Source organism: Uliginosibacterium paludis (assembly GCF_039631355.1).
GTDB lineage: Bacteria > Pseudomonadota > Gammaproteobacteria > Burkholderiales > Rhodocyclaceae > Uliginosibacterium > Uliginosibacterium paludis.
In genome coordinates this window covers 1-54,918 of record NZ_JBDIVF010000016.1, presented here as the reverse complement: position 1 = coordinate 54,918, position 54,918 = coordinate 1, and the positions used below count along the sequence as shown (strand labels likewise).

General features: G+C 66.1%; 51 protein-coding genes. 25 read left to right on the top strand and 26 right to left on the bottom strand.

The window, feature by feature from the left end:
* Nucleotides 1-357 precede the first annotated feature (357 nt).
* Nucleotides 358-852, top strand: a complete 495-nt coding sequence (locus ABDB87_RS19910; RefSeq protein WP_345930374.1) for an REP-associated tyrosine transposase — start codon at nt 358-360, stop codon at nt 850-852.
* Between the two features lie 150 nt (nt 853-1,002).
* Here ABDB87_RS19910 and ABDB87_RS19905 read toward each other — a convergent pair whose 3' ends face one another.
* The 3 genes from ABDB87_RS19905 to ABDB87_RS19895 form a co-directional block, all read right to left on the bottom strand.
* On the bottom strand, nt 1,003-1,716 hold the full coding sequence (locus tag ABDB87_RS19905; RefSeq protein ID WP_345930372.1) for a YebC/PmpR family DNA-binding transcriptional regulator: 714 nt from the start codon (nt 1,714-1,716) through the stop codon (nt 1,003-1,005).
* Nucleotides 1,717-2,257: 541 nt separating this feature from the next.
* Nucleotides 2,258-4,315, bottom strand: a complete 2,058-nt coding sequence (locus ABDB87_RS19900; protein WP_345930370.1) for an SPFH domain-containing protein — start codon at nt 4,313-4,315, stop codon at nt 2,258-2,260.
* A 266-nt stretch (nt 4,316-4,581) separates the two neighbouring features.
* Entirely contained in the window at nt 4,582-6,162 is a 1,581-nt protein-coding gene (locus ABDB87_RS19895) for a choice-of-anchor Q domain-containing protein (RefSeq protein ID WP_345930368.1), read from the bottom strand.
* Nucleotides 6,163-6,380: 218 nt separating this feature from the next.
* Between ABDB87_RS19895 and ABDB87_RS19890 the strand changes: the two genes are divergently transcribed.
* Nucleotides 6,381-7,151: a PhzF family phenazine biosynthesis protein gene (locus tag ABDB87_RS19890; RefSeq protein ID WP_345930366.1), complete on the top strand. Its 771-nt coding sequence runs from the start codon at nt 6,381-6,383 to the stop codon at nt 7,149-7,151.
* A gap of 43 nt (nt 7,152-7,194) precedes the next feature.
* Here the strand turns inward: ABDB87_RS19890 and ABDB87_RS19885 are convergent, their stop codons facing one another.
* Nucleotides 7,195-7,608: a LysR substrate-binding domain-containing protein gene (locus ABDB87_RS19885; protein ID WP_345930364.1), complete on the bottom strand. Its 414-nt coding sequence runs from the start codon at nt 7,606-7,608 to the stop codon at nt 7,195-7,197.
* Nucleotides 7,581-8,417 carry an AraC family transcriptional regulator gene (locus tag ABDB87_RS19880; protein WP_345930363.1) on the bottom strand — a complete coding sequence of 279 codons (837 nt, stop codon included), beginning with the start codon at nt 8,415-8,417 and terminating at the stop codon, nt 7,581-7,583. The genes ABDB87_RS19885 and ABDB87_RS19880 overlap by 28 nt, the downstream gene beginning before the upstream one ends.
* A gap of 129 nt (nt 8,418-8,546) precedes the next feature.
* Here ABDB87_RS19880 and ABDB87_RS19875 point away from each other — a divergent pair, with 129 nt between their 5' ends.
* A complete protein-coding gene (locus ABDB87_RS19875) occupies nt 8,547-8,972 on the top strand; it encodes an organic hydroperoxide resistance protein (RefSeq protein WP_345930361.1) in 426 nt (141 codons plus the stop codon).
* Between the two features lie 233 nt (nt 8,973-9,205).
* Nucleotides 9,206-9,964 carry an NINE protein gene (locus ABDB87_RS19870; RefSeq protein WP_345930359.1) on the top strand — a complete coding sequence of 253 codons (759 nt, stop codon included), beginning with the start codon at nt 9,206-9,208 and terminating at the stop codon, nt 9,962-9,964.
* A 184-nt stretch (nt 9,965-10,148) separates the two neighbouring features.
* On the opposite strand, the gene ABDB87_RS19865 is transcribed toward ABDB87_RS19870, so the two are convergent.
* The 8 genes from ABDB87_RS19865 to ABDB87_RS19830 form a co-directional block, all read right to left on the bottom strand.
* Nucleotides 10,149-11,291, bottom strand: coding sequence for a metallophosphoesterase (locus ABDB87_RS19865; protein WP_345930357.1), 1,143 nt, complete (start codon nt 11,289-11,291; stop codon nt 10,149-10,151).
* A 148-nt stretch (nt 11,292-11,439) separates the two neighbouring features.
* A complete protein-coding gene (locus ABDB87_RS19860) occupies nt 11,440-12,213 on the bottom strand; it encodes an amidohydrolase family protein (protein WP_385918754.1) in 774 nt (257 codons plus the stop codon).
* Entirely contained in the window at nt 12,134-12,436 is a 303-nt protein-coding gene (locus ABDB87_RS19855; RefSeq protein WP_345930355.1) for a hypothetical protein, read from the bottom strand. Before ABDB87_RS19855 ends, ABDB87_RS19860 begins: the two co-directional genes overlap by 80 nt.
* Before the next feature lie 83 nt (nt 12,437-12,519).
* On the bottom strand, nt 12,520-13,311 hold the full coding sequence (locus ABDB87_RS19850; RefSeq protein ID WP_345930353.1) for an SPFH domain-containing protein: 792 nt from the start codon (nt 13,309-13,311) through the stop codon (nt 12,520-12,522).
* A gap of 142 nt (nt 13,312-13,453) precedes the next feature.
* Nucleotides 13,454-13,771 (bottom strand): hypothetical protein, encoded by a 318-nt coding sequence (locus tag ABDB87_RS19845; RefSeq protein ID WP_345930351.1) that lies wholly within the window; start codon nt 13,769-13,771, stop codon nt 13,454-13,456.
* A 202-nt stretch (nt 13,772-13,973) separates the two neighbouring features.
* A complete protein-coding gene (locus ABDB87_RS19840; protein ID WP_345930349.1) occupies nt 13,974-15,209 on the bottom strand; it encodes a glycoside hydrolase family 5 protein in 1,236 nt (411 codons plus the stop codon).
* A 71-nt stretch (nt 15,210-15,280) separates the two neighbouring features.
* Nucleotides 15,281-15,889, bottom strand: coding sequence for a hypothetical protein (locus ABDB87_RS19835; RefSeq protein ID WP_345930347.1), 609 nt, complete (start codon nt 15,887-15,889; stop codon nt 15,281-15,283).
* 196 nt (nt 15,890-16,085) lie between these two features.
* Complete coding sequence (locus ABDB87_RS19830; RefSeq protein ID WP_345930345.1) at nt 16,086-16,487, bottom strand: DoxX family protein; 402 nt, start codon at nt 16,485-16,487, stop codon at nt 16,086-16,088.
* 200 nt (nt 16,488-16,687) lie between these two features.
* Between ABDB87_RS19830 and ABDB87_RS19825 the strand changes: the two genes are divergently transcribed.
* From ABDB87_RS19825 to ABDB87_RS19810, 4 genes are all read left to right on the top strand, one after another.
* Nucleotides 16,688-17,551, top strand: a complete 864-nt coding sequence (locus ABDB87_RS19825; RefSeq protein ID WP_345930343.1) for an EamA family transporter — start codon at nt 16,688-16,690, stop codon at nt 17,549-17,551.
* A gap of 72 nt (nt 17,552-17,623) precedes the next feature.
* Entirely contained in the window at nt 17,624-18,931 is a 1,308-nt protein-coding gene (locus tag ABDB87_RS19820; protein WP_345930342.1) for a tryptophan--tRNA ligase, read from the top strand.
* Nucleotides 18,932-19,062: 131 nt separating this feature from the next.
* Nucleotides 19,063-19,425 carry a hypothetical protein gene (locus ABDB87_RS19815; protein ID WP_345930341.1) on the top strand — a complete coding sequence of 121 codons (363 nt, stop codon included), beginning with the start codon at nt 19,063-19,065 and terminating at the stop codon, nt 19,423-19,425.
* A 26-nt stretch (nt 19,426-19,451) separates the two neighbouring features.
* Nucleotides 19,452-21,116 (top strand): hypothetical protein, encoded by a 1,665-nt coding sequence (locus tag ABDB87_RS19810; protein WP_345930339.1) that lies wholly within the window; start codon nt 19,452-19,454, stop codon nt 21,114-21,116.
* Nucleotides 21,117-21,181: 65 nt separating this feature from the next.
* Here ABDB87_RS19810 and ABDB87_RS19805 read toward each other — a convergent pair whose 3' ends face one another.
* The 4 genes from ABDB87_RS19805 to pdxR form a co-directional block, all read right to left on the bottom strand.
* The gene (locus ABDB87_RS19805; protein ID WP_345930338.1) at nt 21,182-22,159 is read right to left on the bottom strand and encodes an MBL fold metallo-hydrolase; all 978 of its coding nucleotides are present in this window, start codon (nt 22,157-22,159) and stop codon (nt 21,182-21,184) included.
* Nucleotides 22,160-22,258: 99 nt separating this feature from the next.
* Nucleotides 22,259-23,092 (bottom strand): helix-turn-helix transcriptional regulator, encoded by an 834-nt coding sequence (locus tag ABDB87_RS19800; RefSeq protein WP_345930336.1) that lies wholly within the window; start codon nt 23,090-23,092, stop codon nt 22,259-22,261.
* 145 nt (nt 23,093-23,237) lie between these two features.
* Nucleotides 23,238-24,554, bottom strand: coding sequence for an enoyl ACP reductase FabMG family protein (locus tag ABDB87_RS19795; RefSeq protein WP_345930334.1), 1,317 nt, complete (start codon nt 24,552-24,554; stop codon nt 23,238-23,240).
* A gap of 185 nt (nt 24,555-24,739) precedes the next feature.
* The gene (gene pdxR / locus ABDB87_RS19790) at nt 24,740-26,242 is read right to left on the bottom strand and encodes a MocR-like pyridoxine biosynthesis transcription factor PdxR (protein WP_345930332.1); all 1,503 of its coding nucleotides are present in this window, start codon (nt 26,240-26,242) and stop codon (nt 24,740-24,742) included.
* 151 nt (nt 26,243-26,393) lie between these two features.
* Here pdxR and ABDB87_RS19785 point away from each other — a divergent pair, with 151 nt between their 5' ends.
* The 6 genes from ABDB87_RS19785 (at nt 26,394) to gabT (ending at nt 33,723) form a co-directional block, all read left to right on the top strand.
* Nucleotides 26,394-27,509, top strand: a complete 1,116-nt coding sequence (locus ABDB87_RS19785) for an ABC transporter ATP-binding protein (protein ID WP_345930329.1) — start codon at nt 26,394-26,396, stop codon at nt 27,507-27,509.
* Between the two features lie 40 nt (nt 27,510-27,549).
* Nucleotides 27,550-28,599 (top strand): ABC transporter substrate-binding protein, encoded by a 1,050-nt coding sequence (locus tag ABDB87_RS19780; RefSeq protein ID WP_345930328.1) that lies wholly within the window; start codon nt 27,550-27,552, stop codon nt 28,597-28,599.
* Between the two features lie 157 nt (nt 28,600-28,756).
* Nucleotides 28,757-30,025, top strand: coding sequence for an ABC transporter permease (locus tag ABDB87_RS19775; protein ID WP_345930327.1), 1,269 nt, complete (start codon nt 28,757-28,759; stop codon nt 30,023-30,025).
* A gap of 13 nt (nt 30,026-30,038) precedes the next feature.
* A complete protein-coding gene (locus ABDB87_RS19770; protein WP_345930325.1) occupies nt 30,039-30,869 on the top strand; it encodes an ABC transporter permease in 831 nt (276 codons plus the stop codon).
* Between the two features lie 51 nt (nt 30,870-30,920).
* Nucleotides 30,921-32,378: an NADP-dependent succinate-semialdehyde dehydrogenase gene (gene gabD, locus ABDB87_RS19765; protein ID WP_345930323.1), complete on the top strand. Its 1,458-nt coding sequence runs from the start codon at nt 30,921-30,923 to the stop codon at nt 32,376-32,378.
* Between the two features lie 37 nt (nt 32,379-32,415).
* Complete coding sequence (gene gabT, locus ABDB87_RS19760; RefSeq protein WP_345930321.1) at nt 32,416-33,723, top strand: 4-aminobutyrate--2-oxoglutarate transaminase; 1,308 nt, start codon at nt 32,416-32,418, stop codon at nt 33,721-33,723.
* An 18-nt stretch (nt 33,724-33,741) separates the two neighbouring features.
* Here gabT and ABDB87_RS19755 read toward each other — a convergent pair whose 3' ends face one another.
* Nucleotides 33,742-34,617 carry an EamA family transporter gene (locus ABDB87_RS19755; protein WP_345930319.1) on the bottom strand — a complete coding sequence of 292 codons (876 nt, stop codon included), beginning with the start codon at nt 34,615-34,617 and terminating at the stop codon, nt 33,742-33,744.
* A gap of 178 nt (nt 34,618-34,795) precedes the next feature.
* Here ABDB87_RS19755 and ABDB87_RS19750 point away from each other — a divergent pair, with 178 nt between their 5' ends.
* From ABDB87_RS19750 to ABDB87_RS19735, 4 genes are all read left to right on the top strand, one after another.
* A complete protein-coding gene (locus tag ABDB87_RS19750) occupies nt 34,796-35,230 on the top strand; it encodes a DUF805 domain-containing protein (protein WP_345930317.1) in 435 nt (144 codons plus the stop codon).
* A 122-nt stretch (nt 35,231-35,352) separates the two neighbouring features.
* A complete protein-coding gene (locus ABDB87_RS19745) occupies nt 35,353-36,501 on the top strand; it encodes a metallophosphoesterase (RefSeq protein ID WP_345930315.1) in 1,149 nt (382 codons plus the stop codon).
* A 120-nt stretch (nt 36,502-36,621) separates the two neighbouring features.
* Nucleotides 36,622-36,984 (top strand): DUF805 domain-containing protein, encoded by a 363-nt coding sequence (locus tag ABDB87_RS19740; RefSeq protein ID WP_345930313.1) that lies wholly within the window; start codon nt 36,622-36,624, stop codon nt 36,982-36,984.
* A gap of 93 nt (nt 36,985-37,077) precedes the next feature.
* Nucleotides 37,078-37,428, top strand: coding sequence for a DUF805 domain-containing protein (locus ABDB87_RS19735; protein ID WP_345930311.1), 351 nt, complete (start codon nt 37,078-37,080; stop codon nt 37,426-37,428).
* Between the two features lie 39 nt (nt 37,429-37,467).
* Here the strand turns inward: ABDB87_RS19735 and ABDB87_RS19730 are convergent, their stop codons facing one another.
* The gene (locus ABDB87_RS19730) at nt 37,468-38,223 is read right to left on the bottom strand and encodes an SDR family NAD(P)-dependent oxidoreductase (RefSeq protein ID WP_345930309.1); all 756 of its coding nucleotides are present in this window, start codon (nt 38,221-38,223) and stop codon (nt 37,468-37,470) included.
* A gap of 134 nt (nt 38,224-38,357) precedes the next feature.
* Between ABDB87_RS19730 and ABDB87_RS19725 the strand changes: the two genes are divergently transcribed.
* From ABDB87_RS19725 to ABDB87_RS19715, 3 genes are all read left to right on the top strand, one after another.
* The gene (locus ABDB87_RS19725; RefSeq protein WP_345930308.1) at nt 38,358-39,293 is read left to right on the top strand and encodes a LysR family transcriptional regulator; all 936 of its coding nucleotides are present in this window, start codon (nt 38,358-38,360) and stop codon (nt 39,291-39,293) included.
* Between the two features lie 267 nt (nt 39,294-39,560).
* Nucleotides 39,561-41,942: a di-heme oxidoreductase family protein gene (locus ABDB87_RS19720; RefSeq protein ID WP_345930306.1), complete on the top strand. Its 2,382-nt coding sequence runs from the start codon at nt 39,561-39,563 to the stop codon at nt 41,940-41,942.
* Between the two features lie 53 nt (nt 41,943-41,995).
* Entirely contained in the window at nt 41,996-42,985 is a 990-nt protein-coding gene (locus ABDB87_RS19715; RefSeq protein WP_345930304.1) for a glycosyl hydrolase, read from the top strand.
* A 49-nt stretch (nt 42,986-43,034) separates the two neighbouring features.
* Here ABDB87_RS19715 and ABDB87_RS19710 read toward each other — a convergent pair whose 3' ends face one another.
* Complete coding sequence (locus tag ABDB87_RS19710) at nt 43,035-43,295, bottom strand: SemiSWEET transporter (protein WP_345930302.1); 261 nt, start codon at nt 43,293-43,295, stop codon at nt 43,035-43,037.
* 208 nt (nt 43,296-43,503) lie between these two features.
* Between ABDB87_RS19710 and bglB the strand changes: the two genes are divergently transcribed.
* The 4 genes from bglB (at nt 43,504) to ABDB87_RS19690 (ending at nt 47,940) form a co-directional block, all read left to right on the top strand.
* Complete coding sequence (gene bglB, locus ABDB87_RS19705; protein ID WP_345930301.1) at nt 43,504-44,619, top strand: beta-galactosidase BglB; 1,116 nt, start codon at nt 43,504-43,506, stop codon at nt 44,617-44,619.
* Between the two features lie 32 nt (nt 44,620-44,651).
* The gene (locus tag ABDB87_RS19700) at nt 44,652-46,271 is read left to right on the top strand and encodes an MFS transporter (RefSeq protein WP_345930299.1); all 1,620 of its coding nucleotides are present in this window, start codon (nt 44,652-44,654) and stop codon (nt 46,269-46,271) included.
* Between the two features lie 97 nt (nt 46,272-46,368).
* A complete protein-coding gene (locus tag ABDB87_RS19695) occupies nt 46,369-47,196 on the top strand; it encodes a helix-turn-helix domain-containing protein (RefSeq protein ID WP_345930297.1) in 828 nt (275 codons plus the stop codon).
* An 81-nt stretch (nt 47,197-47,277) separates the two neighbouring features.
* A complete protein-coding gene (locus ABDB87_RS19690; protein WP_345930295.1) occupies nt 47,278-47,940 on the top strand; it encodes a Crp/Fnr family transcriptional regulator in 663 nt (220 codons plus the stop codon).
* Between the two features lie 11 nt (nt 47,941-47,951).
* Here ABDB87_RS19690 and ABDB87_RS19685 read toward each other — a convergent pair whose 3' ends face one another.
* The 6 genes from ABDB87_RS19685 to ABDB87_RS19660 form a co-directional block, all read right to left on the bottom strand.
* Nucleotides 47,952-49,091 (bottom strand): efflux RND transporter periplasmic adaptor subunit, encoded by a 1,140-nt coding sequence (locus tag ABDB87_RS19685; protein WP_345930293.1) that lies wholly within the window; start codon nt 49,089-49,091, stop codon nt 47,952-47,954.
* Nucleotides 49,088-50,563, bottom strand: a complete 1,476-nt coding sequence (locus tag ABDB87_RS19680; protein ID WP_345930291.1) for an efflux transporter outer membrane subunit — start codon at nt 50,561-50,563, stop codon at nt 49,088-49,090. The genes ABDB87_RS19685 and ABDB87_RS19680 overlap by 4 nt, the downstream gene beginning before the upstream one ends.
* A gap of 249 nt (nt 50,564-50,812) precedes the next feature.
* Nucleotides 50,813-51,130 carry a N(2)-fixation sustaining protein CowN gene (gene cowN / locus ABDB87_RS19675; protein WP_345930289.1) on the bottom strand — a complete coding sequence of 106 codons (318 nt, stop codon included), beginning with the start codon at nt 51,128-51,130 and terminating at the stop codon, nt 50,813-50,815.
* Nucleotides 51,131-51,671: 541 nt separating this feature from the next.
* Nucleotides 51,672-52,685 carry a zinc-binding alcohol dehydrogenase family protein gene (locus ABDB87_RS19670; RefSeq protein ID WP_345930287.1) on the bottom strand — a complete coding sequence of 338 codons (1,014 nt, stop codon included), beginning with the start codon at nt 52,683-52,685 and terminating at the stop codon, nt 51,672-51,674.
* Nucleotides 52,686-52,703: 18 nt separating this feature from the next.
* The gene (locus ABDB87_RS19665; RefSeq protein WP_345930285.1) at nt 52,704-53,801 is read right to left on the bottom strand and encodes an alkene reductase; all 1,098 of its coding nucleotides are present in this window, start codon (nt 53,799-53,801) and stop codon (nt 52,704-52,706) included.
* Complete coding sequence (locus tag ABDB87_RS19660; RefSeq protein WP_345930283.1) at nt 53,798-54,508, bottom strand: SDR family oxidoreductase; 711 nt, start codon at nt 54,506-54,508, stop codon at nt 53,798-53,800. The genes ABDB87_RS19665 and ABDB87_RS19660 overlap by 4 nt, the downstream gene beginning before the upstream one ends.
* Between the last annotated feature and the right edge of the window lie 410 nt (nt 54,509-54,918).

Genomic DNA, 54,918 nt, shown 5'->3' with positions numbered 1-54,918 from the left:
CACTTTCTTGTAGGGGCACGTTTGAGATTCGCTCATATACGAATCAACAACTTACGCGACGAACTGTCGAACTCGGGTGCGCAGGATGCTCAAGGCCGTAACCCGGAATGCGTGCCCGAGTCGTAGGTCGGAAAAACGAAGCGCCTTCCGACGTCTTATGCGTCTTGAAGCGATCCTTACTGCTTGTGTCGCCAGGTGTCGGAAGGCGCCTGCGGCTTTTCCGACCTACGCCGGGCGATGGCCGGCGCGAAATGTGGTCGGATATCTGAAACGACAAAGGGACCATCGGCCCCTTTGTGCTGTCTGCGCGGGCGCTTTGCGCCCACCCGCCCTCAGCCTGAGACGCTGACCCGCAGCGTGAAGGTGTCGCCCGAGCTCACATCCCCGGTGACGCTGGCGAGCTGGAGCGCGGCGCTGCGTGAGGCCATTACCCGCACGCGCGAAAAGCATCCGTTCACGATTGAAGCCTGGGTGCTGATGCCGGATCACCTGCATTGCATCTGGACGCTGCAGCCCGGCGATAGCGATTTTTCTACGCGCTGGTCCTTGATCAAGCGGCGCGTTTCGATGGCATTGGGCGAGCGCCTGCACCTTGAGGCGTGGAGGAGTGCCTCCAAGGCCAAGCGCCGGGAAAGCACGCTGCGGCAGCGGCGTTGTTTGGAACACACGCTACGCGATGAGACGGATTTCGCACGCTGCCTGGATGACATCCATTTCAACCCGGTCAAGCATGGGCATGTGGAGCGCGTAGTCGATTGGCCGTGGTCCTCGTTTCACCGCCATTTGGCGGTTGGGTTCTGCGCGCCGGATTGGGCGGGCGATTCGTCACCCGGAGTATTCGGGGAAGAATGAGAACTGCAGGGGGCTCGGTGAGCCCATGTGGTGTTGTTCACCTGTGCTCCGAGCCTGGGCATGAACGCGTGGGCTCACCGAGCCCGCCCTGCGAAAATCGATGTCATATGCAAACGGCGCCTCGGCGCCGTTTGCATGGGTGAGCGCAGCTCAGTCCGTCAGTGCTGCATACACGTTCTGCACGTCGTCATGTTCGTCGATGGCGGCGAGGAAGGCTTCGACTTCTTCCAGCGCTTCGGCGCTGAGGCTGGCGGCGCTGACCGGGTTCTTGGGCTTGTAGCCGAGCTTGGCGGAGAGCACGTTGAAACCGTGCGCGCCGAGGGCCTTGCTGACCAGATCGAGTTCGGTGGGGGCGGTGTAGAAGAGCGTCGTGCCTTCCTCTTCACCGGGCTCCAGATCCTGCGCGCCGGCTTCGATGGCGGCCTCTTCGGGGTCAGCTCCGGGGGTGAGCGGGGCGGCTTCGATCATGCCGAGGTGATCGAAATCCCAGGCGACGGAGCCGGAGGTGCCGAGCTGACCCTTGCGGAACAGCACGCGCATTTCCGGCGCGGTGCGGCGCACGTTGTCGGTGAGGCATTCCACCATCACGGCGACCTGATGCGGGGCGAAGCCTTCGTAGATGACGTGCTCGAAGCTGACCGGCTCGTCGGTGAGGCCGGCGCCGCGCTTGATGGCGCGCTCCAGCGTGTCCTTGGGCATGGAGGCCTTCCTGGCCTGCTCGACGGCCAGGCGCAGGCGCGAGTTCATCGTCGGGTCGGCGCCACCGCGGGCGGCGACGAGGATTTCCTTGACCAGCTTGCCGAAGATCTTGCCTTTGGCATTGGCGGCGATGTCTTTATGTTTGGCTTTCCACTGTGCGCCCATGAGGCTGTTTCCTTGAATGGATGATGAATGCGGGGTGGCTGGAGAACCGCGCCTCGCCTGCCTGTGCCGGCAGGCTGCTCCGAGAGCGAGGCACAGCGCGTTTGGGCCTGATCTTACTGCGAGGCTGCGGTCAGGGCTCATGCGCAGCACTTTATTGCGTGCGGCGAGGTCGCAGGGTGGATTGAAATCTCACGGCATGCGTTGATCAATGTCGCGGAGCAAGTAGCGCGGATGAAGGCGTTGCCGGAATCCGGGGCTTGGGCTTATTTCTGCGACCAAGTCCCGGATTCCGCTTTGCTGCATCCGGGCTACGTTTGTGATCGCATGCGGCAAGGTCGGAGTGGGAGTGAAACGCTCCCGCCTGTCTTGATCAACATGGCGGAGTCTGCGCGCCGCCCTGCGGTCTTCGGCTGCGTATCTCGCAAGTGCCCTTGTCACGGCAAGGCGAATTGAAACGGGCCGCGATGGCGACCCCTTGTGTTGTGCGCGGCCGGAGCGCAAGCGCGGTGCGCTTGCTGCCCCGCCTGGCAGGAAGACCGGCTCAGTTCGTGATGGCCGGGCCCGGATTGCCGGAGTTCTTCTGCGCGTCTTTCATGCCGTCGCGGATCAGGTTGCCCAGCAGCACATCGACCAGCGTGCCGCCGGCGCCCGAGCCACCGCCGGCGACGATGTCCGGCACCAGCTTGACGCCGGCTTTGGCCAGCGCCTCGGCGACCTGCACCATCGCGTAGTTGCCGGACTCCATCGAAGCGATCTTGAGCTTGATGACCTCGGCTTCGGCGCCACCCACGGCCTGGGTCTTGGCGGCTTCGGCCTCGCCCACCGTGCGCAGGACATTGGCATCGGCTTCGGCATTGATCTTCTTGGCCGAGGCCGAACCTTCGGCCGATTTCACGGTGGCGCGTGCATTGAACTCGGCAATCGTGACCTGGCGCTCGGCATCCACCACGCGGGCCTGCGTGGCGGCCAGCGCGGTGGCCTGTTCGAGCTGCTGTTTCACGTCCTGCGCCTGGCGCTGGGTGTCGTAGGTCACGCGTTCCTGCTCGGCGATCTTGCGGTCGGTCAGCGTCTTCATCAGGTCTTCCGGCGGCACGATGTCACCGATCAGGGTGTCGACCGCGCCGACGTTGTATTCCTTGAGCGCCGTGGCGATGGACTGGCGCGCCTCGTCCTGCCGGTTCGAGCGGTGCTTGAGGAAGTCGATCACGTCGGAGCTCTGCGCGGCATTGCGGAAGTAGTTGCCGATGGTGGGCTCCAGCACCTGGGTGACGAGTGCCGACATGCTGCCGAAGCGGGCGATGACCTTGGGTGCATCGTTGCGCGGAATGTGGATGATCTGCGAAACATCGAGGTTGAACTTGAAGCCGTCGGCCGAGCGCACCGAGATCGTCGACAGGTTGGCGTCGAGGTTGTGCGCTTCGGTCTTGCCGGTCGCCCAGTTCAGCACCACGTTGGCGGTCGGTACATTGGTGACCTTGTGGGTGTAGGGATTGATCGGGTACTTGCCCGGATCCAGCGGCTCGACCCACACGCCCTTCTCGCCGCGCGAGACGAGGTTGCCATGACGGAAGGATTCCCCGGTGACGTCGCGCCCTTCCTTGCCGACGAAGGCGATCACCACGCCCACATGCGCGATCGGCACCTCGACCATGTCGACGACTTCGACCGTGGCGAAGCGCGGGTTGATGAAGTAGCGCCCGGCCAGCAGCACCTGCTCCTGCAGACCCTTGCGGCCGCCGTTGGTAACGAAGGCCTGCGGGTTCTGGAACATGTTGTGGCCTTCCACCGCCGGGCCGGCAATCTCTCCGGCAGCGAGCGGCTCGCCTTCCTTGGTGGTGACGATGCCGACCTTGTTCTGCGGAATATCCAGCACTTCGGCCAGCTGCACCTCGAACAGGCGCGGGTTGATGCGGTAGGTGCCGGGGGTGATCACGCCCATCTGCGGGCCGCGCTCGCCGCCGCCTTCGAGGAAGGCGTGGCCGTCCTGGAAGGAATTGCATTCGACCTGGCGCGCGATGATGCGCCCCGAGGGCAGTTGCTTGCCGTCCAGTGCCTCGACCACGCCGACCTTGCCGGGCGGAATCGTCAGCGCGCCGTCCAGCGTGACGGTGAACAGCAGCGGATTGATCCGGTAGGTGCCGGGGGGCACCACCGCCATCTGCGGGCCGCGCATGCCGCCGCTCTGCAGGAAGGCGCGCGCATCCTGGTAGCTGTCGCAGGCGATCTGCTGAGCGATGATGCGCCCCGAGGGCAGGGGCTCGCCGTCACAGGCTTCGACCACGCCGATCTTGTCTGGCGGCACGGTGAAGAATTTCACCAGGTCCACCGTGTACTGCCAGGGCCACAGCGCGATATGCAGACCGGGTGGCAGCGTGTCGGCCTGGTATCCGGCCTCGCCATCGAGGGCGATGATGCGTCCGTCCGGCAGGCTCTTTCTGGCGCCGAAGAGCACGAACTTCTTGGTGACCACGCCCAGCGAGTCGTCCGGCACGATGATGACGCCGAACAACCACAGCACCCACTTGTAGCCGATCAGCAGGATCAGGATGACCGCCACGGCAATGACCGCATTGATGTGTTCCAGCAAGACGAATTCCACATGACCTCCGGCAGTGATCGGGCCGCTCGGGCCCGGGGCAGCGTCCGCTTTGCAGACGCCCGGCCCATTCTACGGGTGCAGGACAACGGAATACCCGCTGCAGGCCCGCGCAGTGTCCTGGATCACGTGCTTTCCTGAGGGCGGACGGCTTTTTCGCAACACTGCCCGGAGACGGAGGAACGGGCGCGCGACAAACCGCCGCCGATGAGCGCGGGCGGCTGATGCTGCCGGAGGCGCACGATGGCGCCTGCCGGCTTCGCGCGGCTTCAGTTGATTTCGACCGACCCCAGATCGCAGCGTGCGGTGTCGCGAGAGTTGCCCCGCTGATCTTCCGTGGTGCAGCCGGAGCCGGCATTGAGCAGGGGGCTGTCCCTGGCGGGCAGCATGGTCCAGGTGGGGCCTCCGTTGTCGGCGGGGGCCGACAGCGCGGGGGCGGCGGCGGTGGGGGCGGGCACGCAGGTGTCGCTGCCGCCGTTGTTCTTCGCGCTCAGCCATTGAACGACGTTCGCGCCGGTCCCGGTGCTGCTGCAGGACATGGCTTGTCCCCAGGGATTGCCGGCGGCGTTATCGAGAAAGACCGAGTTGCTCACGCTGAAACCGCTGCCGAAGATCGCGCCGCCATGCCCGCCGGCCTGGTTCGCCGCAAACGTGACGTTGTTGCTGCTGTGCCCGTCTCCGAAGATGGCACCGCCATAGCTCTTCGCGATGTTGCCGTGAAAGGTGTCGTTGTTCAGCGTGCAGCTCGGGGCACAGTCCAGATAAAGCCCGCCGCCATTGCCGTCGCTGGTGTTCGACAGGAAGCTCGAGCGCCGGATGATGATCTCGCCATTGCTCACCCGCATCGCGCCGCCCAGGCCGTTGTTGTTCCGGCCGTTGGTCGAGGCACGGTTGGCCGAGACCGTCGTCCGGTCGATGATGATCCGGTCGGGCGGGTACACCCACAGATAGGCGCCGCCACCGTTGCCGTATCCCTGATTGCCGGTGATCTGCGTGCCGCAGATGTAGACGTCGCCGCCGACGCTGTCATCGGGGCTTGTCGAGGCGCCGTCCGTGCCGATGGCGCCGCCATCGCCAAGGCTTCCGTCGGTCGTGGTGAAGTTTCCGCTGAAGACGGAATTCACGATGCTCAGGGGCGAGAGCAGGCTGTAGACCGCGCCGCCGTACCAGGCGCTGTTGCCGGTAAACGTGCTGCCGACAATGACCAGCGTGCTGGCCGTGCCCACGCCCACGGCACCACCGCCGCGGCCGGCCGTGTTGTTTTCGAAGCGGCTGTTGATGACCTCGATCCGGTTCATGTATTCACCGGAAACGGCTCCGCCGATGCCCGCGCCTTCCATCGTTTTGCCGGCGGCTCCATTGATCAGGCGCATGTTGCGCACTGACAGCGAGCGGTTGTTGGCGGACACCAGAATGCGGTTCTTGCTGCCTCCGTCAAGCGTGATCAGGCCTGCACCGTCGATGACGGTCGCATTCGGGAAGCGGATCTCGCTGCTGACCGGGATCGTGACGGGTGACGAACCGCAGGAAAAAGTGATGCTGCCGCCGCTCTGCGCCGCGCTTCTGAGCGCGGCCTCGGTGCAGCTCGCAGCCGTGCCCTGACCCACCGTTACCCGGGTCGTCGGCAGGGTCCATGCGGTCGGTACCTCGCAGGTGGCGGAGACCGACGCCACGCTGGAGCTGCTGCTCGATTTCGTGGCGCTGCTTGCCGCGGAACTGCTCGACGAGGCTGCAGACGCCTGCCCGCCGGAAGAGGCGCTGCCTCCGCCACCACCGCCTCCGCATGCGCAAAGCGAGATGAGCAGCAGCGCGGCAAGGCGTGTGCTGCCAGGCGTGGCGTGGTGGGACATGAGGCACCTCTGCATGCATGGTTCGGGCGGTCCGGGTATGACAACAGCAAATCCGCCGGCGCCAAACCGGGGGCTGCCGTAAAACACGCCAGGCCTGACGGGCGGGGCTGCCAGGGGCCGCACCGGGATGCGCTGCGGGTCGGCCCGGATACCTGTAGGATCGGTGGCCTCACGCGATGCGCCGCGCACGGTCTGGCGCCTGCCCTGCAAGGCGATTCATGCTCTCCCGACAGTTCGTCATCAACGCTTTTACCGGCAAAGGCTTTCGCGGCAATCCGGCCGCGGTCTGCGTGCTGCAGGACTGGCCGGACGATACCTGGCTGCAGGCCACCGCGCGGGACAACGCGCTCTCCGAAACGGCCTTCCTCGTGCGTGAGGCCGCCGGTTACCGGCTGCGCTGGTTCACGCCGACCGCCGAGGTGAGGCTGTGCGGGCACGCAACGCTGGCAACTGCTCACGTGCTCTACACCCTGCTTGGCTGTTCAGCGCCCGGCGTGAGCTTCATGACGCTCAGTGGCGAACTGGGCGTGTCACGTCTCGGGCAGGACGAGTACCGTCTCGATTTTCCCGCGCGCTTCGCGCAGGCGATTGCCACCCCGCCTGCACTGGCGGCGGCACTGGGCGCCACGCCACTCGAAGTGCTGGAGACGGACGTGTATCTCGCCGTCTTCGCTGACGAAGCACAGATCCGTGCGCTGCGGCCGGACATGGCCGCCCTGCAGGCCTTGCCGCGGCGCGCGGTGATCGTGACCGCGCCTGGCCGCACGGCAGATTTCGTCAGCCGCTATTTCGCGCCACGCATGGGCGTGCCTGAAGATCCGGTGACCGGCTCGGCGCATTGCGTGCTGACGCCGTTCTGGGGCGCGCGCCTGGGCAAGACCACGCTGCAGGCGCAGCAGCTCTCCGAGCGGGGTGGCGAGCTGCGTTGCGAATGGGACGGTGACCGGGTCGGCCTGTGTGGCCGTGCCGCGGCGGCGCATGACAATTGAATGGCGCTGGCGGTTGCGCTGAGGCCGTCTGGCCTGCGAGGGCTCAGGTTGCGGGCGCGGTCGGAAGCGTGGTGAGCGCGTGCTGGAGGTGGTCGAAAAGCGCACGGATGCGGGCGGGGACCGGGCCGCGCTGCGGGCGGTAGAGGTAAAGCGGCCAGGGATCGGGTTCGCAGTCGGTGAGCACGCGTTGCAGGCGGCCGGCGGCAAGATCGGCGGCAATCGAAAAGCCCGGGAACTGCCCGAAGCCCAGGCCTTCCACCGCGGCCAGCCGCTCGGCTTCTGCGTCGTCGGCAATGAAGGCAGGGTGTGGCATGGCGAGCTGCACGCCGCCGGCAAACAGCCAGGGCCAGGGCCGGCTGGAGTCGCGATCCAGGCTGGCGGTGGTGGGGCGCTGCAGCAGGTCCTCGGATCGCAGCGGGCGCTTGCCGATCAGGCGGATGACAGGGTTTTGCTCCACTCACGGGGCGACAGACCCACGCAAGTCTTGAATGCGCGCGAGAGCGCGGCTTCACTGCCGTAACCCACCTCGATGGCCACGCGCTTGAGCGGCAGGCCCTGTTGCAGCGAGCGTTGTGCGAGGCTCACCCGCCAGCGCTGAAGATAGGCTGCGGGGGTGGTGCCGACGCGCTGGCGGAAGCTGTTGGCGAAGACGCTGCGCGACATGCCGGCGGCATCGGCGAGCTGTTCCAGACTCCAGTCCCGCGCGGGCTGCTCGTGCATGGCGACGATGGCCAGGCGCAGGCGCGGATCGCTCAGGCCGGCGAGCATGCCGAGCTCGGCCTGGCCGGATTCCATCAGGGCGCGCAGGGTCTGGATGAGCACGACTTCGAACAGGCAGTTGAGCATGGCGACGCGACCACAATGCTGGGCGAAGGCTTCGGCAAAGAGGAGTTCGAGTACGCCGCTGGCGCCGGGCAGCTGATCAAGAGGCAGACAGATGAAGGGCGGCAGGGCCGCTGCGAGCGGATTGGCCGCGCCCCCGGCAAAACCCAGATCGGCGCAGGCGAGATCGGCCCCCTGATCGGCGTCGCAGATGAAGCGGTGTGCGAAGGGCCGCGGATAAAGCAGCAGGCTGGGCACCTCGATCCGCGCCGCGGTAGCGCCGCCATGCCGCACTTCAAGCGGCCCACGCCGCACGAGGTGGAGCTGACCGCTGCCGCCCTGACCCTCGCCGGGAAGATCATGGATGCCGCAGAGCGTGCCTGTATGAAAGACATGGGCGGTGACGGCGAAGTGTTCGAGCAGGGCGGCAAGTCGATCGGCCATGGCGGGCTTTCGGTTTGATACGAATGATCAAGTGTTCAGGATTATTTGTAGCTGATCGTACCTGACTTTGCGGCAAAGTGACTCCATCGCGCGGCGCCCGCCGCCGAAACCCTCACAAGGAGTCTTGCCATGTCACTCGAAAAGGTTCTCTACACCGCTGAAGCCACTGCCACCGGAGGCCGTGAAGGCCGCGCCATCTCGTCCGACAAGGCGCTGGATGTTCAGCTCTCCACGCCGCGCGACCTGGGCGGTGCCGGCGGCCCGGGCACCAACCCGGAGCAGCTCTTCGCCGCGGGCTACTCGGCCTGCTTCCTTGGCGCGCTGAAGTTCGTGGCGGCGCAGGAGAAGGTGAGCATTCCGGCGGACGCGCAGATCACCGGCAAGGTCGGTATCGGTCCGATCCCGACGGGCTTCGGCATTCAGGCCGAGCTGACCATCAGCCTGCCGGGCGTGCCGCGCGAGCAGGCGCAGGCGCTGGTCGACAAGGCTCACATCGTCTGCCCGTATTCCAACGCCACCCGCGGCAACATTGATGTGACGCTCGTGCTCGCCTGATCAGGTGATGCGGCAGCCGCCCGCTGCCGAGGCGGGCGGAGGTCTCACGCGGCGCACACCGCCTGGCCAGGTACCAGCAGTGTGCGCTGCGCGCGCATCTGTTGCAGACCGGCTGACTGCCTTCATGTGTTCTGCCGTTTCCTGCGGATCGACCGGGAATGCCCCCGGCATTTGTGCGCTATGCTTTTGTGCTCAATGAAAATGATCCGGACAGGACAGGAACGGGAGGAATCATGACCGACAACGCGTATGCGCCGCCGAAAGCGGCGCTTGAAGGCAATACCAAAGCTTGCGGCGAATGCGGCGAGCTGATCAACCGGAAGGCGGAAATCTGCCCGAAGTGCGGCGTTCGCCAGCGGCGCCATGTGAGCAAGGCCGGCCTGCTGATCCTGACCTTCTTCCTCGGTGGCCTGGGCGCGCACAAGTTCTATCTGCGCAAGCACTGGTGGGGGCTGCTCTATCTGCTCTTCTGCTGGACCGGGATTCCCGGCCTGATCGCCTTCATCGAATTCATCATCTACGCCTTCACCAGCGAAGAGTCGCTCAACGAGAAATATGAATCCGGTGGCGGCAGCGCCGTGATCGTAGCCGTGGTGGCCGGTTTTGCCTTCATCGCGATGGTCGGCATCCTGGCCGCGATCGCGATTCCGGCCTATGCCGATTACACCGGCCGCGCCAAGGTGGCGCAGGCGCTGGCGGGCAGCGAGACGATGCGCGGCCAGGTGCAGGACTTCATCATCCGCAGCGGCCGCCTGCCGCGCGAACCCGGCGAAGTGATGCTCGACAATGTCGAGTACATCGGCAAGATCGCAACCGTGACGCTCGAGCCCTCCGGCGTGCTCAGGGTGCGCTTCCTGTCCGGCAACGGTTCGCTGAGCGATCAGACGCTGGAGCTGGTGCCGCGCATCGAAGGCGGCAACCTGCGCTGGGATTGCTCGGGGGGAACGGTCAGACAGGCCAGTCGTCCGCAGCAGTGCCGCAACGGCGGCTGAAAGCCGTCGTTCCGCTCGCAGGCCGGGCGCTCTCACGCAGCGTCCGAGCCGCAGCTGCCGCCATCCGGGCACGGTTGTGTGACAGGCTTCATGGCCCGACTGGGCCACGCATCCGCTGAGGCACTTCAGGAATCGACGCGGCCGCCCCCTCGCTTCATGCAGGGTAAGCGGCCGCGTGCTTCGTTCAGCGCATGAGTTGCGGCGGGAAGTCGAGCACGAAGTCGGAATGCTGCGGCGTGGCGCCGAAGGTGGCTTCGCCATTGCGGCCGGCATGTTTTCCGAGCAGTGAGGAGTAGGTGTAGAAGTGCATCGTTTTCGCCCTGGTGTCGAACTCGATGAAGCGCATCCAGCCCGCACCGCCGTTGTCCGAACCCGGCGTGCCATCGGGGCCGATGGTGTTGCCCTGGTAGTCCTGCACGGTCTGATAGACCGGGTGACCCGCGTCGTTCTGATCGATGCGCAGGTTCTCGCCATTCGAGCGGCCCTCATTCGTCGGCGTCCAGTCATGGCCGGCAAGCACCAGGAAGATCTGGTCATTGCGGCGGATGAAGCGCTCCCACACCTGATCCGGTGGCAGATTGGCCGCGCCTTCGAAGTAGGCCTTGTTGTCGTTCGAGCGGGTGGTGGCGCCGGTGAAGTTCGGATCCAGCCATTCATGCGTGGTCACGATGGTCGGCTGGCCGCGATGACGGTTGATCACGCCCTGCGCCCAGTCGAGCACCGCCGGCGAGGCTTCCATTTCAAGCGAGAGATGCAGGAAGCGTTTGCCGCCCGCGCTGAACTGCTGGTAGCTGCTGAGTCCGTCGGGCGAGGCGCCGCCATACCAGCGCTTGCCGGCGAAGTGACTGGAATTCGGGCCGAACCAGGCATTCCACGCCTTGCCACCGGTGAGCGGACGAGAGGGGCCGACCTCGGCCGGCCAGGCGTAGTTGTCGTAATCGTGATTGCCCGGCGACAGGCCGAAGGGCAGGCCGGCTTCGCTCAGGATGCTGATGGCCCGGTTCGCCAGCATCCATTCGGCACGGGTGTTCCAGTCGGTCGGCTGGTCTTTCGGCCCGGTGCGGAAGCGGCCATCGCCATGCTGCACGACGTCTCCCACATGGGTCACGAAGACCAGGTTCTTCTCGGTCCGGCTGTCGACGAGATAGCGCATCTGGCCCATGAACACATCGATGCCGCGCGGTTGCGCACGGGCTACATCGGTGTAGTTCTGCGTGTCGGAGATCACCGCGATGGTGAATTTCTCGGCGTGTGTCGGCGCGGTGGCGAGGCAGAGCAGCAGCGTCACCAGACCGGCAAGCTGACGCGAAGAGACGGCAAGGTGCATGGCGTGTTCCCCGAAGTGGCCGCGGGCGCGGAAGTGAAGCGCGGCCTTCATGCCCGGAAAGGGAGTATGCACCCGTACTCTGACAGATCCGTGACCGGCACTGCCGGCGGGCTGCGGTGCAAGGCCTTGCAGCTGCCGAAGCCGGCCTTCAGCGCTCGCCTTCCGCGCCGGAGGCAGCGGCTTCCGGCGCCTCGTTGGCGTCGGGCTTCAGGTGATACACGCGCATCGCATTGCCGTGGGCAATCTGGCGTGCAATCGGCCCCGGCAACTGCTTGAGGATGTTGCGCCAGCGGTGAACGATCCGTTCATAGCGGTTCCAGCGGAAGTCCTTGTGGGCGTCGGTGGCGAACAGGAAGCGCTCAGGATGATCGAGCAGCAGGCGATTCCATTCGGCGTCGATGCGGCCGCAGGCATCGATGAGCGGTGGCCCGATCTGTTCGGATTTCTCCGCGCTGAGCGCGTCCTGACCCTGTTCCGTCTTGGAGAGCGTCACCATGACGTTGGAATGCTTCTCGATGACTTCGCGAACCTGCGCCGCGCTGCCGAAACCGGCATGCGGCCAGATGAAGACGAGTTGCGGCCACTGCGCGTAGAGGGCGCTCATGCGCGGCCAGTCACGGGACCAGTCATAGACTTCCCAGTGAAGCATGAACGGCATCTGCAGCGCGTTCGCGTTCCGCAGCAGGTCGGTGAAGGCCGGTGCGGTGGTGTCCATCGTGCGCTCGCCCGCGGCGGTACTCGAACCGTGGGACTTGTCGCCATGCACGATCAGCAGCTCGCCGACGAACGCGCGTTTGCGTTCGGGCGTGAGGTATTGGCCGAGCTTGCGCAGGATGTCGGATTCATAGGCCGACGAATCGGCAAAGAACTTGGGCGCGCCGGGAATGACGCGCTCCGGCAGGCGGGCGGCCAGGGCCATCACGTCGCGTTCGCCGGCCGAGCTTTTCACGGCCGAAGAGGGCGATGCGTTGCACGCCCGCCTTGTTGATGGCCTCTTCGACCCGGCCGGCCATGCCGCCTTCGATCTGGGCCATGGCGTCGAACAGCTTGCCGCGATACTGGCCCTTGGGCTCGTCGCATTCGGCGGAGGCCGCGGTACTCAGCAGGGCAAGCAGCAGGCAGGGCAGGGCGGTCCGGCAGGGCATGGCGGGCTCCTCTGGGATGGGTAGCTCATCATGCCATGCTGGCGGCGCCCTGCCGTTCGGGGCAAGTCCCGATCTGCCCCGCCTTACTTGCTGATGTTCACCATGCCCTTGAAATCAGCCGGCACGATGATGGCATTCACCTTGCCGTTGCGGATGCCCTCGGCAATCATCAGGTTGGCCTGCGCGTTCATGTAGGCGATCGACTTGTCGGAGTTGTTGGCCAGCGCGGCCATGCGCTCGGCTTCCTTCTTGGCGATCTGCACCTGGGCTTCCTTCTCGCGCAGCTCGTTTTCCGCCCGCACCACGGCGTTGGCGCTGTCGATGATCGATTGCGCCGGCTTGATGTTGCGCACCTGTACCAGGGTGACGGCCAGCGAGGTGTCGAGCTTCTCGGCATGCAGCGTGTCGTTGATGTACTGCTTGACCCGTTCCTCGATCACGGCGCGCTTGTCATTGACCTCCAGCGCCTTGAATTCGCGCACGCTCTTGTAGACGGCGTTGCCGGCGATGGTGCCCATGTAGTTGCTCATCAGGAACCAGTCGCCATTCTCGTAGGCGTGGAAGGAGCGTGATTGCCGGGTCCACAGATCCGACACGCTGGAAGGATTCAGGCCATAGACCACGGTGACATCCATGTCGGCCAGCGCCGAGTTGTCGGCCGTCATCGGCGTCTTGTCGTTGATGTCGATCTTGATGTCGCGCACCGGGAAGGTCAGCACGCTGCCGATGAGGGTCTGGTTCCAGGAGCCGGGCTGCAGTTCGGCGCCCTGGACCTGCTTGCTCGCGTCGATGCGCAGGCCGACCTCGCCGGTTTCGATGCGTGTGCAGGCGCCCAGCAGCGCGAGCGCGGCCAGGCTGAGGATGGCATGTTTCATGGAGATCTCCGGGTAGCGTTGGATGGCCGGATCTGTCGTGGCAGACGGCTCGCCGGCGATGATAACCATCAATGCTGCCGGCATGGGGATGCAGCCTTGCCCCGGAGCGTGGCGGCACGGTGGCCGCCGTCTGGACGGCCGCTCAGGCGCCCTGGGCGGCGCCGATCGCGCTGATGCCGCTGAGCGCGGTGATGCCGGCGAAGAGGTCGTTGAGCTGGCGGCTGATGTCCAGCGCGCCGCTGAGGGCGCTACCGAACATCAGCAGCTCGCCCAGCGCCATGCGGTCGGCATTGTCGTCCTTCTTCTCCGGCGCCAGCATCGCGCCCAGCAGCAGGCCCTGCGCCATGGAGTCCATCGCGGTGTCGAGCGAGCTGGCCAGCGTGGCTTGCGTGGCGACCGGCGCCTGCAGTGCAAACAGGCCGGTGCTGGAGGAAATCTGGGCGGGAATGGCGGGGATCATGGCGGACTCGGTGACGCGTTGTTCAGCATCAATCTACCTGTTCGGGCAGTTCAGGTGTAGGAGAGATTCCTACATGCGCGAATTCCGTCACGCTCGAGGCTGTTCTGGAAAAGTCTTTCAAAACAGCTGTTTGCAACGATGCCCGGGCCTTGAGCCCGGCCCAACGCGCGCCTGCCGGTGCCGGGGGCAGGCGCTGCGCAGCTCAGAGCCAGGGCGTGAGCCAGCTCATCTGGGCGCGGTCGGTGCTGAAGCTGTTGGTCGGCTCCAGGGTGAAGATGTAATCCCCCCACCACGGCCCGGCGGCCCACCAGGTCCAGCCGATCCAGACCGAGCTGTTGGTTTTCAGGTGATCCAGCATGCCGGTCACTGCGCTCTGGCAGGTGCTGTCGTTGCCGCCGGCGAATTCACCGAGGAAGCCGCGCTTGCCGTTGCTCTTGAGCCAGGCGGTGAAGGCGGCCAGCCGCTCCGCGCCGATCGTGCTGCTGACGCAGCTGGCGCTGTTGCCCGAGCTGTCGCCGTCCAGATACTGGTGGACCTCGAAGGCGTAGTTGTTGCCGCTGTCGGTGATGCCCAGCATGGTCGAGCCGTTGCCGCTGCTGACCCAGCTGTGCGCGCCGGTCCAGCTGTTGCCGGGTACCAGGATCAGGTTGCCGGCGCCCGCGGCGCGGATGGCGGCGATGGCGGCGTTTGCCGCGTTGAGCCAGACCGTGCTGTCCATGTCATGCGGCTCGTTCATCAGCGCGAAGATCACCCGGCTGTTGCCCTTGTAATGGCTCGCCAGGCGTGACCACAGATCGGCGAACTGGGCCTGGCTCACGCTGGCGGAGCCGATGGTGTTGCTGTAGTAGCGGGCGTAGTTGTGCGGGTCCAGTACCACATACGCGCCCTTGGTGGTGGCGTAGCTCACGAAGCTGTCGATGTAGCCCAGCTCGGCGGTGTCGAAGGCGCCGCCCAGCGTGCGCTGCAGGCGTTCCCAGCGGAAGGGCAGGCGCAGGGTGTTCATGCCCTTGGCGACGAAGTAGTCCACTTCCTGATTCGTCGGATAGGTGTAGGTGCTGCCATAGCTGCCGGGCAGGGTGCCGCCGCCCCAGGTGTCGGCGCCGAACTCGGCAACCGCCAGGCTCACGCCCTTGTAGGCGAGGCCGCTGGTGCTGCCGCCTGAGGTCGTCGAGGATGCGGCCGCACTGCTGCTCGAGGCGACGCTGCCTGAGGAGGCGGCGCTGCTTCGACTGCTGGCGCTGCTGCCCGTCGAGCTCGTGCTGCTGCGGCTTGACGCGCTGGCGCTCGCTTGGCTGCTGGCCAGGCTGGACGTGCTGGAGCCGCTTCCCGTCGTGCTGCCCTCGCTGCTGGTTCCGCCACCTCCGCCCCCGCCACCGCAGGCCGTCAGGGACACCACGGCCAGCGCCGCGACCAGTTGCTTCAGCTTGTGTACCGCCATGTGCCGCTCCATTCGTCATGCATGGCGGCGATCAGAACGCGGGCAGCAGGCGCCAACAAGTATTTACGGACTCATGCAGGAATTTTTCTGACAAGCGCCGGCCTGAGCGGCTCGGTTTCCGGCCGATCGGGGCGTGCACCAGGCCTGATGGAGGAGCTGCCCGTCGTGCCGCGCACCATGACGACGCGGCCGCTGGCGTCCACCCGGCACAGCCAAGTCAGTGGTTCCCGCTCGCGCACGATCTGGATCTTCAGGCCCTCATCGTCCTGAGTCAGCTGCCGCACGATCAGCGAGCCCGGGCTGGCGCCAGTCTTGCGGGCGGTGGCCGTCAGGCAGGCGCGCTTGGCCGCTTGCTTGTGAGGCGGCAGTCCGGCAGCGCGCACGGACTGAGCGAGCGAGAGGCAGTTGCCGCTGATGCGGTGACGGTCGCTGTAGCCGGCCTGCCAGTTGCCCCCGGCGTCACGGCGGAACGAGACGGTGAGGCGCTCGGTTTCGCTGCGGGCTTCGAAGTAGTGCTCGTTGAATTTTTTCAGGCGGACGGCTTGGCCTTCGATCAGTACTCGGCCGCCGCCCTGGCTCTCAACCCGGACGCCGTTGCAGTGCAGGGCCATCCCGGGCAGGCTGGCCTGGGCCGCGCCGCTGGCGAGCAGGGCGGCGAAGATGAAAAGGGTGTGTGACATGGTCTGGCTTTCCTGCGGGGCCCGGTCGCGACCGGGCCGGATGCCGGCGCAGGGATCATGCGCCGGCCGGCGCACCAGGCTTGTGGCCCGGGCGGAAAACCATTCCGACAGTGTGGATCGGAGCGGGTTCCGTGCCAGTGGCCTTTTCGCGATGCGGCGAAGAGGCCTGCTCGCCCGCGGAAGGGCCGGCGAACGCTCAGTTATAGCGCCCGGTAGGGCCGCCCAGGCTGAAACGACCTGCGCCGAAAATCGCGATCGCGATCGCCGAGAAGAGGTAGAAAGCCTGCAGTTCGAGCGCCCAACCGCCATTTTGAGTGATCTCGCCCAGCTGCTCCATATGCATCAGCCAGACCGCGAACAACATGTTGATGACCACGATGCCGGCTGCCAGACGGGTGAAGACGCCGAACACGATGGCAAGCGGCGCGATCACTTCGCCTACGTACACCAGATGGGCCAGGGCACCGGGCAGACCGCGCGCCTGCAGCGCCGGCACGATGAAATCCACACCGCCGAAGAGCTTGGCCGCGCCATGCAGCAGCAACATGCCACCCAGCATCAGGCGCAGAACGAGTTTCCCGTTGTCATTCGAATCCATGTTCTTGAAACATCCCTGAGAAAGCCGGAAAGCAGGGGGCGCCTCCCGATCGGAAGCAGTTTACGGGCGAGCGCCGCAGGGCCCGGGCAGGCCTGCCGACAGGCGGACGAAATCAGCCGCCACAGAAGCTGTCGTGCCAGGTGGCTGCCGCGCCGGTCCCTGCGGCACAATGGCGGACCTTACGCCACGGTTTCTTCCTGATGTTTTACGTTCTGCTTGCCGCCAGCTGCAGCGTGCTGGTTTCCGTCCTGCTCAAGATCGCCCGCCGCCACGAAATCGATATTGCCCAGGCGGTGACCTGGAATTACCTGGCCGCCGCCGCACTCTGTGCGTTGCTGCTCCAGCCTTCGCTGGCGCCGCTGCAGCAGCCGGGCGCGCCCTGGGTCTCGCTGCTGGGTCTCGCGCTGGTGCTGCCCTCGCTGTTCCTGGTGCTCGCCAGCAGCGTGCGCATCGCCGGTATCGTGCGCACCGACATCGCACAGCGCCTCTCGCTGCTGCTTTCGCTGATTGCCGCCTTCGCTTTCTTCGGCGAGTCGGCCAGCACGCTGAAACTCGCCGGCATTGCACTGGGCCTGCTGGCCGTCGTGGGCATCCTGCTGCGACCCGAGCCGACCGCGGCCGGCGGGGCAGGTGCGCTGCCCCTCCTGCTCACGGTGTGGGCGGGTTTCGCGGTGGTGGACGTGATGCTCAAGCACATCGCGGCCGCCGGCACCCCCTTTGCTGCCTCGCTGCAGGTCTGTTTCATGCTGGCCTTCCTCGGCATGCTGGCCTGGCAACTGTGGCGCCTGCGCCGGGGCGAGACCCGCTTCAGCCTCCGCCATCTGGCGGCGGGCCTGCTGCTGGGCGCGGTGAATTTCTGCAACATCCTTTTCTATGTGATGGCGCACCGCGCACTGCCCGGCCAGCCGGCGGTGATCTTCGCCAGCATGAATATCGGCGTGGTCGTGCTCGGCACCCTGGTCGGTGCCTTCGGCTTCGGCGAAAAGCTCAGTCGCGTGAACCGGGCCGCCGTTGCGCTGGCAATCCTGGCGATTGCGATGATCGCGCTCGCCCCGCGTGCATGAGGCGGCCAAGCACCGTACACTTGAAGGCTTGTCACGCCGTCACGGCCTTTCACGACTGAACCGGATACGAACATGACCCTGCGCGTCCTCACCGGCATCACCACGACCGGTACTCCCCACCTCGGCAACTACGCCGGCGCGATCCGACCCGCCATCGAAGCGAGCCGCCAGCCCGGCGCCGAGAGCTTCTTCTTCCTGGCCGACTACCACGCGCTGATCAAGTGCGACGACCCGGCCCGCATCCAGCGCTCGCGCCTCGAAATCGCCGCCACCTGGCTCGCCGCCGGGCTCGACACTTCGCGCGTGACCTTCTACCGCCAGAGCGATATTCCCGAGATTCCCGAGCTCACCTGGCTGCTGACCTGCGTGACCAGCAAGGGCCTGATGAACCGTGCGCATGCCTACAAGGCCGCCACTGACGCGAACGAAGCCGCAGGCGAGGAAACGGATGCCGGCGTGACCATGGGGCTGTTCAGCTATCCGGTGCTGATGGCGGCGGACATCCTGATGTTCAAGGCGCACAAGGTGCCGGTGGGCCGTGACCAGGTGCAGCACATCGAGATGGCGCGTGACGTGGCCCAGCGCTTCAACCACCTCTTCGGTGCCGGCCGCGAGCTTTTCGTGCTGCCGGAAGCCGCGGTGGAAGAGTCTGTCGCCACGCTGCCGGGGCTGGATGGCCGCAAGATGTCCAAGAGCTATGACAACACCATTCCGCTGTTCGAAGGCGGCGCCAAGGCATTGAAAGCTGCGGTCGCTCGCATCGTGACCGACTCGAAGCTGCCCGGCGAGCCGAAGGACCCGGACAGCAGCCACCTCGTGACGCTGTTCGACGCGTTTGCGCCGGTGGCCGAGCGCGAAGCCTTCCGTGCCGAGCTGCGTGGCGGTCTCGGCTGGGGGGATGCGAAGCAGCGCTTCCTGGCGGTGCTCGAACGCGATCTGGCGCCGATGCGCGAGCAGTACGAAGCGCTGATTGCCCGCCCCGAGAAGATCGAGGAAGTTCTGCAGGAAGGTGCGGCCAAGGCCCGCGCCGTCGCGGCCCCTTTCCTCGCCGAGCTGCGCGAAGCAGTCGGCCTGCGCCGCTTCAACGCGATTCCGGTCGCGGTGGAAAAGAAGGCAGAAGCTGCCACCGTGCAGCTGCCGGTGTTCAAGCAATACCGCGAAGCCGACGGGCGTTTCTTCTTCAAGCTCAATGCAGCCGATGGTCGTCTGCTGCTGCAGAGCGAAGGCTTTGCCAGCGGTCGTGACGCCGGTCAGTGGGTGGGCCGCCTGAAGAACGAAGGGGCGGCTGCGCTGGAGAGCGTACCGGCCAGTTTCGGTGAAGGCGTGAGTCGCGAAGAGGTGGCCGACGCGCTCGCTGCATTGGCCCAGCCCGCGGAGTAAGCCGCCCGCATTCCGGCCTTCCAGACAGCCCGCGCCTGCGGGCTGTCTGCTTTCAGCTTCGCCAGCCGCGCCTGGTGCTCGATCGGCCCGGGAGCAGCGGGGCGATTGCCGCCCCCTGCACCGAGAGCAGCGTGAGCTATGGCTTCCTCTTCAATGGGGGCAGTTTCACCAGCAGCGGCAGCATCACCAACACGGTGTACTGCGCACCTCACTGGCCGCAGCGCTCGCTCTCCAGCCCGGTCGGCAAGATGATCATCCGCAACGCCAACATCGGTTCGCACAGCGTGTCGGCTGCGCCGCATGTCCCCGCGTCCGGAACAGCCCGCCTCGCGCGGACTTTTTCCTGCTTGCGCGCATCATGTCAAAGGCATTGCAAGTCAGTCGGAGCCGGAAATGTCAAACGGAAATCGGAAATGAATGTTTTTTGCGCAACGCTTGTTCGAGATCTATTCAAAGGCATATCCGGCGCTACTAAGATTCCTCTCCTTTTGTAAAAACAACGCAATCTGCAGGGGGATGTATGCAAGGAGCAGGAACAGGGCTGAAACTCGTATCGGCTTGTCTGCTGGCCTGGGGGCTGGCCGCGTGTGGGGGTGGTGGGGGTGGAGGAGGCGGCGACAGCGCGCCGGCTGCCAGTGCAGGCAGTTCATCGAGCCTCGCGTCTTCGTCCAGCTCCTCGTCTTCGCTGGCGAGCAGCGCCTCGTCATCATCGAGCAGCGTGAAGCCGGTGCCCGCAGGCTGGGCAAGCTACACCGCGGATACCCTGCCGACGGCCGCGGCCGCGATCTCCCTCGGTGACGGCACGACGAGCAGCTTCAAGCTCTGCGCCTCCACGGGCTGCAACGCGGCCTATGCCTCGGTTGCCAACGGCATTCTGAGCGTGGATACCCAGTCAGAAAGCACGCCGGCCGAGCAGAGCTATTTCCAGTATGACAATGCCTTCAGCACGGCAGGCTATCCGAAGACCGCCACGGTGCTGACCCGCATGCGTGGCAATGCTGTTGCCAACCTCAAGGGCCTGACGCTGGACATGGCCTTCTCGCAACCGGGCGAGTCGGGGCCGCGCGTCCAGATGTCCCTGCTGCCGGACAATGATTCCAATGGTTTCTACCTGAGCCAGATCGACCAGTCCGCCACCGGCGACAACAACGTCTACGCGGGCAACATCGATGCCACGGCCTGGCACGTCTATCAGGTCAGCGTGACCTTCACCAGCGCGAAGACCGGTACGGTCCGCGTCTATATGGACGGAAGCTCCACGCCGATCATCGACAAGACCCTCACCGACTTCCGCCAGGCAACCGCCATCGGTCAGAACTACCTGCGCATCGGCGAGGAAAGCACCAGCGAACATGCCAAGGGCGACTTCGACTGGGTGGTGTGGACCTCCGACGCGGCCTATACGCCTGCCCAACTTGCCGGCAAGCTGCCTGCAGCAGTGGGGGCAGTGGCGGGCTATATGGGCTGGAGCGCCTATACCGGCGACCTGCTGCCGACGGCCACCGGCTCGATCAGCCGCGCCGGCCAGAGCAGCACCCAGTTCAAGCTGTGCGCAAGCGCAGGTTGCGACGCGAGCTATGCCTCGGTGGGCAGCGGCCTGCTGAGCGTGGATACCACGACGGCGCCGCTTACCTCTCAGACCTACTTCCAGATCGATGACGCGTTCAGCACCGGAGGCTATCCGAAGAAGGCCACGATCCTCGCGCGCATGCGTGGCAACGGCCTGGCGGGAGTCAAGGGACTGGTGATCGATTCCGCCTTCTCGAAAGCAGGTGAATCCGGCCCGCGCGTGCATCTGCGCATGCTGCCTGACAACGATAGCCACGGTTTCTACCTGAGCCAGATCGATCAGTCTGCAAGCAGTGATCAGAATGTCTATGGCCAGGACATCGACGCAACCGCCTGGCATGTCTTCCAGATCAGCCTGAGCTTCACCAGCGCCACCAGCGGCAAGGTCGAGGTGTATCTCGATGCGAATCCGGTACCGGTAATCTCGCAGAACTTCACCAGCCTGCTGCAGGCGACCGCCGTCGGCCAGAACTATCTGCGCATCGGGGAGGAAGACACCTCCGGCGCAGGCCGGGGCGACTTCGACTGGGTCATCTGGACCTCTGAGGCGGCCTACACGCCTGAGCAGATCAAGGGCCTGCTGCCTTCGGGTCTCGGCACCACGACCGGTTACTGATCAGGCTCCGGCAAGCATGAAAAAGCCCGCAGCGATGCGGGCTTTTTTGTTGCGGAGGCGCGCGCTCAGCGGTCGCTGCGGATCGGGCCGAACTCCACCGGCACCCAGGCATAGCCTTTCGCATCCTTGCGGATATGACCCAGGCCGGGGAAGGGCAGGTGGGCGCCACCGATGGCCCAGCCGGCATTCGCCGCCTGCTGGAACAAGGCCTTGCGCGTGGCTATCGCCTGCTTCTGGTCCACATCGAATTCCAGCGAAACTTCCGGATGCTGGAACTGCACCGAGTGGCTGTGCACGATGTCACCCCAGAGCAGCAGCTTCTGCTTGCCGGAGCTGAAGAGGTAGGAGCTGTGGCCCGGCGTGTGGCCCGGCGTCGGCACGACGCTCACGCCCGGCAGCAGCGCCTCGCCCGGCTTGAAGCTCATGAAATGGCCGGCGGCCTGATAGGGCTTCACGGCATCCATCGCCATGCGGAAGAAGGGCTTGGCATCGTCCGCGGCGGCCGCGGCGACTTTCTCGCTCAGCCAGAAATCCGCGTCACCCTGGGAGGCCCACAGCGTGGCATTCGGGAAGGCCGGCTGGCCGGACTTGTCGAGCACGCCGCAGAGGTGGTCCGGATGCAGGTGGGTCAGCAGCACCGTGTCGATCTCTTCCGGCTTGTAACCGGCCGCGCGGATGTTGTCCTGCACCTGACCCAGACTGGGGCCGAAGCAGCTGGCAGCGCCGGCGTCCACCAGCACCAGATGCTCGCCGGTATTCACGAGATAGGCATTCACCGCGGTCTGCACGCCCTTGCTGTGCTCAATGAACATGCGCGCCAGCAGGCTCTGGATTTCCGGTGCGCGCAGGCCCTTGAGCAGCGAGGTGCCGAGGTCGATGTAACCGTCATACAGCGCAGTGACTTCGAAATCGCCGTTGGCATAGCGGTAGTAGCCGGGCACCTGGGTCTTGACCGGGGCAGGGGCGGCCTGGAGGCCGAGTGCGGCGAGCGCGAGGCCGGCCGCGGCGAGGCCGCGCCGAAGCAGGCGGGATGCGTGGGACATGTCTGGTTTCCTTTTCTCGAAAGACGGCCGCCGGAGCAGCATGAAACCAGTGTAGAAGCTGCCCGCGGCGCGAAACGCTCAGACTGGCACGCGAAGCGTTCAGAGACTGCCGACGCGGGAGGGCTCCACGCCGTAGCGTTCGGCAAAGCGCTTGCTGAAACTCGCGGTGGACGCATAACCCACCCGCATCGCGACCGATTTCACCGGCAGGCGCGTGCTTTGCAGCAGGGTGAGCGCCTGTGCCAGACGGGCGCCGGCGATCAGTTCCCGCAGCGAGGTGCCGGCGGCGGCAAGCTGGCGGCGAAGCGTGGCGCCGCTCATGCCAAGCGCATGCTCGATATCGCCCGAGCTCCATTCGCGGGCAGGCTCGGCGGACACCATGGCGCGGATCTGTCCCGCCAGATCCAGTGTTTCGGGCGTGAGCAGGCCGGCAAAGCCCAGTGCATGCAGGCGCAGCACCACGCCGCTCATGGCATGGCAGGCGAACACGGTTTCGCCGAGCTGCAGCGCCTCCAGCCAGTTCATCAGGGCCGGTGCGAGCGCGTCGAGCGCCACGCTGGCAATCGGCCCGGGCTCGCTGAAACCGCGTTGCGGCAGCAGCTGGCGGGCGGCATCCAGCACCGGCGCCTCCAGACCGATGGCGATGGCGGCGTAGTCTCCGCTCGATTCATCCGGAATGTTTTCCATATCCAGACTTCGCGCGCCCGGCACCAGCAGCAACTGCCCCGGCGGCACGCGCAGCCAGTCACCGCGTTCGCGTGCGCGCTTGAGACCACGCAGCGGAATCACCAGCATCGGCCGGGCGACCTCCACCGACTTGATGTGATGCGCATGGACGGCGCGCACGCAGATGCAGGGCAGCTCGCCTTGCTGCGCGGCGAGTTCTTCGAGGCGCAGAAGGAGCTGGCGGGCGGGGGAGGTCGTGTCGGCCATGAGCGGAGCAGGCAATCGGATGTCTTCACGATAGCACGCGGGCCAGGCGTGGCGTCCGCGCGCCGGGGGCGCAAGCGCGCAAGGCGCCCCCGAAACGAAACAGCCCGCCAGAGTGCGGGCTGTTTTGCGTGGGGCGTTCGCCGGATCAGGCGTGCAGCTTTGCGAGCTGCTTGGCGATCACGTCATGGGAGAGCCACAGCACCGGTGCGGAGGGCTGGGCGGCTTCGTTGAACATCAGCGGGCCGGTGGCTTCGATCACCAGCGCCGAGAGGTGGTCGGTGATGAGTGCCTTGCCGTCGCGGTGCAGCGCGGTGATGGATTCGGCGGTGCCGATCATCCGGTCTGCCAGCTCCGGCGTGTTGTCCATCGGCCAGGCGTCGAAATTGCGGAAGCCGACCATTACCGGATCCTGGTTGTAGGCATCGAGCTGGGCGAGCACGGCGTCGAGCGAGTGGCCGTCCTGCAGCAGGGCCTGGCAGGCGGCCCACTGGGCTTCACCCCAGGCGCTGCAGCCTTCACGCTTCAAGGCGTTCAGCAGCGGCACCAGCGAGAGTTCCACGCCGACGAAGATGTCCGACGAGTTGGTGCGGATCTCGGGGCAGTTGAAGACGGTGGCCTTCACGCCCTTGTCCCACGCCGCGCGGGCGATGTCTTCCAGGCGCTTCTTGGCGTAGCCCTGGGTGTAGTTGGTGTAGGTCTGCCAGTGGTATTCGCCGCCGATCAGGATCTCGGTGCCGTGGTAGCCATAGGCGGTGTAGCGCACCGACTGGCCTGCAGTTTCGACCTTCGCGCGGATCGCCTCGGAGCCGTCGATCAGGTACTGGAAGGTGTTGGCGGTGACTTCGTCGAAGTTCATCAGGTTCAGCTTGCCCAGATCGGATTCGATCAGCGCACGCGAGGACATGAAGCGCTCACCGCGACCCTTGTAGATGCGGTTCGCAATCGCGAGGAAGACCTTGGCCTTGATCAGGCCGCCGGCCATGGTGTGGGCGAAGAACACATTGGCGCCGGCCGGAATCATGCCTTCGAGCTGGCTCATCGCTTCGCTCACCGCAGCCTTGAAACGGGCCACGCCCAGGGCGCGGCAGGCTTCGACCTGTGCCCAGTCGAGCTTGTCTTCCTGCCAGGTCTTCAGCCCCATCTCGTTGGCCATTGCGGTCACGGTGGGCGTGCCGGCCGGGGCGTCGAGGTCGAAGCCGGCCATCATCGGTACGTTGATGATCCGGCCGCCGAGGTTGGCTTCCGCCGTGGCGAGTTCCTCTTCGTTCAGGCGGCGCAGGCTGCCGTCGGCTTCGCGGCGGCCCACGGTCATGCCGATGAGCGTCATGCCGGCGGCGCGGGCTTCGTTCACCAGACCGTTGGCGTAGCCACGGCCGAAGAGTTCGCCGAACAGGACGAAGACATCGCCCTTCCTGAAGACGGTTTGGTCGGACAGTTTTCTCAGTGCGACAGGTGCGCTCATGGTCTTTCCTCTTGAGGGGCTGCCTCGCGGGAGGCCGCCTGGAATCCGGCTGACAATCGGGTCTGCCGCACGGGAGCAGTCACGGCGTGCGAGGCAGGTCAGGGCGCGGATTCTACCGCAGCTTGCGGAAATGGCTCCGTCAGCTCACACACGCCGCCGAACGGCTGCCGCGGCCCCGCGCTGCTTCAGGCCGGGCGCGAGGCCAGGCCGCGGGCGGCCCGCAGGCGCTCCTCGACGACCCGGGCGAGCAGCGGCACCGCGGTTTCGATGCGTTCGACCGGCACGCCGCCATAGCCGAGGTTCATGCCGTTGCGGCGCGCTTCCCGCCCCTGGTAATACATCGACAGCGGGCGCACCACCAGACCCTGGGCCAGCGCATGGGTCGCGACCATCGCGTCATCCACCGGCTCCCTGAAGTGATAGAGCAGCTGCAGCCCGGCATGCCCGCCGGAGGCTGACACCGCGTCGCCCAGATGATGGGTCATCGCGGCCTGCAGCACATCGCGGCGTTCGCGATAGACCTGGCGCATGCGCCGGATGTGCGCACTGAAGTGGCCTTCGGCGATGAATTCGGCCAGCGCGGCCTGCTCGATCAGGCGGCCGCCGCGGTAGAGCTCCGAGTTGCCGATCTGGAAGGCGTTGGCGAGGTCTTCCGGCAGCACCATGTAGGACAGGCGCAGGCCCGGGAACATCACCTTGCTGAAGGTGCCGAGATAGATCACGCGCTGCTTGCGCGAGAGGCCGAAGAGGGACGCGACCGTGCGATTGTCATAATGCTGCTCGTTGTCGTAGTCGTCTTCGATGATCCAGGCACCGGTGCTGTCGGCGCCTTCGAGCAGGGCCAGCCGGCGCTCCAGCGAGAGCACCGTGCCGGTGGGGTACTGGCTGGACGGCGAGACGTAGATCAGGCGCGGCGGATGCAGCCAGTCCGCCGGCTGCGGCGCCATGCCGCCTTCATCCAGCGCGATCGGCACGGTTTCCAGACCAGCCGCACGCAGCACGTTGCGCGCCCCCCAGTAGCCCGGTTCCTCGATCCAGGCGCGGTCGCCGCTGTCGCAGAGCATGCGCGCGCAGAGATCCAGCGCCTGATGCGAGCCATTGAGGATCAGGATCTGCTGCGGCTGGCAGCTCATCAGCCGGGACACGCCCAGGTATTCCGCAATCGCCGACTTGAGCGGGCCGTAGCCGCTGCCCGAGTAATCGAGCAGGCGCCCCTTGTCGCGGCTCATGTGGCGCATCACCAGGCGCTTCCAGGTCGCAAAGGGGAAGAGGTCGGTGTCCGGCACGCCGGGGATGAAGGCGCCGCGCTGGATGGTGCTGCTGGTCGCATGGCTGGCGATCTGGTTGCCGCGGCGCGAGAGCCCCTCGCGGCGGGTGCCGATCAGGCGCTTCTGTGCGCTGAAGGTCTCCCGTCCGCTGAGCGTTTCCGACACATAGGAGCCCGAGCCCTGGCGGCCTTCCAGATAGCCTTCCATCAGCAGCTGCTCATAGGCGCGCACGACCGTGTTGCGGCCCACTCCCAGCTCCTGGCTCAGCTGGCGGGTGGAGGGCAGCTGGTCGCCGCCCTGCAGCTGCTCGTCGAGAATGGCCTGACGCAGCGCGAGATAGAGCTGGTTGTGCAGCAGCTGGCCCGATGCTTGCGTTTCAAGGCGCTTGCGCACGAGTTCGCAGATCAGCTGCCTGTCCATGATCGGATGCTCAAAGTGGTTCCTTCGAATCGTGCCGAAGTGGTTCCGGCTGGAGCCAATTATTACCCTAGGATGGGATCCATGTGCAGGACTTCCGGAATCAGCGGCCCGTGGGCCGCCGCTTTCCGGCAGATCGACCGGAGAAGGCCGCATGAGCAGAACCGAACATCCCGCTGGCGAAACCCATGTGAGTTTCGAGGGCGTGCAGAAAACCTATGACGGCGAGACGCTGATCGTGCGCGATCTGCATCTGGCCATCCGCCGCGGCGAATTCCTGACCCTGCTGGGGCCGTCGGGCTCCGGCAAGACCACCTGCCTGATGATGCTGGCGGGATTCGAGACGCCCACCTCCGGCGAGATCCGGCTCAACGGCCAGGTCATCAACCGCCTGCCGCCGCATCGCCGCAACATCGGCATGGTGTTCCAGAACTATGCGCTCTTCCCGCACATGACGGTGCGCGAGAACCTGCGCTTCCCGCTTTCGGTGCGCAAGCTGCCGGCCGCCGACATCGACCGCAAGGTGAGCCGCGCGCTCGACATGGTCAAGCTCGGCGCGCTGGGCGACCGCTATCCGCAGCAGCTCTCCGGCGGCCAGCAGCAGCGCATCGCACTGGCCCGCGCACTGGTCTTCGATCCGGAACTGGTGCTGATGGATGAGCCGCTCGGTGCGCTCGACAAGCAGCTGCGCGAACACATGCAGCTCGAGATCAAGCATCTGCAGCGCGAGCTGGGCGTGACCGTGGTCTTCGTGACGCACGATCAGAGCGAGGCGCTGACGATGTCGGACCGCATCGCGGTTTTCAACCAGGGCGTGATCCAGCAGATCGACGACCCGGCCACGCTCTACGAACTGCCGGCCAACAATTTCGTGGCCAATTTCATCGGCGAGAACAATGCGCTCGAAGGCACGGTGGAATCCGTCGAGGGCAGCCTGTGCACGGTGAAGCTCGACAGCGGCCAGCGCGTGCAGGCCTCGCTCGGCAACCCGGTGGGTGAGGGCCGGCGCACCGTGCTCTCGGTGCGGCCCGAGAGCATCCAGCTCAACGTGCAGTCGCTCGGCTGCGCCAACCGGCTCGGCGGCTATGTGCGCGAGATCACCTATCTGGGCGACCACCTGCGCGTGCGGGTGGAGCTTGCCGGCCGCCGCCAGATCATGGTCAAGGCGCCCGCCGCGCAGCACAAGCACCGCTTCGACACCGGTGACGCGATCCATGTCGGCATCGATCCCGGCCAGCTGCGCGCACTCGAACCCGCGCCCGGCCAATGATTTCCCAGACCCTCGCAATCCCCTGTTCCAGGAGAGCTTCATGATCCGTACCGCTTCATCCTTCCGCAAGCCGGCTGTGTTGTGCGCCGCGCTTCTTTCCCTGGCCGGCGTTGCCCGGGCCGCCGACCTGACCGTCATCTCCTTCGGCGGCTCCAACCAGAAGGCCCAGGTGAAGGCCTTCTACGAGCCCTACACGAAAGCCACCGGCGGCAAGATCATCGCCGGCGAATACACCGGCGAGCAGGCCAAGGTGAAAGCCATGGTCGAAGCGAAGAACGTGAGCTGGGACGTGGTCGAGGTCGAATCGCCCGAACTCGCGCGTGGCTGCGAGGAAGGTCTGTATGAAAAGCTCGACATGAGCAGGATCGGCCCGAAGGCGGACTTCGTGCCGGCCGCCGTGTCGGAATGCGGCATCGGCATCTTCGTGTGGTCGACCGTGCTGGCCTATAACGCCGAAACGCTCAAGACCCCGCCGAAGACCTGGGCGGATTTCTGGGACCTGAAGAAATTCCCCGGCAAGCGCGGCCTGCGCAAGACCGCCAAGTTCACGCTCGAGTTCGCCCTGCTGGCCGACGGCGTGAAGCCGGAAGAGGTCTACAAGGTGCTTGGCACCAAGGCCGGTGCCGAGCGCGCCTTCAAGAAGCTGGACCAGATCAAGCCCAGCATCCAGTGGTGGGAAGCCGGTGCGCAGCCGCCGCAGCTGCTCGCCGCGGGTGACGTTGTCATGAGCACCGCCTACAACGGCCGCATCGCCACCGCCCAGAAGGAGGGCAAGAAGCTCGGCATCAGCTGGACCAACAACATCTATGACTTCGACTCCTGGGGCATTCCGGTCGGCACGCCGAACAAGGCCGAGGCCTACAAGTTCATCGCTTTCGCCAGCAAGCCGGAGAACCAGAAGGTCTTTGCCGGCGAGATTCCCTACGGCCCGACCAATGTGAAGGGCACGGCGCTGGTGGACAAGGCCGTGGCGGCCGAGCTGCCGACCGCACCGCAGAACATGAAGGGCGCGCTCGCCAGCAACACCGCGTTCTGGGTCGAGCATGGCGAAGACCTGGAGCAACGCTTCAACGCCTGGGCCGCGAAGTAAGGCGCGTCAGGATGAATCCGGCCTGCCCGCAGCGCAAAGCGCTTCGCCTGATCGTAGCGCGGCACGGTGCCGGATTCATCCCGCCGGGCAGGGCTGGGGCCTTGCCCGCGCACGCCGAAAAATACGAATGTCATTTCCAGCAACACGGGACACCGGCATGACCGAACTCACCGCCATCCTGCCCGCCACGCCGGCGGCCGAGCCGCAGACGCTTCCGCTCAAGCGCCGGCTGGCGCGCGCCGAGCGCGTCCGCAAGCTCAAGTACGGTGCGCTGATCCTGCCGCTGGCGCTTTTCCTGCTGCTGAGTTTCGTCTGGCCGATTGCCGCGCTGCTCAAGCGCAGCATCGACAACCCCGAGGTGCTGGGCGCGCTGCCGGCCACCAGTGCCGCGCTGAATCGCTGGGATGGCAAGGCCTTGCCGGACGACGCGGTGTTTGCCGCGCTGGCCGCCGATTTCGCCGCCGCCAAGGGCACGCCAGCGCTGGCCGCCGCCGCCAGCCGCCTCAACATGGAACAACCGGGCTTCCGCTCGCTGGTCTTGCGCAGTGCGCGCAACATGCCCCCCGAGGCGGGTCAGTCGGCGCGCGAAGCGCTCGTCGCCGCGGATGCGCGCTGGGGTGAGCTGGCCAGCTGGCAACTCATTGCCCGCAATGCGTCGCCTTATACCGCGCGCCATCTGCTCGCCGCGCTCGACCGCGAGTACGACGAGAACGGCCGGATCGTGCATGTCGGCGACGATCAGGCGGTGTATGTGAATGTCATGCTGCGGACTTTCGGCATGTCTTTCGTCGTCACTGTGATCTGCCTGCTGGCGGGATTTCCGCTGGCCTATCTGATGGCGACCCTGCCGGCGCGCCAGGCCAACCTGCTGCTGATCTTCGTGCTGCTGCCGTTCTGGACCTCGACCCTGGTGCGCGTGGCCGCCTGGATCGTTCTGCTGCAGACCGAGGGCCTGGTGAATCAGGCGCTGCGCGGGCTCGGCCTGATCGATCATCCGCTGCAGCTCGCCTTCAACAGCACCGGCGTCTATATCGCGATGGTGCACATCCTGCTGCCCTTCATGATCCTGCCGCTCTACAGCGTGATGAAGGGTATTTCGCCGACCTACATGCGCGCAGCCCTGTCGCTGGGCTGCCCGCCTTTCCGCAGCTTCTGGCGGGTGTATTTCCCGCAGGCGCTGCCGGGCGTGACGGCCGGCTGCCTGCTGGTCTTCATCATCTGCATGGGCTACTACATCACGCCGGCGCTGCTGGGCAGCCCGAGCGAGCAGATGGCGAGCTACTTCGTGGCCTTCTATACCAACCAGACCATCAACTGGGGCATGGCCGCCGCGCTCTCCGCGATCCTGTTTGCCGCCACCCTGCTGCTCTACATGGTCTACGCCCGCCTTGCCGGTTCGCAGGGCATGGCGGCCCGCGCACGCTGAAGGAAGGATCACGATGCTCGCTCCCTTTGCTTCTCCTGCCGAACGCATCTGGCATTACGGCCTGCGTGGCTTCTGCGGCCTGGTGCTGCTCTTCCTGATGCTGCCGGTGCTGGTGATCGCGCCGCTGTCCTTCAACGCGGACTCCTTCCTGCTCTATCCGATGTCCGGCTTCTCGCTGCGCTGGTATGACGAAATCATCAGCTCGCCGACCTGGCGGCAGGCCTTCGTGAACAGCTGCATCGTGTCGCCCTTCGCCACGCTGCTGGCGATGGCGCTCGGCACACCCGCCGCGGTGGGGCTCTCGCGCATCGACTTTCCCGGCAAGGCGCTGCTGACCTCCATCCTGATCTCGCCGATGGTGGTGCCGGTGGTGATCGTCGGCGTGGCGACCTATCTGGTCTTCGCGCCGGTCGGGCTGGCGGGCAGCTATCCCGGCCTGATCCTGGTGCATGCCGCGCTGGGCGTGCCCTTCGTGGTCACCACCGTCAGCGCGACGCTGGAGGGTTTCGATTACAACCTGGTGCGCGCCGCCGCGAGCCTGGGGGCGAATCCGCTCACCACCTTCTTCCGTGTGACCCTGCCGCTGGTGGCACCGGGCGTGATCTCGGGCGGGCTCTTTGCCTTCGGGACCTCCTTCGACGAAGTTGTCGTCACGCTCTTTCTCGCCGGCCCGGAGCAGACCACGCTGCCGCGCCAGATGTTCGCCGGCATCCGCGAAAACATCAGCCCGGCGATTGCCGCCGTGGCGACCATCATGACCCTCCTGTCCACGCTGATGCTGATCGCGCTCGAATGGCTGCGCCGGCGCAGCGAACGCCTGCGCGGAGGCGCGGTCGGACACTGACATGCCGGGGCGCTCCGGCGCCCGAACCACAGAGAAAAGGAATCAAGACTCATGCTGAACCTCAAGGACCCCAGCCTTCTCCGCACGCAGTGCTTCATCAACGGTCAGTGGTGCGATGCCGACAGCGGCGCCACGCTGACCGTGAGCAATCCTGCGGACGGCACGCCGCTGGGCAGCGTGCCGAAGATGGGCGCGGCGGAGACGAAGCGTGCCATCGATGCGGCGAATGCCGCGCTGCCGCTGTGGCGTGCGAAGACCGCCGGCGAGCGTGGCCGCCTGCTGCGCCGCTGGTATGAACTGCTGATGGCCCACCAGGACGATCTGGCCCTGATCATGACCAGCGAACAGGGCAAGCCGCTGGCCGAAGCGCGCGGCGAGATCGCCTATGCCGCCGGCTATCTCGACTGGTTCGCCGAAGAAGGCAAGCGCGCCTATGGCGAGATCATTCCGCCGCATGGTGCGGACAAGCGCATCCTGGTCACGCGGGAGCCGGTCGGTGTCTGCGCGGCGATCACGCCCTGGAACTTCCCGGCTGCGATGATTACCCGCAAGGCGGGCGCGGCCTTGGCCGCCGGCTGCACGATGGTGCTCAAGCCCGCTTCGCAGACGCCGTATTCGGCGCTGGCACTCGCCGTGCTGGCCGAGCGCGCCGGCATCCCGGCCGGCGTGTTCAGCGTCGTCACCGGCTCGGCGGCTGCCATCGGTGGCGAGCTGTGCGCCAACCCGGTGGTGCGCAAGCTCTCCTTCACCGGCTCCACCGAGATCGGCGCGCAGCTCATTGCGCAATGCGCGCCCACTGTGAAGAAACTCTCGATGGAGCTGGGCGGCAATGCGCCCTTCATCGTGTTTGATGACGCCGACCTGGATGCCGCGGTCGAGGGCGCGATCGTGTCCAAGTTCCGCAATGCCGGCCAGACGTGTGTGTGCGCCAACCGCCTGCTGGTGCAGGACGGCGTCTATGAAGCCTTTGCCGCGAAGCTGGCCGCCGCGGTGGCGAAGCTGCGCGTCGGCAATGGCGTGGAAGAGGGGGTGAGCCAGGGGCCGCTGATCGATGCCGGCGCGCTCGGCAAGGTCACCGAGCTGGTGGCGGATGCGCTCGACAAGGGCGCGCGCGTCGTCTGCGGCGGCAAGCCGCATGCGCTGGGCGGCAGCTTCTACGAGCCGACGATCCTGGCCGACGTGACACCGGCCATGCGCATGGCGCGCGAGGAAATCTTCGGACCGGTCGCGCCGCTGTTCCGCTTCAAGGACGAGGCGGATGCCATCCGCATGGCCAACGACACCGAGTTCGGCCTCGCCTCCTACTTCTTCGCCCGTGACGTGGCGCGCATCTTCCGCGTTTCCGAAGCGCTCGAATACGGCATGGTCGGCGTCAATACCGGCCTCATCTCGACCGAGATCGCGCCCTTTGGCGGCGTGAAGTCTTCCGGCCTCGGCCGCGAAGGTTCGCGCCACGGCCTCGATGACTACCTCGAAATGAAATACGTCTGCATCGGCGGCATCCGCTGAGCAGACCCCGCGCTTCCTTACACCGGAGAAACCGAACATGAATGCAGTCACCGATCTCAAGACCGGCAGCAATGCCGACCTCATGGCCCGCCGTGCCGCAGCGCTGCCGCGCGGCGTGGGCCAGGCGCATGCGATCTTCGCCGCGCGCGCCGAGAACGCCGAGATCTGGGACGTGGAAGGCCGCCGCTGGATCGACTTCTGCGCCGGCATTGCGGTGCTCAACACCGGCCACCGTCATCCGAAGATCGTCGAGGCCGCGAAGGCACAACTCGATGCCTACACCCACACCTGCTTCCAGGTGGTGGCCTATGAAGGTTATGTATCGCTGTGCGAGCGCCTCAACCGCGCGGTGCCCGGCCCCACGCCGAAGAAATCCTTCCTGATGAATTCCGGCGCCGAAGCGGTCGAGAATGCTGTGAAGGTGGCCCGTGCCTACACCGGGCGGCGCGGCGTGATTGCATTCGGTGGCGGTTTTCACGGTCGCACGATGTTCACCATGGCGCTGACCGGCAAGGTCGATCCCTACAAGCTGAAGTTCGGCCCGTTTGCCGGAGACATCCATCACGTGCCCTATCCGGATGCGCTGCACGGCATCAGCGAAGCCGAGTCCTTCGCCGCGATCCAGCGTCTGTTCAAGTGGGATATCGATCCGGCCACGGTGGCGGCCATCATCGTCGAGCCGGTGCAGGGCGAAGGCGGCTACATTCCGGCGAGCACCAGCTTCCTGCGCGGCATCCGCGAGCTCTGTGATGCTCATGGCATCATGATGATCGTCGATGAGGTGCAATGCGGCATCGCCCGCAGCGGCAAGCTCTTCGCCATCGAGCATCACGGCATCGAGCCCGACATCCTTACCACCGCCAAGGGTCTGGGCGGCGGCATGGTGATCTCCGGCATCGTCGGCAAGGCCGATGTCATGGATGCGGCGGGCCCCGGCGGGCTGGGCGGCACCTATTCCGGCAATCCGGTGGCGGTGGCGACCGCGCATGCGGTGCTGGACGTGATCGAGGAAGAGCAGCTCACCGAGCGCGCGATGAAACTTGGCGAACACATGCGGAGCCGCCTCGGCGCACTGAAGGCGCGGTTTTCATGCGTGGCCGAAGTGCGCGGTCTCGGCGCGATGACGGCGGTGGAGTTCTGCCATGGCGGCAAGCCGGAAAGCCCTGCCGCCGATATCGCCACCGCGCTCAAGAACGAAGCCGCGAAACGTGGCCTGCTGCTGCTCAATTGCGGCAACTATGGCAACGTGCTGCGCATCATGATTCCGCTGACCATCTCCTTCGAGTTGCTCGACGAAGGTCTCGACATCATCGAGGCATCGCTGGCGGCAGTGACCGCAGGCTGAAGACTTCCCGACCTGCCCTCACGCGGCCGCCGCAGAGCGATCTGTGGTGGCCGCACTGCCGGCCGAGGCGAACATGACAAGAGCAATCGCCAGCCATTGCTGCAGGCCCAGTCGCTCATCCAGGATCAGCCAGCCGGCCAGCGCGGCAATGGCGGGTGCCGCGCTTACCAGAATGCCGAACACCCGGCGCGGCAGGCGGCGCAACGCCATCATCTCGAAGGAATAGGGCAGGGTGCTGGAGAGCACCGCCACCGTCAGCCCGGTCAGCAGGATCACGGGCGAGAGCAGCGCGCTGCCCGCGTGACTCACACCCAGCGGCACCGCGAAGAGCGCGGCCGCCGTCATGCCCCAGGCCACCGCATGGCCGCTCTCGATGTGCGACACGCGCTTGCCGAACACGATGTAGAGCGCCCAGCACACCGCGGCGCCAATCGCCCACAGCACGCCGACCGGATCCAGCGCGCTCGCATGGCGCGTGATCGGCAGCAGCAGCGTGAGGCCCATGACCATGCAGGCGAGCCAGGCGAAGTCGCGCGGCCGTCTTGAGGCGAACAGCACGACCGACAGCGGGCCGGACACTTCGATCGCCACCGCGATGCCGATCGGGATGCGGGCGAAAGCGTGGTAGATGAAGAGATTCATGCAGCCCATGCCAAGTCCGTAGATCAGCAGGTTGCGCGCGTCCTGCCGCGAGGGCAGACGCCGCCAGGGCCGCCAGAGGGCCAGCAGGATGGCGGCCGAGATGCCCACCCGCAGCGCGGTGACGCCTTCTGCGCCCACCAGCGGAAAGAGCTGCTTGGCGAAGGCTGCGCCGATGTTCTGTGCGGCCAGTGCCAGCAGCACCGCGCTGGCGGCCAGCAGCGGGCGTGAAGAATCGGGGGAAGGCGTGCGCATCGGGTCGGGGAAGCGGTCTGCGAAGCGGCATTCTAGGGGCTTTGCCGCGGGCGGTCGAACCATCAAGCCGGCGCGCGACCGGCTGTCTGCCGAAACATTTTCTTGCCAATCCGTTCAACGCCCGTTGCGGCGGACGCCTATGCTCAGAGTGTCCCTCCTGCCCGTGAAAGTCCGAGCGATGAACAGCATCCTGCATACCCTGCGTCATGGCATGGATTTTCGCGGTCGCGCCAGCCGCAGCGAATACTGGATCTTTCATGTCGCCGGCATGCTGGTGCTGTTCGCGGTGTGCTTGCTTTCCGTGCTTTTGCCGGGCGAGCTGGCGGCCTGGCTCGTCCGCGGCCTTGCGGCATGCCTGCTCCTGCCTTCGCTGGCGGTGAGCGTGCGCCGCATGCACGACACCGGTCGCAGTGGCTGGAGCGTGCTGATGCCGGCCCTGCCTTGCGCGCTCGGGGCGCTGGTGTTCAGCCTGCCGGGCGAGCCCGGACTGCTCTGGATCCTGCCAGCGCTGCTGCAGGCGCTCGGCATTGCGCTGTTCCTGATCATGGCGGCGCAGCGCGGCGAAGACCGCGCCAACAGTTTCGGCCCGGCCTGGTCCTGGTGTGCGGACTGAACCCTGCGGCCGCGCGGCGGACAAATAAGTCCGCGGTGCGTACTTGAAGCTTCACCCGCCGACACCATCTGACACATTCAGGCCACGCCTCTGCGGTGGCCGCGCCGTAAGGATGCCGTTTCATGCCACGCCTGCGTTTCCTGGTTTTTGCCGGCCTCGTGCTGGGTCTGCTGCATGCCTATATCGGGCTGCGTCTCTTTCCGGTGCTGGGCTTGCCTGCGCCGCTGTCGGCGCTGGGCTGGGGGCTCCTGGCCACCTCCACCCTGCTGCAGCCGCTGAGCCTGGTGCTGCGTGAAGGCATGGCGCCTGCCTGGCGCGATCGCCTGAGCTGGGTCGCGATGCTGGCGATGGGGCTCTTTTCCTCGCTGCTGGTCTTCACCCTGCTGCGCGACGTCTTCCTGCTGGGGCTCTCGGCAATCGAGGGGGCGCTGTCGATCAGCCCGCTGCCGCCCGCCTTCATGGCGGACACCGCACAGCTCGTGCTGGTGGCCGCCTTGCTCGTCAGCGTGCTGGGCTTCTTCAACGCGCGCCGGCTGGCCCGGGTGGTCGAGGTGGAGGTGCCGCTGCGCAACCTGCCGCCCGCGTTGCACGGCTTTCGCATCGCACAGATCAGTGACATCCATGTCGGCCCCACGATCAAGCGCAACTACCTTGAGCGCATCGTTGGTCGCGTCAACGGCCTGCAGGCGGACCTCGTGGCCATCACTGGCGATCTGGTCGATGGTCGCGTCAGGGATCTGGCTGCGCACACCCAGCCGCTGGCGGGGCTGCAGTCACGCCATGGCAGTTATTTCGTGACCGGCAATCATGAGTATTACTCGAACGCGCCGGAGTGGATCGACGAGATGCGCCGGCTCGGCCTCACCGTGCTGATGAACGAGCATGTGGTGCTCGATCATGACGGCGCGCCGCTGGTGCTGGCAGGCGTGACCGATTACAGCGCAGGGGGCTTCTACGAGAGCCACCGCAGCGATCCGCTTGCTGCGCTTCGCGCAGCGCCCGAGGCGGTCAGCGTGCTGCTGGCACACCAGCCGCGCAGCGCCGGTGCGGCCGCCCAGGCCGGTTTCGACCTGCAGCTCTCCGGCCACACCCATGGCGGCCAGTTCTGGCCGTGGAATCATTTCGTGCCGCTGCAGCAGCCCTTCACCGCGGGGCTGCACCGCATCCAGGAACTCTGGGTCTATGTCAGCCGCGGCACCGGCTACTGGGGGCCGCCCAAGCGTTTCGGCGCACCTTCCGAGATCACCTGCCTCACGCTGGTTCCGGCCTGAAAGCATTCGTCACGATTCAGGCACGCCGGCGTCACACTCTGACATCCTTCCGGCTTCACCGCGCCGGTGCGGGCTCCTATGCTGACGCCATCAGTTTTCAATTGCCTGAAGGAGTCGCACATGAATGCCATCGTTTCAGCCTACCGTCGCTATACGGATTTTGCCGGCCGCTCGAACCGCCGCGATTTCTGGCTCTTCCTGGTCTTCTCGATGATCGCGGGCATCGTGCTCCAGCAGATCGACCACCACTACAACTTGATGATGATGTCCGGCAAGGTCGGTGTGCTGGCCGGGGTGTTCGGCCTGCTGACCATCATTCCGTTTCTGGCCCTGAAAGTCCGCCGCCTGCATGACACCGGCCGCAGCGGCTGGTGGATCCTGTTCCAGCTGGTGCCGCTGGTGGGCACGATCACCCTGCTGTACTTCATGGCCCAGCAGAGCCAGATGGGTGGAAACCGCTACGGAGTTGCCCCGGCTGCCTGAAAAGGCTGTCGGCCTCCCTCTGCCGGGCACATTCCTTCAGCATTGGCTGGCGGGTTTCTTCCGGTCGTTCCGTCAATGACAGGGGCATTCATCATGAACAGCATCCGTTTTACCCTGAGGCGCTGGGCTGATTTTCACGGGCGTTCCTGCCGCAGCGAGTTCTGGCTCTGGTTCGCCTTTCATGCCGCGGTGCTGCTGGGCCTGCAGCTTGCCGGCGCGATCACCGGGCTGGCCGTCTTCGGCTGGCTGATGACGGCTTTCCAGATCGTCGTGCTGCTGCCTGCGCTGGCCGTCGGTGTGCGGCGCATGCACGACACTGGCCGCAGCGGCTGGTGGGTGCTGCTCGGCCTGCTGCCCGTTGTCGGCGGCCTGCTCTTCCTCTTCATGGCCGCGCAACGCGGCGAGGAATGGTTCAACCCTTTCGGGCCTGCGTTGCAGGCCTGAGCCCCGGGCAGCAGGGCGGCTTGCCGCCGCCCCGCCTGCTTACAGATGGATGCCGCCTGAGGCTTCGATGCGCTGGCCGTTGATCCAGCCGGCTTCGTCGGAAAGCAGCAGGGCCATGGCGTAGCCGATGTCATCCGCCTCGCCGACCCGGCCCAGTGCGGTCTGGCCGGCGATGGCGGCATTCAGCTGCGGGTTGTCGCGCACCATGCCACCGCCGAAATCGGTGGCAATCGCCCCCGGCGCAATCACGTTCACCGCAATCCGGCGCGGGCCGAGTTCCTTCGCCAGGTAGCGCGTGAGCACCTCGATGCCGCCCTTCATCATCGCGTAGGCCGTGTAGCCGGGGTAGGAGAAGCGGGCGAGGCCGGACGACACATTCAGGATGCGGCCACCGTCGGCGATCAGCGGCAGCAGGGCCTGGCTCAGGAAGAACACGCCCTTCAGATGCACATTCACCATCGCATCGAACTGGGCTTCGGTGGTCTCGGCAAAGCTTGCATGCAGGCCGGTGCCGGCGTTGTTGAGCAGGAAGTCGAATTGCTCCCGGCCCCAGTGTTCGCGCAGGCGTGCCCGCAGCGTTTCGATGAAGGCCGGGAAGCCGGCCAGCTTGCCGGTATCGAGCGGCAGTGCGACGGCCTTGCCGCCGAGGGACTCGATTTCGGCGACCACCGCTGCGGCTTCCGCCGCCTGACTGCGGAAAGTGAGCACCACGTCCACCCCGCGGGCGGCGAGCTTGAGGGCGGCGTTGCGGCCAAGACCCCGGCTGCCGCCGGTGATGAGAGCAATTCGTTTCATGTCGGACTCCTTGAGTGATGTGTGGATGACCTGCGTTCCGGCAGGCATGGACGCAGTCTATTGGTGATGAATTCCGGGATAAATCATTCGTTAGTGATTAGACTGTTCGTCATTAATGGACAAAAGAGGGGCGCATGAACACCCTGGAAGCGATGCAGATCTATGCCCGCGTGGCCGAGCTGACGAGCTTTACCGCTGCCGCGCAACAGCTGGGCCTGCCCAAGGCGAGCGTGTCGGCCGCGGTGCGGCAGCTTGAAGCGCTGCTCGGCACGCGCCTGCTCCATCGCACCACGCGCCGGGTGCAGATGACGCAGGATGGCCAGGTCTTCTTCGAACGCAGCCGCGATCTGCTGGCCGACATGGACGAGCTGCAGGGGCTTTTCCGCGATGGCCCGGCCGAGCTGCGCGGCCGTCTGCGGGTCGACATGCCGCAGGCGGTGGCGCGCGATGTGGTGCTGCCCGCCCTGGCGGATTTTCTGGCGACGCATCCCGGTCTCGAGATCGAACTGTCATCGACCGACCGCCGGGTCGATCTGGTGCGCGAGGGTTTCGATTGCGTGCTGCGCGTGGGCAGTCTGAGCGACTCGTCGCTGATTGCCCGGCCGGTCGGCCAGTACCGGATGATCAATTGCGCGAGCCCGGCCTATCTTGCGCGCCATGGAGTGCCCGAGACGCTGGCGGAGCTGGCCACGCATCGTCTGGTGCATTACGTGGGCAGCCTCGGCTCGCGCTCCGGCGGATTCGAATACCTGGACGCGGACGGCCAGACGCGCTTCGTCGAGATGGGCGGCGCGCTGACGGTGAATTCGACCGACACCTACAAGCAGGCCTGTCTGGCTGGGCTGGGCATCATCCAGGGGCCCGAAGCCGGCCTGCGCGAGGAGCTTGCGGCCGGCCGGCTGGTCGAAATCCTGCCTGCCCATCGTCCGGCACCGATGCCGATCTCCCTGCTCTACGCCAATCGCCGCCATCTGCCGCGTCGTGTGCAGGTCTTCATGCACTGGCTGGCGGGCCTGATGCAGTCGCGTCTGGGCAGGCTGCCGGAAACCGGCAGCCTGCCTGGAGACTAAGCCTTAAGTTGTAGTCAGCTCGAGTCCGGGCTGGCCTGACTGCCTCTGCAAGTCATTGTTTGCGTGACGGATTTCGTCACGTCATGACGTAAAAATACAGGCCCTTTAAACCGTTTTACGTCTGTCGTCCGGCGATTCCCGCAGGTCAGTTTCGTTTCCGTACTTTCTCCGGCCGTGTCCCAGACTGCGCCGCACAAAGGCGACCGCGCCCAGGCCGGGTCGTCGTCTGGATGTGACGCAAACAGGGAGCCGGAAATGGAAGCAGTCTTGAAAGCCCGTACCCGGGCGCGGACGATGGGCAGCGTGTGGCGGATGTCCGCCCTGGCCTCGGTACTGGCGCTGGCCGCCTGCGGCGGGGGTGGTGGAGGTGGCGGTGGCTCGGGCGGCAGCGCCAGCTCGGCCGCGGCGTCCAGCTCGGCCAACAGCAGTCTCGGCGCGGATGGCGAGCCGGTCTATGTGAGCTCCAGCAGCTCCTCGGTCACGCTCAATGAAGGCGTGCCTGGTACCGGGACGGTCACGGCCGATGGCTATGTGCCGCTGTTTCCGGCCGGCACGCAGATCCTGGAGCAACTGCAATACACCGAGGCCGACGGCACCCTGGTCACGCTGGCGGGTTTCCGCACCACCGACCGCCATGCGCGCGAGCGCGGCGAAGGCTGGTTCGAAGCCGACAAGGGCCCGGGCGCCTACTTCACCTTTCCGACTTTCTACTTCCAGAACCGCACGCTGGGCCTGGAAATCCGCGACACCATTCCGGCGGGCGGCAAGAAGATCCAGATCTATCTGCATTCGAACGGTGGCAGTTTCGACGGCACCACTTTCAGCCTCTTCCGCAATATCCAGAATCCGGAAGTGCGCGACTACGGCTGGTCGATGAACACAGGCTTCAACAACCCGACCGAGCTGAGTCCGACGGGCCAGAAGCTGCCGTTCTGCCACATGGATCAGCCGCGCGAGAACTGCATGATCGAGTTCGACTCGAACTGGCGCACCGATCCGCACAGCCCCCTGAAGGCGGGGGACAAGATCGAGCTCGCACCTGCCGTGCGTCTGGCGCGCTGGGAAATGAACCAGGATCCGGAAAAGGCCGGTCGGCCGATCCAGGTCGGCAACCGCATCTATTCGCAGGCAACGAAATATCAGGAGAAGAACGGCAAGGCCATCATCGATGGCGGCGGCAGCCGTTACTACTCGCTGGAGCAGCTGTATGTGGTGGGCAAGGGCCTGCGCCCCTGGTATGGCATCGCACCCAACCTGGATTCCGAGCCGCTGCCGGACGCTACCCTGCTCGGCGGCGAGACCAGCATTTCCTACAACTATGCCGACGAGCCGATGCGCGTGTTCCAGCAGGTCGCGAACAACGTCGGCATCCGCAATGTGCAGCGCTTCGTCGAAGGCCGCCGGCTGTTCCATACCTCCTTCAAGGACGGCACGCATTCCGAGCATGACAAGACGAACCCGGTCTTCACCGATCACATCGGCCAGCAGGGCCCGCGCTACAACCAGGAGCGCTGCATCGCCTGCCATGTGAATAATGGCCGTGGTGCCGCGCCCGAAGTCGGCGTGCCGCTGGACATGATGGTGGTCGCAACCGGCGCTGCGGCGGTCGACGGCAAGCGCACCGCGCATCCCGACTACGGCTTCAACGTGCAGCACCATGTGACGGGCAGTACGACGGCGAACGACTATGACGTCACCATCTCGAGCTGGAGCACCCAGACCCGCACCCTGGCTGACGGCAGCAAAGTCGAGCTGCGAAAGCCCGTCTATGCCTTCAAGGGGCCGGTGCCGGCGCTGTACTCGGTACGCCAGGCGCCGCAGGTGATCGGCATGGGCCTGCTCGAAGCCGTGCCCGAAACCACCATCCTCGCGATGGCCGACCCCACCGACAAGAATGGTGACGGCATCAAGGGCGTGGTGAACTTCGTCACCGATCCCGAAACCGGTCAGCCCCGCATCGGCCGCTTCGGCTGGAAGGCCGGCAAGGCCAGCATCCGCGAGCAGGCCGCCGAAGCCATGCTCAACGACATGAGCGTGACCAGCACGGTCTATCCGAAATGGAGCTGCCAGCGTGGCGCGAGCGATTGCCGCACCAATCCGCTCAAGACCGCACTCAGCGAAAACGAGCTGCAGCGCATCACGCACTATCTCTCGCTGCTGGGCGTTCCGGCCCAGCGCAGCGTGCGCAGCGGTTACCCGGATGGCATGCGTGTTCCGGCCGAGCATGATGTGGATCCGGCGGCGATTGCCAGCGGCTCGGCACTCTTCGCCAGCAGCGGCTGCACCGGCTGCCACAAGGCCGAACTGAAAACCGGCAACACGCATCCCTTCGCCGAGCTGCGCAACCAGACCATCCATCCCTACACCGATCTGCTGGTGCACGACATGGGGGCTGATCTCGCCGACACCGTGCCGGAAAGCAAGGCCCTGCCAGCCATGTGGCGCACCGCGCCGCTGTGGGGCCTGGGGTCGCTGCAATGGGTGCAGGGCGGCGCCGACAAGGCCCGCTATCTGCATGACGGCCGTGCCCGCACGATCACCGAAGCCGTTCTCTGGCACGGCGGCGAGGCGGAAGCGGCACGCAAGAAGTTCGAAGCCCTGAGCACTGCAGACCGCAACGCGCTGCTCGCCTTCCTCAACTCACTCTGACCGACAGGCTGGCCGGTGTCCGCCGGTCAGCCTTCAAACCGGATGCCATGATCATGACCAGACGAATCCTCCCGGCGCTGCTGCTGAGCCTTGTCCTCGCTGCCTGTGGCGGCGGCGGAGGGGGCGGCGGTGGGGCGGAGAGCCCGGCCACGTCTGCCAGCAGTGCGGCATCAAGTCGCGCGAGCAGCAGCGTGGCGAGCAGTGTCGCCTCCAGCCGCAGCAGTTCGTCCGCCGCCAGCAGCGCGTCGAGCAGCAGCGCGGGGGTGGTAACGAAGAGCGCCAAGCGCGGCATCGCCTACGACCTTGCCAGCACGGCCGACCTGAGCGTGCTCGCCCCCGGCGTGAGCTGGTGGTACAACTGGAGCCCGAAGCCGGCCAGCAGCGTGCCGGCCGATTACCGCAGCCGCTACGCGATGGACTTCATCCCGATGCTGTGGAACGGCAATTTCGACGCCAGCGCGGTCGAGGCCTGGCTGCTCGCCAACCCGCAGGTGAAATACATGCTGGTGATGAACGAGCCCAACCTCACCAACCAGGCCAATCTCACCCCGGCCCAGGCCGCAGCGCTGTGGCCGGGTTATGAAGCGGTGGCCGCGCATACCGGCGTGAAGATCGTGGGCCCGGCGATCACCTGGGGCACGATGAGCGGCTATGCCGACCCGGTGGTGTGGATGGATGCCTTCTACGCTGCCTACCGCGCCGCCAACGGCAACCGCGATCCGCAGATCGATTACCTTGCCTTCCACTGGTATGACTATGGGATTGCCGCCCAGCTCGACCGGCTCGCGAAGTACGGCAAGCCATTCTGGGTCACCGAGTTTGCCAACTGGCACACCGGTGACGGCTCCGCCGCGATCGACAGCGTGGCCAGGCAGAAGGCCCAGATGGCCGACATGGTGGCAACCCTTGAAGCCCGCAGTGACGTGTTCCGCTACGCCTGGTTCACCGGCCGCTGGAGCACTGACACGCACTACACCAGCCTGCTCGGCGCAGACGGTCAGCTCACCGAGCTGGGCAGCTATTACCTCTCACTCCCCTGGTAGGCCGCGCGCCGCCAGTGGCTTGACGGGCGCCTCGTGCGCCCGTTTTTTTTCAGCCGAAGCGCAGCTTCATCACCAGAATCATGCCGGAGAGCAGGAAGGTCACGGTGTTGGAGGCCACCAGCGGCCAGGAGCTGATGAAGAAGCCATAGATCAGCCAGCAGCCGATGCCGCTGACGAACACGCTGTACATGCCCAGCGATACGCCCTCGGCCGAGCGACGCTTCCAGATCAGCAGGGCTTGCGGCAGGAAGGAGATGGTGGTCAGGCAGGCGGCGAAATAGCCGAGAAGTTCTACAAGCGGAATGGACATGGCCTTGTGCGTCGTGTGATGTGCGGATACCGCGTGGTCATGAAGCTTACGGAGGGGGGCTTTTCCGCACCTTCGTTTTTCCGCCACGAATTTTCACGATTGGCAGCAGATCAAAGGTCGGCGCCCGCCGGATCCCTTATCGTGTCGTCATCAGGGGCTGCTCCGCGCAGCGCCGGCGTCAAGGGAATCCAGAGGAGAAAGGCACGACATGGCAGCAGACCACAAGAACCGATACCAGCCCGCCGAGGTGCATGGCTACATCGCCCGGCTGGTGGATAACCTGGTCAATATCAAGGATGAAACCGGCGAGTTCCTGCTCCGCCTCGATGACGGCCGCATCATCGACACCAAGGGCTGGAACGACTGGGAATGGACCCATGGCGTGGGCCTCTACGGGCTCTACCGCTATTACGACCAGACGCTCGACGCGAGCTGCCTGAACATCATCGAGGACTGGTTCGCCAACCGTTTCAAGGCCGGCACGCCGACCAAGAACATCAACACCATGGCCGCGATGCTGACGCTGGCCCATCTCTACGAGCGCCGCGGCAACAGCAGCTACCGCCCCTATCTCGAAGTGTGGGCGGACTGGGTCATGCACGACATGCCGCGCACTGAAGACCACGGCTTCCAGCACATCGTCTTCAACAATGACAACCATCAGCAACTGTGGGACGACACGCTGATGATGTCGGTGCTGCCGCTGGCCAAGATCGGCCTGCTGCTGGGCCGGCAAGACTATGTGGAGGAAGCGAAGCGCCAGTTCCTCATCCACATCAAGTACCTCTTCGATACGAAGAGCGGGCTGTGGTTTCACGGCTGGAGCTTCGAGGGCCGCCACAATTTCGCGCGTGCGCTGTGGGCCCGTGGCAACAGCTGGATCACCATCGTGATTCCCGAATTCATCGAGCTGCTCGATCTGCCGCCGGGCGACCACCTGCGCGAATTCCTGCTCGACACCTTCCGCTCGCAGGTGAGCGCGCTGGCCCGCCTGCAGGACAAGGACAGCGGCCTCTGGCACACCCTGCTCGACGACGAGGGCTCCTACCTTGAGGCCTCTGCCACCGCGGGCTTTGCCTTCGGCATGCTCAAGGCGATCCGCAAGCGTTACATCGACAAGGCGGAATTCCTGCCGGTCGCGGTGAGGGCCATCGAAGGCGTGATCGGCAGGATCGATGCGAAGGGCGAGCTCACCCAGGTGTCATTCGGTACCGCGATGGGCAAGGATCTGCAGTTCTACCGCGACATCAAGCTCACCTCGATGCCCTATGGCCAGTCGATGGCCATCCTCGCGCTGACGGAGTACCTCAACCACTTCATCTGAGCGCATTGCGCGGCCCATCACGGCCGCGACGCATGACCCATAAACAGACCGACCGGCGTGCCATGGCTTCAATCCATGCCAATGGCATGCACGGTCAGGAGGAGACAAGCATGGCAAAGCGTGAAATCAGACTGATCAACTACATCGCATACGGCTCCAATGACTTCCTCGGGGCCGGGGCGATGGCTCTGATGGCAGCCTGGCTGCTGTATTTCTACACCACCTTCTGCGGGCTTTCGCCGGTGGAGGCGACATCGATCTTCGCGGTGGCGCGGGTCGTTGATGCCATCGCCAGCCCCCTGATGGGCTACATCTCGGACAACTTCCACCGCACCTGGCTCGGTCGGCGATTCGGCCGGCGCAAGTTCTTCATCATGATCGCGATCCCGCTGGTCATGTGCTACGCGCTGATCTGGGTCAGCGGCATGAGCTACTGGTACTACCTCGCCAGCTACGTGCTCTTCGAGCTCGTCTACAGCATGGTGCTGGTGCCTTACGAAACGCTGGCCGCCGAGATGTCGCCCGACTTCAAGGTCAAGGCCAAGTTCGCCGGTGCGCGCATCCTGACCGGTCAGATCTCGGCGATCGTCGCAGGCTTCCTGCCGGGGCGGCTCGTCGAGGCGCTCGGCAAGGATTCGCCGATGACCTTCTTCTATGCCGGCCTGATCTTCGCGTCGATCTTCGTGTGCGTCGTCTCGCTGCTCTACACCTTCACCTGGGAGCGGCCCTATGAAGAAATCATCGAGAACGAGGACGACACCCGGCTCGGCTTCGGCCAGAGCATGAAGAAGCTGGTCGTCGACCTCTCCTCGACCTTCCGCATCCGGGCCTTCCGCCAGCATCTGGGCATGTATCTGGGTGGCTACATCAGCCAGGACACCTTCAACGCGGTCTTCACCTACTTCGTGGTGTTCGCGCTGGCGAGCGATGCCAAACATGCCTCCAATCTGCTCGGCGTGATGGCGATCGTGCAGTTCATCGCGGTCAGCCTCTTCATCCCGCTGTGCCTGCGCATCAACGCAGCCCCCGCCTACCGCATCGCCGTCAGCCTGTTCGGTCTCGCGGTGGTGGGCTACTTCGTGCTCTACATGAACATGCCGGCCGCCATCGGTGTGCTGCTGTATGTGCCGACCCTCATCGCCGGTCTCGGCCGCGGCGGCCTCAACTACATTCCGTGGAATACCTACAACTACATGGCTGACGTCGACCAGATCGTCACCGGCCGCCGTCGCGAGGGCATCTTCGCCGGCGTCATGACCTTCGTGCGCAAGGCCTCCCAGGCCGGCGCAGTGATGATCGTGGGCCTGATCCTGCAGGCTTCCGGCTTTGTCTCGGGCCAGGCCGCACAGAGTCCGGAGACCATCGCCACCATCGTCAACGTGATGCTCTATGTCACGGTTGCCATCCTCGCGACCGGCTTCGTCATCTCGCTGCGTTTCCGCCTGACCCGTCAGAGCCATGCGGTGCTGATGGCCGAGATCGAGCATCTGAAGCAGGGCGGCCGCACGCCGACCTCGCAGGCTGCGCGGGAAACCGTCGAGGCGCTCTCCGGCTGGCGCTATGAGCAGCTGTGGGGCAACAACACGGTGGGCTACCGTGCCGGCGCCGAAGTGCCGGTCGCCGAGGTACGCCGGGCAGGCTCGCCTGCCTAGGGTTTGTCCTAGGCCCCACCACCGGCGGTGACGGCTAGATTGCGCCCTTCGGGGCAAGCTCTCTGGCCGTCGCCGGCCCCGGCGAGGAGGCAGTCGCATGGATACCCTGAAACGCACCGAATATCTCGATGGCGGCAATCCGATCTCGGTGCTGCCGCGCACGCCCCAGCCGGATTTTCCCGAGCACAGCCATGATTTCGACGAGCTGGTGATGGTGCGCTCGGGATGCGGTCTGCATTACGTCAATGGCCAGCCCTTCCACATCGGCAAGGGTTCGGTCTTCTACCTGCGTGCCGGCCAGGCGCATGCCTTCGAGCAGTCGGCCGACCTGTGCCTGACCAATGTGGTGTTCGCGCCCGAGCAGTTGCAGACCGCCCAGATGCTGACCTATCTGCCGGATGCGCCCGAGCTCGATACCCTGCCGCTGAACGTGAGCCCGGCGGCCATCGAATGCTGCGAGCGGCTGTTCGCCCAGATCAGCGCCGAGAACGCGAGCCGGGCGCCGGGGGCTGACCGCATGGTGGAAGCGCTCTTCTCGCAGCTGGTGATCCTGCTCTGGCGCGAGCATCGCCGCCAGCTCGACCGCGCCGATGGCGACAGCCGCCTCGCCGCGCTGATCCGTCATCTGGACGAGCACATGGCCGGTGACATCGATTTCGAGGCGCTGGCCGCGCGATTCCGTATTCCGCTGCGCACCTTGCAGCGGCGCATGCAGGACGCGACCGGCCTCGCGCCGGCAGCCTATCTTGGCCGGGTGCGGCTGTGCAATGCCATGCGCATGCTCGCGCGCAGCGAGCAGAGCGTGACCGACATCGCCTTTGCCTGCGGCTTCAACGATTCCAACTATTTTTCGAGCCGCTTCCATCGCGAGTTCGGCTGCTCGCCGCTGCAATACCGCAAGCAGATGCGCAGCCGTCACGGCTGAGCCGGCGCAGGCACGATCCGGGGGCAAGGCGCGCTCCTTGCTTGAAAGCAGGGTCGAATCCCGTCTTGTCGCGTTTGCGCCATGAGTCCCAATCCTTCTGCCGCCCACCGCCTGGCTGCCGCGATGCCCGAGCCCCTGCTCGCACGCTTTGCGCGGCAACGCCTGCCAGCCGGTTTTCTGGTCAGCGCGCCGCGTGCGAAGCCCGACCGCATCCTGATGCTGCGCGAGGGGCGGATCCGCGTGTTTGTCGCGAATGAAGACAAGGAGCTGACACTCGCCTACCTGGTGCCGGGCGAGCTCTTCAGTACGCACACCGGCGCCTATCTGCGCTGCGAGCGGGAGTGCGAGCTGCTGTCGATGCCGACGGCCGAATTCGCCCGCAGCATGGGCAACGAGCCCGGCATGCTGGGACTGATCATGCCGGTGCTGGGCCGCATTCTCGACCACAGCATCGCGCTGATCGAGGATCTGGCGTTCCGTGATGTGGCGGGCCGCCTCGCGCGCTTCCTGCTCGTGGCGGCGCGGCAGGGCAGCCGGGTGCCGCAGGGGGTGCAGGTCACGCTCGATCTGTCGGCCGGCGAAATCGCGCAGCTCCTGGGGGCCACGCGGCAGACGGTGTCGAGCCTGCTCAAGCGGATGGAGCGCGAGGGGCTCATCAGCCGCCCGGCGCGCCATCAGCTGGTGATCCTGCAGCCCGAGGTATTGCGGCGCTGGCAGGAGGGCGAGGCGGCCGAAGCCGCCTGAATGCTGCCGGCTTACTTGCGCAGGCTGACCTGCATGCCGGCCTTGAGGCCGCTCACATCGCCGGCCACCACCTTGGCGCGCGGCGTGAGGCCGGAGACGATTTCGCGACGGTCATCCTGGCTGCGGCCAAGCTTCACTTTCACGGCCTGGAGCCGGTTGTCCGCCGTGACGGTGAATACCCGGTCGATGTCACCGTCATTCTGGATGGCGCTGGCGGGCAGGGCGAGCGCGCGCGTCTGCAGGGTGATCGTGCCGCCCACGCTGAGGCCGGCCTTGAAAGGCGTGCCGGCGGGCAGATCGACATAGACCAGCCCCTTGCGGGTTCTCAGGTCGATGGTCGGCGAGAGCTTGCGGATGACGCCGCGGACCTCGTCACCGAGCGGGCTGCTGATCGTGGCTTCCTGGCCGGGCGCGAGTTTCAGCAGGATGTCGCCGGGCACTTCGGCGCGCCACTCCAGACGGCCGTCGCGGATCAGCCGGAACAGCTCGCTGCCGGCACCCACGATGTCGCCTTCCTCGGCCGCACGGGCCGAGATCAGGCCGTCGTCCGGCGCCAGCAGGCGGGTGGCGTCGAGCTTGCGCTGCTGGGCCTTGAGCCGCACCTGGGCCACCGCGAGGCGCGCCGCGGCGGTCTGCTTCTGGGTGTCGAACTGGGCCAGTTCCTGCTGGCTCACACCGCCCGAGGGCGCCAGGCGCTTGGCGCGGTCCAGCGTGGCTTCGGCCTGGGTCAGGGTGGCCTGGGCCTCCATCAGCTGGGCGTTGACGGCTTCGAGTTCGGTTTCGAGGCTGGCGGTATCCAGCACCGCCAGCGGCTGGCCTTTCTCGACCCGGTCACCGGTGTCAACCAGCACGCTCAGCAGGCGCAGCCCGCCGGTTTCGGTGTTGATCCGCATCTCCTGCCAGGGCATGACATTGCCATGCACTTCGACAGGCTCCGGCCAGGTTTCCGACTTGGGGCTGATCAGGCTCACTTCGCGGATGACCGGCGTCTCGGTCGTGCTCGACTGGCTCGTGACCGGCGGCGTGGGCGCCGGTGCCGAGGCCGTGGCGGGCGGCGTGTCGCCACGGGCGGGCGTTGAGCCCCAGGCGCTTGCGCCGACCGCGATCACGAGGCCGAGATAGGAGAGGGCGGGCAGGAGTTGGTACTTCATGGGCGGACGGCAGCCTGGGCGGAGAGGGCGGGCGGGGTCGCGGGCCGTGCGGCCTCATACTGCGCGGCGCCGCCGGTGGCCCGGTTGAGCGTGATCCAGGCCTGCAGGCGTTCCTTCTGGACGCCGAGCAGGGTCTGGCGTGCGTCGAGCATGGCGCGACGGGCGTTCTCGAGCTCGAGCAGATTGCTCGCGCCCTGGCGGTAACGCTCGTCGACCACGCTGAAATACTGCTGATACTGGGCGGAGGCCACCCGCGCGCTCTCGGCACGCTCATGCGCGGCGGCATAGCGGGTGAGCGCGTCTTCCACTTCCTGGATCGCGCTGCGCGCCACCGCCTTGAACTCGGCGTAGGCCTCGTCATAGCGGGCGCGGGCTGCCTGTACGGCCGCGCTGCGACGGCCGGAGTCGAAGATCGGCAGGCTCAGCGAAGGGCCGAAGGACCAGTCGCCGAAAGAGAGCAAGCCGCTGCCGGTGCCGCTGGTGGCGGAGTAGCCGAGTGCGCCGTTGAAGCTCAGGCGCGGATAGCGGTCGGCCTCGGCCACGCCGATGTCGGCCGAGGCGGCGGCCAGGCTGCGCTCGGCGGCGCGCACATCGGGCCGCTGCATCAGGGCCTGGCTCGGAATCGCCACATCGAAGCGGCGCGGAACCGGCAGGCGATCGAGCCCGGTGGGCGCTTCGGCGAGAAGCTTCATCAGCCCCGGGCGACCGATGCCGGTGAGCCGGGTGATGAGGTTTTCCAGCTGCTGGCATTCGGCCTTGCTGGCTGCCAGACTGGTGCGCGCCTCGGCTACCGAGGCGGTGCTGCGCACCGCTTCATAAGGCGCGGTGAAGCCCACCGCGACGCTGTCGGCGGTGAGCTTGCGGGTGGATTCGCGCGAGGCCACATCAGCTTCGCTGAGCGCCACATGCGACTGGCAGGCGCGATAGCTCAGATAGGCATCCGCCACATCGGCCGCCAGGCTGACCCGGGCATCGGCCAGGGTGGCGAGCCGGGCTTCCTCGCGCGCCGCGGCGGCTTCCTTGCCGCGCTGCACCGCGCCGAACAGATCCAGCTCCCAGGAGGAATTCAGCGAGAACCAGGAATTGGTGGCCGGCGCGCTGCTGTCTCCTCCGGCGCGCTTGCTGCCGCCCGAGCCGCTCACGACCGGCTGGCCTTCGCCATTGGCCTGCTGGTGAAGGGAGCGTGATTCCTTCAGCCGCGCGACGGCAATTTCGAGGCTGGGGCTGGTGCTGAAAGAGGTTTCGACCAGCTGGTCCAGCGCCGGGTCGGAGAGCTCTGCCCACCATTTCTGTGCGGGCGCCCGGGCGCCGGGCGCGCCGGCGGCGTCGACCGGCGAAGTCCACTTCGCGGGCACATCGGTCTCGCCCAGCGTCGGGGCCTTGTAATCCGGCCCCACCGTCTTGCAGCCCGAGAGGGCCGCTGCAACAAGGAGCGCGCTCCATGCGGGATGGCGCGCGATACGACTCGACATTCCTGATCCTTTTCTTCCGTGCGGACAGGCAGCGACAAGCGGCCGCCAGCCATCCGCAGACAGGCAAGATGCGATGCCGGCGGCCCGGTGTCAAGCCGGTCCCGCCCGGCCGGCGGCCTGATCCGGCGCAGCAGGCCCGGTCCGCCGTGGCCTGCCCGGGACGGGCGCACCGCGCACGGCCGGCCCTGTGCGGCAGCCGGCCGTGCGCGGGTCAAAAGGTGTCAGTGTGTTGTGCCGCGCCATGCCGCGTCAGCAGCACTCCTGCTCGACCTTGTCGAGAAAGGCGAGCGCCTCGGCATCCTGATGATGCTCGAAGAGCTCGCGGATCTGGTTCAGGTGGCAATGCACCAGGAAGAGGTCGTCCGGCTGCGGCCCCTTCTCGCCGGCCGCCTTCTGCTTGAAGTACTCCCAGAAGGCATTGGTGTGCTCGGGCTGGTCGATGTAGTGGCGGATGTAGCCCATCAGCCGCGTCGCCTTGGCATCGCAATCGAGACCGATGAAGCTCACATAGCGGTCGGGCTTGTCTTCACCCGGCACGGCAGGCTTGTTTTCGCAGGGGCAGCTCATGGCATTCACTCCGGAAGGATCGATGCCCCATGCTGCCGTATTTCGGCGGGGTGGACTGTCGGCTGGGCGACAGTGGCGGAAAGACGCCCGCAGCCTTCCCGCTCCGTAGAAAACCGGCATCATCCTGCGCACTCGGCTCCCCGCACGTAGGGTGCACTGAGCGCAGCGAACTGCGCCGTCTGCCTTCAACGGCACGCAGCAGGTGTTGCCTTGCGTGCTTTGCGGCGGGCTTAGAAGGCTGGCCTGCGAGGCGGGACTGCTTCGGCGCGCTTCGCTTCGCTCAGGGCGCCCTACGAGAGGCGAAGGGCGCGACATTCAGCATCCGGCACCCGGCACGTAGGGCGCATTGAGCGCAGCGAACTGCGCCGTCTGACTTCAACGGCATGCAGCAGGTGTTGCCTTGCTGTGCTTTGTGGCGGGTGCGGAAGGCCGGCTTGCGAGACAGGGCTGCTTCGGCGCGCTTCGCTTCGCTCAGGGCGCCCTGCGAGAGGCGAAGGGCGCGACATTCAGCACCCAGCACCCAGCACCCAGCACCCAGCACTCAGTCCCACCCCTCCAGCACGATCTTGCCGCGTGCGCTGTTCGACTCGAGCAGGGCGTGGGCGCGGCGCAGGTTTGCGGCGTTGATGCGGCCGAAGTGTTCGCCGAGCGTGGTGCGGATGACGCCGGCATCCACCAGGGCTGCGACCTCGCCGAGGATGCGGTGCTGGGCGATCATGTCGGGGGTTTCGAACATCGAGCGGGTGTACATGAACTCCCAGTGCAGCGAGATCGACTTGCGCTTGAGTTTGAGCACGTCCAGCCCGGCCGGATCGTCGATCAGGGCGAGCTTGCCCTGCGGGGCCAGGCTGGCAATGATTTCGTCATAGTGGCGATCGGTCTGGTTCAGCGCCGCCACGTATTTCACCTGCGGTACGCCGATGCGGGCGAGCTCCTGAGACAGTGGCAGGGTGTGGTCGATCACATGATGGGCGCCGAGCGTTCTGACCCATTGCACGGTTTCCGGCCGCGAGGCGGTGCCGATCACGGTGAGACCGGTCAGGCGTGCGGCGAGCTGGACCAGGATGGAGCCCACGCCGCCGGCAGCACCCACGATCAGGATTGCGCCACCCGGCGTCTTGCCCGGTGCGACGCCGAGGCGGTCGAAGAGCAGCTCCCAGGCGGTGAGCGTGGTCAGCGGCAGGGCGGCGGCCTGGGCGTCCGGCAGACTTTGCGGGGCATGGCCGACGATGCGCTCGTCGACCAGATGCAGCTCGCTGTTGGCGCCCGGACGGGTCAGCGAACCGGCGTACCAGACACGGTCGCCGGCCTTGAACAGATTCACCTCGCTGCCCACCGCCCGCACGATGCCGACGGCATCCCAGCCGATGACCTTGGCTTCGCCTTCGGGCGGGGCCACATTGCGGCGGATCTTGGTGTCGACCGGATTCACCGCGATGGCGCTGACTTCGACCAGCAGGTCGCGCGGGCCGGGCGTCGGGGTGGGCAGTTCGATGTCCAGCAGCGAGGCTTCATCGCTGACGGGAAGGGATTTGCGGTAGGCAACGGCTTTCATTCGGAGTCTCCTTGAGGTTCAGGCGGTGAGTGCAGGGTAATCGGTGAGGCCACGGGCGTCGCCGCCGAAGAGCGTGGCCGGATCGGGGCTGGCCAGCGGGGCCGCGGCGGCGAGTCGTTGCGGCAGATCCGGATTGGCAATGAAGGGGCGGCCGAAGGCGATCAGATCCGCCAGGCCCGCGCCCAGCATCTGCCGCGCCTTGGCGAGGTCGTACTGGCCGGCATAGATCAGGCTGCCGCCAAAGCGCGCACGCAGGGCGCGGCGGAAGTCTTCGCTGAAGACCGGTGCGTCGTCCCAGTCGGCTTCGACCAGATGAAGATAGGCGAGGCCGGCGCTGTTCGCGAAGCTCGCCGCATCCAGGATGGTCGGCAGGATGTCGGGGCAGCTCATGCCACGCGCAGTGAGGAAGGGCGCCAGCCGCAGGCCGGTGCGGAGCGCGCCGGCTTCTTCGGCGACGGCGGTCATCACTTCACGCAGGAAGCGCAGGCGGTTTTCGCGGCTGCCGCCGTATTCGTCCGTGCGCTGGTTCGAGGTGCTGCGCAGGAACTGGTCGATCAGATAGCCATTCGCGCCGTGGATCTCCACGCCGTCGAAACCTGCGGCCAGCGCGTTCGCGGCGGCACGCCGGTAGTCCTCGATGATGTCGGCGATCTCGTCATGTTCGAGCGCGCGGGGCACCGGGCAGGCGACCATTTCACCGGCATTCTTGGCTGGATTCCATTTCCAGATGCTGGCTTCGGGGCTGATCGCGGAGGGCGCGACCGGCAGCTCGCCGCCATGAAAATCCGGATGCGACATGCGGCCCACATGCCAGAGCTGGGCCACGATGCGGCCGCCGGCGGCATGCACGGCTTCGGTGATGCCGCGCCAGGCGCGCACTTGCGCACCGCTGTAGAGGCCCGGTGTGAAGGAATAGCCCTTGCCCTGCGGCGAAATCTGGATGGCCTCGCTGACGATCAGCCCGGCCGAGGCGCGCTGCGCGTAGTAGGTCGCCATCACGGCCGCCGGCACGTCGCCCGGTTCTCTTGCGCGGGCGCGGGTCATCGGTGCCATCACGACGCGGTTGGGCAGGCTCAGGCTGCCGGCATGATGCGGGGTGAACAGCGTCTGGTTCATAGCAGGGCGCCTCCTTCGACGTCGATGATGCTGCCGGTCATGAACTCGTTTTCCATGGCGAGAAGGTAGGCCTGGGCGAGGTCTTCGGCGCTGCCGACGCGCCCTGCGGGCAGGCTTTGCGCCACCCGCCTGAACATCGCCTCGCGCTCTTCGCCGGCCATGCCGGCATAGGCTTCGGTGGCCGTCACGCCGGGGCTCACGGCGTTCGCACGGCGCGGCGCGATCTCCTTCGCGAGGTTCCTGACCAGTGCTTCGAGTGCGGCGTTGAGGGTGGACTTGATGAAGCCGCCGGGCACGAACTTTCGCGAAAGCACGCCGCTGGTGAGGGTGATCGAGCCGGTCTCGGTGAGCCTCGGCAAGGCCAGCTGGATGAGCCGCAGCGCACCCCAGAACTTCACTTCGAACGCGGCCTGCGCGACGGCGATGTCGGCCTCCGCAATCTTCGGTGAACCCACGGCCGGGCCGGCGGTGATCACCAGATGATCGATGCGCGGGATCTGCGCCAGCGCCTCACGGATGCTGGCTTCATCGCTGATGTCCATCACCAGCGGATGCGCGCCGGTAAGCAGGTGCAGGCGTTCGGCATGGCGTCCGGCGGCGATCACCCGGGCGCCGCGGCGCAGGGCTTCACGCGCCACGGCGGCACCGATGCCGCTGCCGGCGCCGACGACGAGGACGATCTGGTCTTGCAGGGGGGAAGGGCTCATGAGCGGGCTCCGGCGGGGTTGCAGTGAGGCCATGATCCGCGCATTCCGGATTCTGAAAAACAAGCGCAGAATTGAAGCGATTTTCAAATTTTGTTTGAATGTTGGGTGGGGAGTGCTCAGATCCGGCCTGATTCTTGGGGTGTGGTGCAAACCGGACCGGTTGTTTGGCTCTGTGCCGAGCCTGCGGTCGGGGTGGTGGAGTTTGCACGCCACCCTGCGAGCGACATTCGGGCGCCCGCTCATGCTTCGATACCTCAGCACGAACGGGGTCGAGCGTCAGGCGGATGCGACGCACAAAACGGGCTTGCGTCGCACAGAAAGCACAACACACTGCTCCCGACTCCCGACTCCCGACTCCCGACTCCCGACTCCCGACTCCCGACTCCCGACTCCCGACTCCCGACTCCCGA

Bases quoted from the DNA above. Each gene is read 5' to 3' on its own strand.
- ABDB87_RS19905 (WP_345930372.1), bottom strand. From the start codon at position 1,716: ATGGGCGCACAGTGGAAAGCCAAACATAAAGACATCGCCGCCAATGCC.
- ABDB87_RS19895 (WP_345930368.1), bottom strand. From the start codon at position 6,162: ATGTCCCACCACGCCACGCCTGGCAGCACACGCCTTGCCGCGCTGCTG.
- ABDB87_RS19890 (WP_345930366.1), top strand. From the start codon at position 6,381: ATGCTCTCCCGACAGTTCGTCATCAACGCTTTTACCGGCAAAGGCTTT.
- ABDB87_RS19880 (WP_345930363.1), bottom strand. From the start codon at position 8,417: ATGGCCGATCGACTTGCCGCCCTGCTCGAACACTTCGCCGTCACCGCC.
- ABDB87_RS19875 (WP_345930361.1), top strand. From the start codon at position 8,547: ATGTCACTCGAAAAGGTTCTCTACACCGCTGAAGCCACTGCCACCGGA.
- ABDB87_RS19870 (WP_345930359.1), top strand. From the start codon at position 9,206: ATGACCGACAACGCGTATGCGCCGCCGAAAGCGGCGCTTGAAGGCAAT.
- ABDB87_RS19865 (WP_345930357.1), bottom strand. From the start codon at position 11,291: ATGCACCTTGCCGTCTCTTCGCGTCAGCTTGCCGGTCTGGTGACGCTG.
- ABDB87_RS19855 (WP_345930355.1), bottom strand. From the start codon at position 12,436: ATGCCCTGCCGGACCGCCCTGCCCTGCCTGCTGCTTGCCCTGCTGAGT.
- ABDB87_RS19850 (WP_345930353.1), bottom strand. From the start codon at position 13,311: ATGAAACATGCCATCCTCAGCCTGGCCGCGCTCGCGCTGCTGGGCGCC.
- ABDB87_RS19845 (WP_345930351.1), bottom strand. From the start codon at position 13,771: ATGATCCCCGCCATTCCCGCCCAGATTTCCTCCAGCACCGGCCTGTTT.
- ABDB87_RS19840 (WP_345930349.1), bottom strand. From the start codon at position 15,209: ATGGCGGTACACAAGCTGAAGCAACTGGTCGCGGCGCTGGCCGTGGTG.
- ABDB87_RS19835 (WP_345930347.1), bottom strand. From the start codon at position 15,889: ATGTCACACACCCTTTTCATCTTCGCCGCCCTGCTCGCCAGCGGCGCG.
- ABDB87_RS19830 (WP_345930345.1), bottom strand. From the start codon at position 16,487: ATGGATTCGAATGACAACGGGAAACTCGTTCTGCGCCTGATGCTGGGT.
- ABDB87_RS19825 (WP_345930343.1), top strand. From the start codon at position 16,688: ATGTTTTACGTTCTGCTTGCCGCCAGCTGCAGCGTGCTGGTTTCCGTC.
- ABDB87_RS19820 (WP_345930342.1), top strand. From the start codon at position 17,624: ATGACCCTGCGCGTCCTCACCGGCATCACCACGACCGGTACTCCCCAC.
- ABDB87_RS19810 (WP_345930339.1), top strand. From the start codon at position 19,452: ATGCAAGGAGCAGGAACAGGGCTGAAACTCGTATCGGCTTGTCTGCTG.
- ABDB87_RS19805 (WP_345930338.1), bottom strand. From the start codon at position 22,159: ATGTCCCACGCATCCCGCCTGCTTCGGCGCGGCCTCGCCGCGGCCGGC.
- ABDB87_RS19800 (WP_345930336.1), bottom strand. From the start codon at position 23,092: ATGGCCGACACGACCTCCCCCGCCCGCCAGCTCCTTCTGCGCCTCGAA.
- ABDB87_RS19795 (WP_345930334.1), bottom strand. From the start codon at position 24,554: ATGAGCGCACCTGTCGCACTGAGAAAACTGTCCGACCAAACCGTCTTC.
- pdxR (WP_345930332.1), bottom strand. From the start codon at position 26,242: ATGGACAGGCAGCTGATCTGCGAACTCGTGCGCAAGCGCCTTGAAACG.
- ABDB87_RS19785 (WP_345930329.1), top strand. From the start codon at position 26,394: ATGAGCAGAACCGAACATCCCGCTGGCGAAACCCATGTGAGTTTCGAG.
- ABDB87_RS19780 (WP_345930328.1), top strand. From the start codon at position 27,550: ATGATCCGTACCGCTTCATCCTTCCGCAAGCCGGCTGTGTTGTGCGCC.
- ABDB87_RS19775 (WP_345930327.1), top strand. From the start codon at position 28,757: ATGACCGAACTCACCGCCATCCTGCCCGCCACGCCGGCGGCCGAGCCG.
- ABDB87_RS19770 (WP_345930325.1), top strand. From the start codon at position 30,039: ATGCTCGCTCCCTTTGCTTCTCCTGCCGAACGCATCTGGCATTACGGC.
- gabD (WP_345930323.1), top strand. From the start codon at position 30,921: ATGCTGAACCTCAAGGACCCCAGCCTTCTCCGCACGCAGTGCTTCATC.
- gabT (WP_345930321.1), top strand. From the start codon at position 32,416: ATGAATGCAGTCACCGATCTCAAGACCGGCAGCAATGCCGACCTCATG.
- ABDB87_RS19755 (WP_345930319.1), bottom strand. From the start codon at position 34,617: ATGCGCACGCCTTCCCCCGATTCTTCACGCCCGCTGCTGGCCGCCAGC.
- ABDB87_RS19750 (WP_345930317.1), top strand. From the start codon at position 34,796: ATGAACAGCATCCTGCATACCCTGCGTCATGGCATGGATTTTCGCGGT.
- ABDB87_RS19745 (WP_345930315.1), top strand. From the start codon at position 35,353: ATGCCACGCCTGCGTTTCCTGGTTTTTGCCGGCCTCGTGCTGGGTCTG.
- ABDB87_RS19740 (WP_345930313.1), top strand. From the start codon at position 36,622: ATGAATGCCATCGTTTCAGCCTACCGTCGCTATACGGATTTTGCCGGC.
- ABDB87_RS19735 (WP_345930311.1), top strand. From the start codon at position 37,078: ATGAACAGCATCCGTTTTACCCTGAGGCGCTGGGCTGATTTTCACGGG.
- ABDB87_RS19730 (WP_345930309.1), bottom strand. From the start codon at position 38,223: ATGAAACGAATTGCTCTCATCACCGGCGGCAGCCGGGGTCTTGGCCGC.
- ABDB87_RS19725 (WP_345930308.1), top strand. From the start codon at position 38,358: ATGAACACCCTGGAAGCGATGCAGATCTATGCCCGCGTGGCCGAGCTG.
- ABDB87_RS19715 (WP_345930304.1), top strand. From the start codon at position 41,996: ATGACCAGACGAATCCTCCCGGCGCTGCTGCTGAGCCTTGTCCTCGCT.
- ABDB87_RS19710 (WP_345930302.1), bottom strand. From the start codon at position 43,295: ATGTCCATTCCGCTTGTAGAACTTCTCGGCTATTTCGCCGCCTGCCTG.
- bglB (WP_345930301.1), top strand. From the start codon at position 43,504: ATGGCAGCAGACCACAAGAACCGATACCAGCCCGCCGAGGTGCATGGC.
- ABDB87_RS19700 (WP_345930299.1), top strand. From the start codon at position 44,652: ATGACCCATAAACAGACCGACCGGCGTGCCATGGCTTCAATCCATGCC.
- ABDB87_RS19695 (WP_345930297.1), top strand. From the start codon at position 46,369: ATGGATACCCTGAAACGCACCGAATATCTCGATGGCGGCAATCCGATC.
- ABDB87_RS19690 (WP_345930295.1), top strand. From the start codon at position 47,278: ATGAGTCCCAATCCTTCTGCCGCCCACCGCCTGGCTGCCGCGATGCCC.
- ABDB87_RS19685 (WP_345930293.1), bottom strand. From the start codon at position 49,091: ATGAAGTACCAACTCCTGCCCGCCCTCTCCTATCTCGGCCTCGTGATC.
- ABDB87_RS19680 (WP_345930291.1), bottom strand. From the start codon at position 50,563: ATGTCGAGTCGTATCGCGCGCCATCCCGCATGGAGCGCGCTCCTTGTT.
- cowN (WP_345930289.1), bottom strand. From the start codon at position 51,130: ATGAGCTGCCCCTGCGAAAACAAGCCTGCCGTGCCGGGTGAAGACAAG.
- ABDB87_RS19670 (WP_345930287.1), bottom strand. From the start codon at position 52,685: ATGAAAGCCGTTGCCTACCGCAAATCCCTTCCCGTCAGCGATGAAGCC.
- ABDB87_RS19665 (WP_345930285.1), bottom strand. From the start codon at position 53,801: ATGAACCAGACGCTGTTCACCCCGCATCATGCCGGCAGCCTGAGCCTG.
- ABDB87_RS19660 (WP_345930283.1), bottom strand. From the start codon at position 54,508: ATGAGCCCTTCCCCCCTGCAAGACCAGATCGTCCTCGTCGTCGGCGCC.